This is a genomic window from Halorhodospira sp. 9621 (assembly GCF_022228055.1).
Classification (GTDB): Bacteria; Pseudomonadota; Gammaproteobacteria; order Nitrococcales; family Halorhodospiraceae; genus Halorhodospira; species Halorhodospira halophila_A.
Window position 1 is genome coordinate 1 of record NZ_JAJNRD010000014.1, and the last position, 57,671, is coordinate 57,671.

The following is a 57,671-nucleotide window of genomic DNA, read 5'->3' on the forward strand; positions in this document are numbered from 1 at the left end:
CTGCTGAACATCCTCGCCCGCGAGCCGAATCAGGAGGTGCTCGACGAGGCGCTGCTCAGGCTGGTCGAGGAGCGGGTGCGGGCCCGCAACAAGGGCCGCCGTGCCCGGACGATGACGATCGATATCGACGGTGTCCCACTGCAGGCCCACGGCCAGCAGCCGGGCAGCGCGTTCAACGGGCACACGGGGCAGCGGCAGCACGACCCGCTCTTCGCCCTTTGCGGCGAGACCGGCGACATGGTCGGGGTGCTGCTCCGGCCGGGTAACGCAGGGCCGGCGAACGAGGCGGCGGCCTGGATCCCGAAGCTGGTCGAGTACCTGCGCGAGCACGTCGCCCGCCAGGTCCGGGTCCGGCTCGATGCCGGCTTCGCCGATGCCGCCACGCTCGCCGCCCTGGATGCCCACGGGATCGGGTATATCGCCCGGCTGCCGCGCAATCGGGCGCTGGAGCGCCACTTCGAGCCGCATCGCTACCGGCGCGGCCGTCCCTCCAAGCGCGAGCGGGAGTGGACCGAGGAGTTCGTCCACGAGGCGGGCACCTGGGAGCGGCCGCGGCGTGTGGTGATGGTCATCCGCGAGCGCCCGGGCGAACTCTTCCGGGATGCGTTCTACCTGGTCACCAACGTCCAGGGCAGCCAGCGCTTCGTCCGCCGCCACTACCAGCAGCGCGGCAAGGCGGAGGCGCACTTCGGCGAGTACAAGGACGTCATCGGCGAGTCCCTGCCCTGTACCCGCCGCGGCCAAGCGACGGAGGAGCAGGCCTTCGCCCGCAGCCAGGCGCTGCTGACCCTCCGGGCGCTCGCCTATCAGCTCCTGCACGTGCTGCGCGACAGCCTGGAGCGGGCCACGGGCGACGGCTGGAGCCTGCGCCGGCTGCGCGAGCAGGTGCTCAAGAGCGCCGTGCGGGTCCTGCGCCACGCCCGCAAGCTGCAGGTGATCCTGGAGCGCCGCGCCGCCAGCCACTGGCGCGCCTTGCTCCGACGGCTCTCACAAGTGGAGCCAGCCCCCGGATAGTCCAGCGCCGGAGCATCAACAACCCAATTGGACACGACGGCCGCTGGGACGAGCCCGGCGACGACCCCCTATGTCCATATACCTTCACAGAGCCCATTGAACCGCCGGAACCTGCGGCACCTCGCCGCAGCGAGTCGCGCACCAGCCGCTCCTCAGGCTGAGACTGGCCAGTCATTAACCAGCCAAGCTGCTTTGCTCAGGCGATGAACAGCTCAGGTCGGGCTTCTCGTGAATTAGGTGGGCTGAGACCGTTAAAAAGGACTACCGAGATCCCTGCGAAAGTGCATAGCGACCAGTACACAGGGCGCTCGCTGTTACACACTCCCTCATCCAGTGATTTAACAAGCGATCGGCTTTTCCTCCCGTTGCACAATACATTTCGTCATCACAAAAAAATCGGGCCAAGTGGTGAAGACGTTGGGCTAACATCTCCACCACCTTCCACCTTCACAAACCAAAAGACCTCCTATTCCCCGCCGCCACCACTAAAGCTCCACGCGTCAGGATCATCTTGGTCCACATCGTAATCCTCGTAACTAAAGTCAGGCTCCGGTACAGAGCCAGACACAATATCATCACTATGACTCACGGGGTTGATATTGTCTTTTTGTTCTGGCGCACTATCTCCATCTCCTTGGCTCATGTACCCATGAACCGGATCAGCATCGACACTGGCCATATCTATTTCACATGGGTCCTCTTCGTCACAAACCCAGCCTCCAGGCAGAATACACCCAAACCCCAAGTCGAGGTCACATTCCTGTCTACCACCTTTAATATCATTTTCACCAATATCAACTTCCACTGGTGGCCACACATCAGACCACTGTCCTTCGAAATAGTTTGCGGCGGCCTGCCTACTGCCACTTTCATAGGTGTCCGGCAACTCATCAATATCCGTTTCATAATCCTCATTACCAAGATGAATGGTAGTATCATCGCCAAAAAAGATGCCAGAGTATTTTTCTTCGCCCTCTACCTCTACCCCCTCAAAGTGGCGGTGATCATTACGCGACCGGGAAGGATCGTTAATATCAGGAAGATCGACATCAGGAAGACCAATATCGCCCCCTATATATACGTTCTCACTAAAAACAAAGGTTGATCCGTGCAAGTTACTATACGTTTCCGAGTTCCGCCTCCCGCTTCGTCCAAGCCCTATGGCACTATTATAATTAGTTGCACGACCCTCACCATCATAGTCCAGATCATAGAAGTCTAGCCCGCCTTGGAAGATCGCATCCTTCGCAAAACTTATATTTGTCCAATCTGTGCCAGTGGCAATCGTTCCATCAATAATAAACTGAGCACCTAATTTTTCGGTTTCGGTTAAGTCATCTCCGAAATAAACTGTTTCATTAAACGTAAAGTCGCCGCGGATATCGTCGGCATGTTCTGAATCTACAATAACTCTCACATTATCAAAACCGTGGTCAACCGCCTCCCCATCCTCATCCCATGCGGCACTGAAAGTTACTGGATGGTTAAAGACAACGCCAGCACCACCAGTTTGTAGCTGAGCAGCATAAACCTCTGGAATACGGAACTCGTTCCCCTCGAAGACCCGCCACAACTCACTCTGTTTATCCGGATCACTTTCTGTATCCGGATGCTGGTCCGGACAGTCCTCATCACCCGGAACACTTAGACTTAGTTCTGGGTCGCCTGCCCCGCCCTTCTCATAAACGCACCTCTTCTCGTCGTCGATTTCCAAACGAAGCGGTCGATCACCCGTTGCCGCAAACCCAGTCCGCAGCTGATGGGCTACCAGACTCCACTCGGGATCTGTCCTGCATATCTGCTCATCCTCACCCTGAGCCACGCAATCAATGTCATCGTGCAACATCGCACTGAAGGTGGACAGGTTCAACCGATCGATCGGAACATATAACTCCAGACGATGTTCGGCATTATGGTCTTCAGTTGGGTCCTGGGAGAAGCCACGATACACCCAAGTATCATCGTCCAAAACATACCTTGCGTCGTCGGAATCATCAAGATCTGGCGGCGCCACGTAAACCTGATCTTCTACGTCTCTTGGAAACGCGATCGCATAATCCTCAGGTTCTTCGTCTATTTCTAAATCATGCTCATCAGCCAAAAAACCCGTAATCTGGGTCGCTGTCTCAGCCGCATAAAACGCCCGAGCATCATCGAGTAGCACGGAACTAGTCTCCGCTCTACCCGTCAAAAGGGTAGCCATCGTCGCCGAAATCGCACCGACCGCAAGTAGGACAAAAATCGATACGATGAGGGCACCCCCTTTCTGACGGGCGATACCTAAATTGCCCTTTGGACACTTTCGTAAACGATTCATAAAAACTCCTCCATCCTGCTATTCGCAGGAGTATTAGTCCTCATCGGGGCTCGACTCGTGTTCCTACAACAGTGCTCATGCGGTCTCCATTGTTCAACGCAAATTCCAGCTCGTAGAGTCGTATGTTTCCGATTTTGTGATCGTCACACGACAACGTCTCAACCTGAAGCGCTTGCGTATCGACATCATCCATGACACGTGCCTCATTCAGTTGCAGACCATCATCTGGGTCGAGACTCCATTCATCGCCGCCAACGTCCAAAAGGTTTTCGTCGCACTCATCAGCCTCCGGGTGCTCCATGATCCTCCGACTCATCCGCTGAAGCGTGTAGTTAAGCTCTTCCTTTGCCGTAACCTCATCCTGAAAAACCGTCCTCACCTCAAACACCGAGGCCAAAGGCTGCGCAATCAAGACGGCCAATAATGACGACAGGACAAGGACAATTATCAGCTCCAGGAGAGTAAACCCTCCCATTGCTCGTCGGCAGAAACTCTTTTCAAAAAAAACCGATGGAGCTTTTTCCATTCTATCGACCGTCCCTATGAATCACGTTTCGATTGCTACGGAGCGACCGGTACCCCAAAATAAATCGGTGAAGCGCCATCCACTTCTTCGCTGCTAATTTTTACTTCCGCGTAATTACCACCTACAACGTTACAGTACACATCAATGCCGAGATCATTTCCACCGTCAACGCAGTAGGTGTCAAGATCAATCTCCGACTCTATATCACAACTGCTTTTATCAACAAAGTCTCCTGGATCGACAGGACCACCGGAAAGATCATTACATTCTGACGAGTTGATAGCAGCTCCACCAGTGGCGCGGTGACAACCAAGTACAATCTCCGCACAACCCTGGGCCTTCCGTGCGAAGCGATCGATGTCATCAACATCATCCAGCGACTGGAAAAGGGGCACCACGGCGGCAAGACCGGCCATAGCGAATCCCAAGACGAGGATTGCTACGATCGTCTCTAGTAGAGTTAATCCCGACTGCTTCTTTGGCCCACTCTTAATTTTACGAACATTCATCGGATTTCACCGCGCTGGAGTCCCCGTCAAGACAGATGCTCACCTCTTCATCTCCTGAGCTAATGGTTATTTCGTACTCGCTATCCACCTCGCCATATGGATATTCAAATTCGATTTTAGATTCGTCTGCGTCTTCCTCGACTGCTTCTACCTCGACAAAATTATTACAATCAAAATCACCGCCGAAGTCTTCGCACTCCCGACTTACAGACCGCCCACCAGGACAATCTTTACTATTTATTTCCCAACTATTGTCTTTAAATTCAACATAAGGCCGGTGATTATCAGGGTTTCCACACCGCATCGCATCCTGCCGCATAATCCGCAGATCCGATGCCAGACGGCTCTGGACTTCTTCCAGGTCGAGCTGCTCTTCTGCTCCACCAAAGTTTGGCACAGCGATGGCGGCGAGTACGCTCGCGATAATCAAAATTAGAACAATTTCAACAAGCGTGACGCCCCGCTGCCGCCGGCGGAGGGCCGGGGCATGCGGAGCCGATGGAAGGCGCGGCACTTCGTTTTTCATGGTCTACCTCATTCCCCCCGGCTTGCCCGGGGGGCGGACTGTCTTTCCGCTGACGGGACTACGGCCCCCTAAAGGGCTTCGGTCCCCAACTGCCACATGGGCAGGAAGATGCCTGCGGCCAGGACCAACACCAGCAGGGCGATGAAGCCGATGACGAACGGCTCGATGTAGGAAGACAGCTTCTCCAGGTCCGCCTCGACCTCGCGCTCGTAGAAATCGGCCACCTGATCCATCATGTCTGCCACCTGGCCAGTCTCCTCGCCCACGGCCAGCATCTGAAGCACCAGGGGGGTGAACAGCCCGCTGCGCACCGACACCTGGTGGAGGCTCTCGCCCTGCTCGATGCCGTCGCGCAGCGTCCGAATGCCCCTTCCGATATAGGCGTTATCCGTGGCTTCTGCCACGGAGTCCATCGCCTGCAGCAACGGCACGCCGGAGCGCACGGCCATCGAGAAGGTCCGGCCGAAGCGGGCGAGCAGCGCCAGCTGCAGGATCTTGCCGATCCCCGGCAAGCGGAGCTTGAATCGGTCCCAGAGGTAGCGGCCGTTTTCCGAGCGCAGGTAGGCCCGTGCGGCGAAGTAGGCCCCAACGGCCCCGATGAGCAGGTAGAGCCACTGCTCCTCCATGAACTCGGAGGTGGTGATCAGCGCGACCGTGGCCGTGGGAAGATCCGCCCCCATCTGCTCGAAGATGTCGCTGAAGGCGGGGATGACGAAGATGTTAACGACCACCAGGGCGATGGCGATGGCGATGAAGACAAAGGTGGGGTAGCGCAGCGCCTGCTTGACCCGCTGCCGGGTGACACGCTCCTGCTCCAGGTTCTCGGCCATGCGATTGAGCGACTCCTCCAGCTGGCCGGAGTCCTCGCCGACGCGCACCATAGCAATGAGCAGGGTCGGGAAGATGTCGTCGTGCCGCCCCATGGCCTGGCTGAGCGACTGGCCGCTCTCCAGGCTGGCGGCGATCTCCTCCAGCGCCCGGTTCAGGCGCTTGTTGCTGCCGCTCTCCGCCAGCCCGCGCAGGCAGCGGATGATGGGCACCCCGGCGTGGAGCAGCGCGCTGAGCTGGCGGACGAACGTAACCAGCTCCTCGAGCGTGACCTTCTGCCCGATATTGTACTGCTCAAGCAGCTCGGTGAGGTCCATGTTGAGGCCACTGCCGCCGCCCCCGTCACCGCCGGCGGCTTCCACCGCGATCGGGGTCACGCCGCGTGAGAGCACCTCGTCAATGGCGCCGTCGCGGTTCGGGGCCTCGATACGGCCCTGGACCTCGCGGCCGTCCTGTGCGCGGCCCCGGTACCGGAAATTCGGCATGCCCCCTCCCGATCAGTCCCCTGCAGTGGTCTCCGAGGGCCGCGCCTGGGGCGCGGCCCCCGTCCCGGCGGCGCTGCTCGCCCCGTGGGCGTTCTCCTCGGCGGCCTGCACCTGAACCGCCCGGTTCTCGTCGCGCATGGTGCTCTCGTCCATCTCGCCGAGCACGCGGAAGACCTCCTCGAGGGTGGTCACCCCCTGCTGTGCGTAGTCCAGGGCGACATGGCTCATGGGCCGGTACCCCGGGTCCGCAGCGCAGGCGGCGGCAAAACCCGACTGGTCGCCCTGGCGCAGGGCCTCGATCATGTCGGCGTTAAGTTCCAGCAGCTCGAACACGCCGATCCGCCCGCTGTAGCCGGTCTGACTGCAGGAGGGACACCCCCGCCCGTGGTAGAGCTGGACCCGGCTGGCGTCCTCGCCAAAGACGCTCTGCAGCCAGGCGTGCTCCTGATCGTTGGGCGTGTAGGGCTGCCGGCACTTGGTGCAGATCCGGCGCAGCAGGCGCTGGGCCAGGATGGCGCGCAGCGCGGCGACGAGCATGTACGGCTCAGCGCCCATGTCCAGCAGGCGGTTGGCGGTGGAGACGGCGTCGTTGGTGTGCAGGGTGGAGAAGACCAGGTGGCCGGTGATCGCCGCCCGCATGCCGATGTCCACGGTCTCCTCGTCACGCATCTCACCGACCATGACGATATCCGGGTCCTGGCGCAGGGTCGTGCGTAGCACCCGTGCGAAGGTCAGGCCGATGCTCTCGCGGACCTGGACTTGGTTGATCCGCGGCACCCGATACTCCACCGGGTCCTCGACGGTGATGATCTTGACGCCGGGCCGGTTGATCTCCGACAAAGCCCCGTAGAGCGTCGTCGACTTGCCGGAACCGGTCGGCCCGGTGACTAGGACCATGCCGTACGGCATATGGATCAGCCGCCGCAGGCGCTGGAGCAGGTCCTCCGGCATGCCGGTTTCACCCAAAGAGCTCACGCCGCCGGTCTGGTCGAGCAGGCGCATGACCACGCCCTCACCGTGCTGCAGCGGCAGCGTGGACAGGCGGACGTCGATGCTGCGGCCGTGGACGCGGACCTGGAAGCGGCCGTCCTGGGGCAGGCGCCGCTCGGTGATGTTCAGCCCGCACATGAGCTTGAGCAGCGAGACGAGCGCGGCGTGGATGTTCTGCTGGCGGAAGATCTGCTCCTGAAGGACGCCGTCGCGCCGGGTGCGGATGCGCAGCGAACGCTCCTCGGGCTCGATGTGGATGTCCGAGGCCCCCACCTGGACCGCGTCCTCGAACAGCGACTGGAGCAGGCGCACCACCGGCGCGCTGGCGCCGCCCTCCCCCACCGGCAGGGTGGAGAGGTCGATGTCATCGGCGCTGCTGAACTCGCGGCCGAGCTCCTCGGCGATGTTGCTGATCTCTTCAGTACGGCGGTAGACGAGGTTGATCAGCTCGCGGATCGAGGACTCGCGGGCCACCGCCACCCGGACCGGCTTGTGCAGCACCCGCTGGAGTTCGTCGTAGGCGATCAGGTCGCTCGGGTCGGCCATGGCGACGAGGAAGTCCTGCGCCGTCTCCTCAAGCAGGAGGGCTGCAAAACGCCGGGCGTAGTTCTCCGGCAGCTGGCCGGAGACATCCGCGTCCAGGAAGTAGTCGTTGGGATTGACCCAGGGCACCTCGAGCTGCTCGGAGAGCACTCGCAGGATCTGATCCTCGCTGACGAACTCCAGGTCGATGAGCTGCCGGCCGAGCTTTTCACCGCTCTGGCGCTGTTGCTCGAGGGCGGTCTGCAGCTGTTTCTGGCTGATCAGACCCTGCTCGACGAGCAGATCCCCGAGGCGGATCTTCCTGCGCAGCATGGCGCCCTCCTGCCGCTACGATTCGGCGTCGGTTTCCGTTTCCAGCGCTTCGAGCCGCGAACGTGCGTGCCCCGCCACCTCGTCGCGATCCGGGCCGGCATCCACCACCGCCTGCCAGGCCGCCCGTGCGCGGTCCGTGCGCCCCGCGGCGTCGGCGGTCACGGCCACGCCCAGCTGCCAGCGCAGGTTCCCGGGCTCGTGCTCGAGCAGTTCCTCGTAAAGCGCCAGCGCCTGCTCGTGCTGCCCGACGCTGCGGTGCACCCCGGCCAGCTGCGCCTCAACGCCGCCCGGCGGGCGGTCTGCGGCCTCGCGCACCTGCTCCAGCGCCGCGATGGCTGACCCGGCGTCGCCCAGTTCGTGGGCCAGAGCGGCGTAGAAGCGCGCCATGGCCTGATCCCCGGGCGCGATCTCAATCCCCGCCCGGAGCACCTCGCGGGCGCGCTCCTGCCGGCCGCTCGCGGCAAGGATGCGTGCATACCCCTGCCGCGCCACGTGCTGCTCCGGATCCAGATCCAGGGCGCGGCGGTAGGTACGAGCGGCGTCGTAGACCTCCCCGGCCTGCAGGTGCTCCCGGGCCTGATCGACCAGCACCCGCGCCCGCTCGCCGGGGTTGCGCTCGGTGGGGCGGCGACTGAACGCGCCCGCTTGTTCCTCCGCTTCGACGTCCGCTTCGGCGCCCCCTTCGGATACAGCCTCGTCCAGCTCGGCCGCTGCGCCTTCGTCTGCGGTGCGGGCCGCGCCGTCCGGAGCGTCCTCAACCAGCGCGTCGAGCTCGTCCTCGGGAATTTCGTCGGCCAGCTCCTCGATGAACCCGGCCTCGGCCGGGTCCAACCCCTCTGCCGGGGCGGGAACCGCCGCGCTCTCCGCCAGGACCGCGCTAGCGCCGGCGAGGCCGAACACCGCGGCGGTAAGCCGGGCGCCCCGGCGGCGCATCCGCCGCTTGCTATTGAAGCCTGTAGAACTCATCGAGGCGCTCCATCTGGCTGTCGACTTCGCCGCTCCAGGCCCCTTCTTCCACCAGGCGCGGGCGGAGCAGGATGACCAATTCGTACTTGCTCGTGCGCTGCTCCTCCTGCGTAAAGAACCAACCCAGCAAGGGGATGCTGCCAAGCAGCGGCACCTGCGAGGTCACCTGCCGGTCGCGCTCCTCGATGAGACCGCCAATGACCACCACGTCGCCATCCCGGGCCCGGACGATGGAGTCCGATTGCCGGACATCAATCCGGGCGAGGTCGAAGGAGATGTCCTCGGTATCGCCACCATCTCCGGTCGGGCGACTGACGCTGCGCGTCACCTGGTCCACATCGGTGACCGCCGGCTGGACGTGCAGGGTGATCCACCCCTCCTCGGTGATGTTGGGGGTGACGTCGAGGGAGATCCCCGAGAAGAAGGGCTCGAACTCCGGATCCACCTCGGTCAGCGCCTGGTTGTCGCGGATTCGGGTATCGATGTCCACGTCGGTCTGGAAGTAGGCGTCGGTCCCGACCTTGATCAGCGCTTTCTGATTGTTCAGCGTCGACACCCGCGGCGAGGAGAGGACCTGCAGGTCGCCCTGCTGATCCAGGGCCCGCAGTAGGCCGTCGAAGCCGCGCGTATCGCGCGCAACATCGATTCCGAAGTTGTCATCGGCATCCAGCCCGAAACCTGAGCCGGGCGAGACACCGATATTCAGGTTCTCTCCGCTCATGCGCCCGACGAACCCCCAATCGATCCCGGCCTGGAACTCGTCGCGGAGTTCCACCTCCAGGATGCGCGCCTCGAGCACCACCTGGCGATTGAGGCTGGTCTGCAGGCGGTCCATGAACCGCTCCACCTGGCCCAGGGTGCTCGGCTTGGCGCGCACCACCAGCGAGCCGGCCTCGGGGCTGGCCACCACCGAGGCACCCTCCTCTTCCTCGTCGGCGATCATCCGCTCGATCACCGACTCGATGTCCGCCCAGAGCTTGGAATGCGACCGGGTGCGCAGCTGGCTGCCGGCGACGTCATCGTCATCATCGGTGATGTCCCCGGCCGAGATGCGCGTGCCCGAGTCGCCCTCGCGGTCGACGTTGAGGTAGTCGAGGTTGAACATCCGCGACTCGAGGCGCGCCGGCAGGACCAGATAGGCGACCTGGGTACGCTGGTACTCGTAGCCGTAGGACTCGCGCAGGGTATCCATCACCTCGGGGACCGAGACGTCGTCCAGGCTCAGCGAGATCTCGCCCTCCACCTCCGGATGGACGACGACGTTATACGGGGTGTCCTCGACCAGGCCGTGGAAGAAGGCCCGCGCGGGAACCTCATCGGCGGTGATGTCGAAGCGCGGCTCCTCGGCCTGGAGGTCGAGGGGATGGATCGGCGGCGCCTCGGAGAGCGCGGCCTCGATCTCTTCCGGCACCGCCTCACCGTCATCGGCCTGGGGTTCGCTGCGATCCTGTGGATCGAGGCGCTCCTGGGCCTGCTGGCTGCGTTCCGCGGCGCGCTCCTCGTCGTCATGCACGCTGGTGCTGGCACATCCGGTGATCAACACCAGGGTGGCGGCGACCGGGACCGCGTGGCGAAGAAGGTTCCCTGCGCTCATTTGGCTTTCTCTCCTGGCAAATCCCTGGGCAGGCGCCGGGTCTTCTCGACCCCGTGATCGACCACCGGCACGTAGTGCCGCCCGTCCTCGTAATCCACATCGGCGCCGTGGCGACGCGTGCCGAACAGATCGGCCTCGCCCACGGCCTGGCCGGGCACGTACCAGGCATCGCGGAAGAACGCCGCCGATCCGTTCACCTCCGGGTGATACGTTCCGCTCTGGATGACCATGCGCAGATCCTCGTGGACCGGCGTGGCCGGCTCCTCCTGCGCGCCCGCGGGGGCGCCGGGCATCTGCACACGGTCGCGCAGGTGCGGCGGGAGCTGACCCGGCGTCATCGCCGGCGGCTGGGTCGGATCGAACGGCCCGGCCGTCGCCGCGGTTGTGCCGGCGCCGAGGATGACAAGCCCCAGCACCGACCCGGCGAGCCTAGAGATCCAGCCAGGCCTCGTGCCCGCTGAGCGTGTGCAGGCGGACTTCCACCCGCCCGAGCGGGTACTCTTCGACCTCATAGGTCAGCTCCTCCCACGCAAACTGCCACTGCAGGTTCTCCACGTCCTCGAGCAACCGGAGCGTGGCGTCGTAGTCGCCCTCGAAGATCATCCGCACCGGGTGCCGATACGCCTTCAGCGTCTCGCCATTCTCATCTTCGACCTCCATGGCCACTTCGGCGGGCAGGCGCTCGAACGCCCGCAGTTCGGTATCGTCGCGGCGCGCCAGCAGTGCCTCGAGCACGCCGCGCATGTCACCGGGCTCGATGAAATCGGGCATGTCCTCAGCCATCCGGCGCTGAACCGCCTCGAGCTCTTCCTCCAGCGAGGCGATCTCCCGCTCGATGGCCTCGTCGGGGTCGGCGTCGCGCTCGGCTTCCAGCTCCTCGATCTGCGCCCGCAGCTGCGGGATCTGGTTCTCGGCGTTCTCCGCCGAACTCCGCGCCTGTTCCAGCGCCTGACGCTGCGGCTCATGGAGGTAGAAGTACCAGAGCGCGGCGATCACCGCGAACAGCGCCACGCCGACCAGCACCCGCTCGCGGACGGTGCGCTGCCAGAGCGCCTGGTTCAGCCGATCCCATGCACCCGTGACCTGCGCCACCACCGGGCTGCGCGCCAGCGCCCTCTTCATGGCTCACCTCCCCGCTGCGCCGCTGCGTCGAAGCGGTAGGCCCGCATGCCGGCCGCCTCGCCGTTGCGACCGGTGACCCGGTCGAGCGCAAGGTGCTCGAAACTCCACCCCTGGAACTCACGCTGCATCCCGAGGTGCTCGAAGAACTGCGTGACTTCGGCGGCGTCCAGCGCGTACCCCTGGAACTCGCCTGCCTGCGGCGAAAAGTGCATGCGCGTCAGCCACAGCGCCTCCTGCTCCTGGCGTCCCACCCCCTCGAGCGTCTCCGAGAAGCCGGCCATGGCTTCGGGGTGGATCCCGCGCAGCTCCTCCAGGAACTGTCGCTGCGTGCCGAGCTGCGCCTCCAGCGTATCCCGGCGCTCGACCAGGGCCTCCGAAGGCGCCCGGGCCTCTTCCACTTCCTGCTCCAGGGCCTGAACCTGCTCGAGCAGCGCCTCCTGCTCGGCCTCGACTTCGGCCAGACGGTCCTCGGCACCGCTCAGCACCCGCCCCTGGACCAGGCTGACCACACCGAGGAGCACGGCCGCCGCCGCGGCGTAGCCGATGATCGAGGCCGGGGCGAGCGGGTCGAACTGCCGTACCGGGGGCTGGTAGAGCGAGACGTCGCTCTGGCTGGCGCGTGGCAGCGCGGCCCCGGCAGCGAGCAGGCAGTGACCCTGGGTGGCGTCGTCGAGCCGCGTCGCCCCGTCCACCTGCGTCTCAAGCACCTGCTGGAGCTGGAGCCGGGCCACCGGTACGGGGAGCGACTGGCTCAGCTGCTCGAGCAGTTCGCCCAGCTCCGCCTGCCCACCGGCGGGAACCATCAGGATCCGGTCAATCGGTTGCTGGGAAAGCTGCGAGTCGTGGTAGTCCAGCGTACGCTGCAGTTCCCGGAGCAGGGCCTGGACCGCCTCGTCGCCCTCCTCGCGCAAGCGGCGCAGGCCGACCCCCTGGGAACGCGCCAGCACCAGCTGCCCGGCGCGGCTGAAGGTCATCACCGTGTCGTCCTCGCCCAGGTGGACCATCAGCATCGGATGCCCGGACCCGGGCACATGGGTGGCGACGTCGTTGAGCACGGTCTCCCGGCCAAGCACGGCGCGCGGCTCGAGATCGGCGTACGCCACCAGGTCCACCAGCTCCTGGACACGGCTGCGCCGGGCCACCATGGCCAGGGCCAGGCGATCCGGCTGCTGGCGCCGGTTGGCGTACTGACGCTGGCCGGCGACGGCCATGTCGGAGACGGGCACCGAGGAGACGTCGCGCAGGCGGAATCGAAGCGCCTGGTTCAGCTCGGCGTCGGGGATGCCCGGGGCATCCACCTGCTGGATCTCGTAGTCCTCGCCGTCGAGGACGATGTAGGCCGGATCCCCGCGCAAGCCGTGGGCCTCGACCATGGCGGCGAGGGTGTCGCCGACCTGCTCCGGCCCGCAGGTGCGCCGCTCGCAGCCGAGCAGACGCTCACCATCGGGCGAGCACGCGGCCAACGTGACCTGCCCGGTGCGGAGAATCTGGACGCCAACCCGGGGGTCCTGCCTGCCGGAACGCAGGCGCGCCAACAGGCCACTGAGCCCGCTGCTGCGCGGCTCCTCTCCTCCCTGAACCAGCTGCTTTCCCTTCATGCGAGCATTCCTGCGCTGAATGGTGGCGCGCCTGAGCCAGAAATCCGACTAAGCTGGCGAGTAAATCTGAGGTTAACCCAGGTCACTGTGGGGGAAAACCTCCGAGGCGGGGTTGTCTGCCGATTTGGACAGCTCAAATGGTCGCACCCCGCCTCCGCCCCGCGACCGCCAACACCCCCGCCCCCGCCGTCAGCGCCGCCAGCCCGCCGATGACCACACCCACCGGCACCCCCCAGTCGAGCAGCAGCCCCGTTGCCGGCGGCGAGAGCGCGGTGGCGAAGGACATGGCGGCGTGGGCCAGGGCGCGGATGCCGCCGAGATTGTGGATGCCGTAGAGCTCCGCCCAAAGGGCGTTGATGGCCGGGGCACCGACGCCGGCGGAGAGGCCGGCCAAGAGCATATAGACCGGCACCACCCAGGCCCCGGTGAACAGTGCAGCCAGCGTCAGGCCGGTGAGCAGCGGCAGCAGGGCCAGCGGCAGGGCGCGGCGGGCGGTGATTCGATCCACCCACGGCCCGCCGAAGAGCAGTCCCACCACGTGGGCGGCGGCGAAACCGAGGAACGAGGCGGCCATCAGCTCCAGCGGCCACCCGCGGGTGTCGGCGATGTGGACCTGATGGAAGAAGAGGAACGTCACCGCCGTGGGGGCGGCCAGCACCCCGGGCAGGTAGAACCACATCCGCCGGTCGCGGAGCACGTCGCGGCGCCGCCAGCCGGCGCCGGCCGGCTGCTCATCGGCCAGGCGCTCGATGCGTCGGCGCCGGGTGCCGTGCCCGCGCAGTAGAACCAGCAGCGCCGGCAGCCCGGTGAACAGCAGTAATGCGGCCACCAGCAGCCACACCTGCTGCCACGCCAAGAAGGCCATCAGCACCACGGCACTGGCCGGCAGCACTGCCTCGGCCGCCGGCAGGCCCAGGGCGGCCACGCCCAGGGCGCGGCCGCGCCGGGCGTCGAAGTAGCGCGCCATGCTGCTGAAGGCCATGTGGGTCATCAGCCCCTGGCCGCTGAGTCGCAGCAGCAGGAGTGCCAGCAGGAGAACGGCCGCGTGCTCCGCCACACCAAGCAGCAACGCCCCGGCGGCCAGGCCGATGACGGTGGCGGCGGCAAAGACGCGCAGGTCGATACGATCCAGCGCCCGACCCAGCCAGACCACCGCCGCGGCACTGCCCAGGGTGGCGATGCCGTAGTAGAGGCCGAAGCCGCCGTGGCCCAGGTCGAAGGTGGTGCGGATCGGCTCGCTGAACAGCGAGACGAAGAAGGTCTGCCCGAAGCCGGAGAGGGCCGCGGCCAGCAGGCCGAATCCGAGGAAGCGGCGGTTCTCCAGAATGAACCGCAGGTATTCGGATCCGCCTGCCAAGGCCGCGATACCTCCCTCCGTTCCGGTGGGTGGGTGGACTCCGTGCCGGAGTCGGGCGCCGTTCAGCGCCCGGCCGGCTTCTCCGCGCGGGCCGGTTCACCGTCGATGGCCGGCTCCTCACCGTCAGCCAGGTGCATCGCCATCCGCGGCGCGTACCACAGCGACGGCAGCAGGATCAGCGACACTGGCACGGCGGTGACCACGATGAACGACTGCAGGGCGGTGATGCTGCCCTCGCCCATGAGCATGAGGATCATCGCCATCACGCCGAGCACCAGGCCCCAGAAGACCCGCAGCCAGGTGGCCGGCTCGTCGCCCTCGCTCATGGTCAGCGAGATGGTGTAGGTCATCGAGTCCGAGGTGGTGGCCACGAAGATGGTGGTCAGCACCAGGAAGAGGACGGCGATGATCGCACCGAAGGGCAGCTGCTGGGCGATGGCCATCATCGCCGCGGGCAGCCCGGCCTCGTGGTACGGCTCGGAGACGGCGCCGGGCGTGGCCAGCTCGAAGGCGATCCCGGAGCCGCCAACGATGGCGAACCAGAAGCAGGTGGCCACCGGGGCGAGCACCGACATGGCCAGCACGATCTGGCGGATGGTGCGCCCACGCGAGATCCGGGCGACGAAGATCGCCATCAGCGGCCCGTAGCCCATGAACCAGCCCCAGAAGAAGACGGTCCACCAGTCCAGCCAGGCCGGATCCTCGCGGAAGGTGGCCATGGGCACCAGGTTGTCCACGTAGGCGCCCATGCCCTGGACGAAGCCGTCGATGATGAACGCCGTGGGGCCGAAGAGCAGGATGAAGGCGGCCAGGAACAGCGCCAGCATCACGTTGAAGCGGCTGAGCATGCGGATGCCGCGGTTCAGCCCGGTGATCGCCGAGAACAGGTAGATGGGGATCACCGCCAGCAGCACCGCCGCGGGCAGCCACACGCTATCCGGCAGGCCGAAGAGATCGCTCAGCCCGTAGGCCACCTGCAGGCCGAGGAAGCCGAGCGGCCCCACCGTACCGGCCACCACGGCGATCACGCAGAAGGTGTCGACGATCGCCCCCGGCGTGCCGTGCATGATGCGCTCGCCAAAGAGCGGGTAGAGCAGCGTGCGCGGCTTCAGCGGCCAGCCCCGGTGGTAGTGGAGCTGCATGAGCATGCCGCCGGTCAGCGCGCCGAGGATCGACCAGGCCAGGAAGCCCCAGTGCATGAAGCTCTGCGCCAGCGCGGGGACGGCCGCCCCCTCCTCGCCGCCCTCGATGCCCAGCTCGGCGGCGAACAGCGGCGCCGGATCCATGAAGTGGGCGATGGGCTCGGCGGCCGCCCAGAACACGCCGCCGCCGGCGAGCAGCGTGGCCATGATCATGGCCAGCCAGGAGAAGTTGCTGTAATCCGGCTGGTCGTTGCCGACCCGCAGCCGGCCCAGCGGGCTGAAGGCCATGACCAGGGCGATCAGGAAGGTGGCGAGCATCAGCAGCTGCCAGTACGCGCCGAAGTACTGCGTGGCGTAACCGAAGGTGGTGTCCACCGCGGCGCTCAGCCAGTCCAGATCCAGCGCCGCCATGGCGATGAAGGCCAGGACGAAGCCACCCGAGAGCACCATCACGGTGCGCTCGTTGCCGCGAATCTCGCGTTCGGGCACAGCCTGGCGGTTACCCGCCGTTTCGGGTTGGGACATGGGGAATCAGGCTCCGTTTCGTCGTGCGAAGGGCCACGACCACCCCGCCTGCACGGGCTCGGACGCACAAAACTGGGGCAGCCCCGGGGGAAAGGCGCTGAACGGTACCGCTTCGATTGCACAATTTCAAGGCACCAGCCCCAGGGAAACCGGGCCTTTGGCCACCGAGAGCGGCGCCACACGGGGTTCTCGGGCGCCCCGGGCCCTGCACCACCGTCAGCCGCGGCCGGTGCCGCCCCGGCGGACCCACTCGAGCACACGCACGAGTTCGTCGCGGTCGAGGGGCTTCGTCAGGGTGGCATCACTGCCCTGGCGGGCGCAGTCCTACCAGACCTGCTCCACGGCGTGGGCGGTGCACATCACCACCGGCGTGCGGGACCAGCCGCGCTGCGCCTCACGCTCGCGCAGGATCCCGAGGGCCTGGCACCCATCCATGCCGGGCATCTGGACGTCCAGCAGGAGCAGATCGGGGCGCTCCCGCTCCCACTGCGCAACCACCGCCTCGCCGTCTTCGACCACCGTGACCCGGCACGTCTGCTGCTCCAGCAGGGTTCGGATCAACAGGGCGTTGGTTGGCTCGTCCTCGGCCACCAGCACCTGCAGCGGCGCGTCCGTCGCGGCTCCCTTGGCCGTCGGGGCTGCGGCCGGCGCAGCGTCACCATCCGCCGGGGGCTCCGTTGCCGGCAGACGGGCGGTGAAGTGGAAGATCGCCCCGGCCCCCGGGGTGCTCTGCACCCCGAGCTCACCGCCCATCAGGCGAACCAGCTCCTTGCAGATGGTCAGTCCCAGCCCGCTGCCCTCCTGCCGGCGGAAGACATCGTCGCCCTGGGTGAAGGCGCGGAAGATGCGCTGCTGATCCGTCTCGGAGATCCCCGGCCCGGTGTCGGTAACCGCCACCAGCAGCCGGTCATCGCCGTCCGCCGGGGCCACGGTGATGGTCACACTGCCCTGCTCGGTGAACTTGATGGCGTTATTCGCCAAGTTGTAGAGCACCTGACCGAAGCGTACGGCGTCCCCCTCGACCCACTCCGGGACCGCCGGATCGACGGTCAGCGTCAGCGCCAGCCCCTGCTCGGCGGCCAGGGCCTCCAGCAGCTTGCTCTCGTCGGCCAGGTAGGCGCGCAGCTCGAACGGCTCGCGCTCGAGCCGGAGTTCGCCGGCCTCGAGCCGCGACAGGCTGAGCAGCGTGTCCACCAGACCGAGCAGTGTCTCGCTGGCGGTGCGGCAGAGCTCCACGTAGCGCCGCTGCTCGTCGTCGAGCCGGGTATCCTGGAGCAGCCCGGTGAAGCCGACCACGGCGTTGAGCGGCGTGCGCAGGTCGTGACTGACGGCAGCGAGGAAGGTGCTGCGGTCGCGATCCGCCTGCCTGCGCGCCTGCTCAAGCTCCATATGCTCGGTGATGTCGTAAAGGGCACCCTGAAGCACCTGGCGACCGTTGGCCGGCAACTCCACCATCTGCCAGATATCCCGCACCCAACGGGTGGAACCATCCCGGTGGCGGATCCGGTAGCGCAGATCCCCCACCCGCTCGCCCCGGCTCTGGATGGCGGCGTCCTCGGCGTCGACGCGCTCACGGTCATCCGGGTGGATCAGATCCGCCCAGCGCCAGGCATCGTCGGTGAGGTAGGCCCGGTCGTAGCCGGTGATCGGCTCCACTGCGCCGCTGAGCAGGAGGATCCGGTAGTCCTCCGGATCGATCTGATAGGCGATCCCGAGAAAGTCCTCAAGGAAGCGGCGGTAGCGCTCCTCGCTCTTGCGCAGCGCGTGCTCGACCCTCTTCTGCTCCGTCAGCTCGCGGATGATCGTCGAGCAGCGCCGCGCCTGACCGTCTTCACCCCGATGGACGATCAGTGTCTGCAGCACCGGGATTGAGCGGCCGTCGTCCACGCAAAGCACCGCGGTCTCGCCTTGCCAGACCCCATCACGCAGCGCCGCTGGAATCCCCTCATCGAGGACGCGCCGGGTCGCCCACTCCGGGTGAGAATCGGCGATGCGCTGCTCCAGCGGGACCTCGAGGCGCGGCTCGCCCATGATCCGCCGCATGGCCGGGTTACGGTAAAGCTCACCGCCACCGCACAAGTCCGCCACGCCGATCAGCTCGGGCGCGGCCTCAAGCATCTCGAGCAGCTCCTCCGGCGCGATCGCGTACCCACCGATCCCGCCATTCACACCCCCGCCATCGCACCTGGCCATGCCGCCCCCTTTGATTTTGATCATTCCAAGATACCACGTCAGCATCAGGGGCGAAGGCACCGCCAGCCGGCTCGGTTACCCTTCCGGGCCGCTCCGAGCCGATCACTCGGACTGCTCGATCAGATGCACATCCACACGACGGTTGCGGGCGCGCTGCTCGGGGGTCTCGTTGGGCTCCAGCGGCCGCGTCTCGCCGTGGCCCTGGGCGATCAGCCGCTCCGGCGTGATCCCGGCGTCCTTGAACACATGGACCACCGAGATCGCCCGGGCGGTGGAGAGCTCAAAGTTGGAGCGGAAGCGGTCACTGCGGATGGGGATATCGTCGGTGTGCCCGGCCACCCGGATCATGCCCGGCGTCTCCGCCAATACGCCCGCCACCCGCTCGAGCACCGGCACGAAGGTGTCGCTGATCTCCTTGCTGCCCAGGGCGAAGGCCGCCCGCTCGGGGAAGCGCAGGAGCACGCCGTCCTCGCCCTCACCCAGCTCCACCTCGCCGGCGGCGAGTTCCTCGGCCAGGGCGTCCTGCAGCGCCTCGAGGATCTCCGCCGTCTCGTCGTACTCCGGATCCGAAAGCGGCAGGTCATCCCGGACCTCCTGCTCCGGGCTCGGTGCCGGCCCCTCCAGGTCGACCACCGTCGGCGCGGCCTGCGGCGTGTCCTCCTGCACCACCGCGGGCCCGAGGACCTGGCGCAGGGACTCGGCGAGCTGCTGGTAGCGTTCGTTGTCGATCACCGACATGCTGTAGAGCATGACGAAGAAGACCACCAGCACCGCCATGAGGTCGGCGAAGGTGGTCATCCAGGCGGGCGAGCCGCGCGCGGTGGCCTTGCTGCGGTATCTCATCCCTGGTTCCCGGAACCCTCCGCGGCCGTCTGCCCGGCGGGGGCGGCCACGGCCCCGCGCTGGCTCGGCGGCAGGTAGTTGGACAGCACCTCGTCGATCAGCCGCGAGTTGTAGCGCTTGTGGATGCAGGTCACGGCGTCGATGATCAGCAGGTTGTTGGTGTACTCCCGCTGCGCCCGGACCTCCAGGTTGTCGGCGATGGGCAGGGCGACGAGCTGGGCGAACAGCGCGCCGTAGAGGGTGGTCAGCAGCGCCACGGCCATCCCCGGCCCGATGGCCTCCGGGTCCTCCAGGTTGCCGAGCATCTGCACCAGCCCGACCAGGGTGCCGATCATGCCGAAGGCCGGGGCCTGCTCGCCCATGCTGCGGAAGATACGCTGCCCCTCCTCGTGGCGCTGCATGGACAGCTCCAGCTCCTCGCGCAGAATGCGCTGCACCAGCTCCGGCTCGACGCCGTCCACCGTCAGGTCCAGCGCCTTGCGGAAGAAGGGGTTGTCGACCTCGGCGTCCTCCAGGACCAGGAAGCCGTGCTTGCGGACCTGGGTGGCCAGCTCCTTGGTCTGGGCGATGAGCGCGGCGGGGTCGTCCTGACGCCGTTTAAAGGCCTGGCCGGCTACCCGCACCGAGTTGATGACTTGTTGGAGCGAGAACTTGATCAGCGTCGCCGAGAAGGTGCCGCCGAAGACGATGAGCACCGCCGGCAGGTAGAGGAACTGTGCCGCATCGCCGCTGGCGGCGATGGCCGTGACGATGATGGTGATGCCGACCAGCAGCCCGCCGAGGGTCGCTTTATCCAATATTCGCCTCCAGGGTGTGCGCCACCGTGCGCTGCGACGGCTAACAGGCGGTTAACGCCCTATTCTGCCGCGCTGCCCGTCCACGTCCACCCCTGCGGCGGCGCAGCGGCTGCGCCGTTGGCGCGCCGTAGGCCGCAGCGCGGGGCGCGCGGGCGCTCCGCAGGCCTTGTCACGCCCGCCGCTGTCGCCAACACTACGCCGGCCGCACACACAGACCCGACAACCGCGATCGATGCCGTACCTGCTCCTGGTCACCCTGCTCTGGGCCTTCTCCTTCAGCCTGATCGGCGAGTACCTCTCCGGGCAGGTGGATGACGACTTCGCCGTCCTCAGCCGGGTGGCGCTGGCCGCGCTGGTCTTCCTGCCCCTGGCGCGCTTTCGGGGCCTGTCACCGTCGCTCGCCGGCGGGCTGATGCTCCTCGGCGCCCTGCAGTTCGGGGTGACTTATCTGTGCCTGTACCGCTCCTTCGCCTATCTGACGGTGCCGGAGGTGCTGCTGTTTACCATCACCACGCCGCTGTACGTCGCCCTGCTCGACGATGCACTGCACCGACGCTTCGCGCCGGTGGCGCTGCTCGCCGCGGGTCTGGCGGTGATCGGCGCCGGGGTGATCCGCTACGACGGCATCACCGATGAGTTCCTGCTCGGCTTCCTGCTGCTGCAGGTGGCCAACGCCGCCTTCGCCGCCGGACAGGTGGGCTACAAGCACCTGCTGCTGCGCCACCCCATCGACGCCCCGGCCTACCGGGTCTTCTTTTTCTTCTTCCTGGGCGCGCTGCTGGTCGCCGCCCCGAGCTTCGCCGTATTCGGTGACCCGGGCCTGATGCCGGACAGTGGGCTGCAGTGGGGCGTGCTGCTCTGGCTGGGCCTGGCGGCCTCGGGGCTGGGCCTCTATCTGTGGAATCAGGGGGCCCGCGTGGTGGACGGTGGCACACTGGCGGTGATGAACAACCTCCTCATCCCCGCCGGCTTGCTGGTCAACCTGCTGCTCTGGGACGCGGATGCCGACCTGCTGCGGCTGGCCGTTGGTGGGGGCATCATCGTCGCCGCGCTGTGGATCAACGCCCGCTTCTCGCGCTACGCCGTGCTCGGCGCCGGGAGACCAACATGATCCATGCGCTCCGCCGGCGACGGGCGCTGCACGTGGCGCTCGCGCTGGTTTTGTTGGCCGCCCTGGCCGGCTGCGCCCCGGTCTACCAGGCCCCGGAGACGCCGCAGCAGGCCCCGCGCCTGCCAGCCAACGAGGGCCCCCTGGCCGAGTGGCTGCGCGAGGTGCCAGCGGCCCGCGAGGGAGCCACCGGCTTCCAGATGCTGACCAGTGGCCTGGACGCCTACCAGTGGCGGGCACACAGCGCGCGCCTGGCCGAGGAGCGGCTTTACCTGCAGTACTACATCTGGCGCAACGACGAGGCCGGCCGACTGCTGCTCGCCGAACTGCTCCATGCCGCCGAACGCGGCGTGCAGGTGGCCCTGCTGCTCGACGACATGGACATCCGCGGCGACGACCGCGCCCTGGCCGCCCTGGATCAACACCCGAACGCCGAGGTCCGCCTGTTCAATCCGTACCGCTCTCGGGCCGGTGCCCTGCGCGCCGGCGTGGAGCTGCTGCTGCGCGCCAGCGACCTCAACCACCGCATGCACAACAAGGCGTGGATCGCCGACGGCCGGCTGGCCATCGTCGGCGGGCGCAACATCTCCAACGCCTACTTCTACACCGGCGAGCCGTTCAACTTCATGGACATCGACCTGGCCATGGCCGGCCCCTTGGCCCACCGGGCCGAGCGCGCCTTTACGGATTACTGGAACAGCCCGGCGGCGATCCCCATCGCCCAGCTCCAACGCGGCCGCCCCGGCGCTGAACCGCTCGAGCAGCTCCAGGAGGAGCTGCGCGCCTGGCACCGCGCGCGCACCGATCACCCGCTGTATCGGCCCGCGCCGAGCAGCGCCCCCGTGGCGACGTTGCTGGAGACCGACGCCTACACCTGGACCCGCGACGCCGAGCTGGCCGTGGACAACCCGAGCAAGGCCCTGGGCCACAGCGGCGAGCCGAGCACCCGGGCGGTGCTCAACGCCCTGGGCGAGCGCTTTGCCGCGGCCGAGGAACGCGTGACGCTGGCCTCGCCCTACTTCGTACCCGGCGCCGAGGGCACGGCGGGGCTCACCGGCCTGGCGCAGCGCGGCGTGACGGTCTCGGTGCTCACCAACTCGCTGGCCGCCACCGATGTGGCCCTGGCCCACAGCGGCTACGCCCGCCGCCGCCACGCCCTGCTCGAGGCTGGCGTGGCGCTCTACGAGCTGCGCCCCAGCGCCTGGCAGCACTACCAGGCCGACGCCGCCTTCGGCCTGGGCGCCTCGCGGGCGAGCCTGCACACCAAGGGGGCGGTCTTCGACGGCGACGAGATCTTCCTGGGGTCGTTCAATCTCGATCCGCGCTCGGCGCACATCAACACCGAGCTCGGCGTCTTCGTCCGCGACTCCGAAATGGCCACGGCGCTGGAGACCATCTTCGAGCAGGCCACCGACCCGCGCTTCGCCTACCGGGTGTGCCTCTCCGAGCGCGGGGCCCTGCGCTGGGAGGACGACACCAGCACGTACCGGCGCGACCCCAAGGCGGGATGGTGGCGGCGCTTCGTGGCCGGTTTCGCGCGCCTGCTGCCCATCGAGTCGCAGCTTTAGCCGCCGCCCCCGGGCCCTCGCGCCCTGCTTCCCTTTCGACGGTTGCGGTTTTGCACCCCGGTGTGCTTAATTGAACGGAACTGCTTACAAAGAGGTCGCCCGACGTGCGTGCGCAAGGATTGCCGCCCGCCGAGTCCCCTCCCGCGCCCTTTATCGTGGGCGTTGCGGCCTCGGCCGGGGGGCTGGACCCCCTCCGCGGCCTGCTCCGCGAGCTCCCGGGCGATCTGGGTCTGAGCATCGTCATCGCCCAGCACCTCTCCCCCCACCACCGAAGCATCCTCACCGACCTGCTCAGCCGCGAGACCGCGCTCAGCGTCCACACCGCCGAAGACGGCGATCAGCTGGCCCCGGACACCGTTTACGTCACCCCGGCCAATAAGGACATCACCATCTCCAGGGGGCGCATTCTGCTCACCGAGCCCCCGGACCCGGTGCGACCGAAGCCCTCGGCGGACCGCCTCTTCCACTCCATGGCCGAGGCGTACCACGAGCTGTGCGCCGGGGTGGTCCTGTCGGGCACCGGTACCGACGGCGCTGCCGGCACCCGCGCCATCAAGGCCGCCGGCGGTGCGGTGTTTGCCCAGGAGCCGGCCAGCGCCGCCTACGACGGCATGCCGCGGGCCGCGCTGCAGACCGGGTGCGCGGACAGCGTGCCGGACAGCCGCGGGCTGGCCGAGCGCCTGGCGCGCCTGGCCCGCGGCGAGCCGGCCGACGACCGGGAGCCGGCGCTCGGCGACGCCCTGGAGCGCATCGGCCAGCGCGTCTACCGCGAGCGCCAGATGGACCTCGGTGCCTACCGGGAGGCCACGGTGCAGCGCCGGCTGCAGCGGCGGCTGGTGGCCACCGGGGCACGGGACGCCGCGCACTACGAGCAGCTGCTCCAGACGGATCCGGGCGAGGTGGACCGGCTGATCCGCGAGCTGCTCATCTCAGTGACCGCCTTCTTCCGGGACCGCGAGGCGTTCCAGGCTCTGGAAACCGTCATCGGCGAGCTGGCCCGGCAGCGCTCCGAGGACGCCGAGCTGCGCATCTGGGTACCCGGCTGCGCCACCGGCGAGGAGGCCTACTCCATCGCCATCCTGGTCCAGGAGGCCCTGGCGCAGCACGAGATCACGCGCCCGGTTCAGATCTTCGCCACGGACCTCGACGAGGAGGCGCTGACCGAGGCCCGCAGCGGGATCTACCCCGCCGGGGCGGTGGCCGACCTGCCCGGCGCCTGGCTCGAGCGCTATTTCGTGCGCGAGGGCGATCGGGTGCGCGCCGCCAAGCCGCTGCGCGACATGATGGTGTTCGCCCGGCAGGACCTGCTCAACGACCCGCCCTTCACCCGCCTGGATCTGATCAGCTGCCGCAACCTGCTGATCTACCTGCGCCCCGATACGCAGAAACGGATCCTGGAGCTGTTCCACTACGGGCTGCGCCCGGGCGGGCACCTGTTCCTGGGGCGGGCCGAGGGGATCAGCGGGCGGGAATACCTCTACACCGCCATCGACGGGGCGCAGCGGCTCTACCGCAAGCGCAACGATGTCCGTGCCACCCCGCCGAAGTTCGGCAACGGCGGCCCAGCCCCGGAGCGCAGCAGCCCCCCAACGCCGGCCGCGTCCAGGCGCACGCAGATGGATCAGCGCATCGCCGAGGGGCTGCAGGAGCTCTTCGCGCCGGAGCACGTCGTGGTCACCGCCGCCGGGACGGTGCTGCGCAGCCGTGGTGCGGGCAACTACATGCACTTGCCCGACGGCGACGCCAGCCTGAGCGTCCAGGCCCTGATCCGCGAGGAGCTGCGCTCGGAACTGATCACCCTGCTCAATCGCTGCCACCGCGAGGGCCACCCGCAGATGGGCACGGCCCTGCGCCTGCGCCCGGAGCTTGAGTGGGTGCGCCTGCGGATCACCCCGCTGCCGGCGGCCACCGACGAGGGCTCGGTCTGCTACCTGATCCTCTTCGAGCGCGGTGCCTACGAGGAGCCGCCGCCGGAGATCGCCGAGGGCGACGAGCGGACGCAGCGGACCGTCGACACCCTGCGCGGCGAGCTGACGGCCACGCGGGAGCACCTGAGCGTCGTCACCGAGGAGCTGGAACGGGCCAATGAGGAACTGCAGTCGACCAATGAGGAGCTGCAGTCCTCCAACGAGGAACTCCAGTCGACCAACGAAGAGCTGGAGACGAGCAACGAGGAGCTGCAGTCCACCAACGAAGAGCTGACCACCGTCAACGAGGAGCTGAACCGGCGCAGCGAGGAACTCAGCGAGGCGTACGACGACCTCGCCTCGGTGATGGACAGCCTCAGCGAGGGGCTGGTGGTCTTCGACGCCCACGCACGGATCAAGCGCTTCAACGCCGCGGCGCAGTCCCTGCTGGAGCTGCAGGAGGACTGGCTGGAGCAGCCGGTGAGCATCCTCTCCGGGCAGCTCGGGCTCTACGACTGGGGCGACCGCGTCCAGCGGGTCCTGCGCGAGGGCGACACGCTGGAGGAGTGGCTGGATTGCCAGGGGGAGCACCACCTGCTGCGGCTGCTGCCCTACTGGAGCCGCGCCAGCCGGCTGCAGGGCTGCATCCTGCTGCTGGTCAACTACACCAGCGTCGTGCGCGCCGAGACCCAGGTCCGCCTCCAGGCCCAGGCCCTCGATGCGACTTCCGAGGGCGTGGTCGTCGCCGATGCCCAGGTCCCCGGGCTGCCGGTGACCTACTGCAACCGATCGTTCAAGACCCTCACCGGCTACGAGCCGGAAGAGGCCATCGGCCACAACTGCCGCTTCCTGCAGGGGCCGGACACGGACCCCGCGGACGTGGACACCCTGCGCGCGGCCCTCTCCCGCCAGGAACCGGTGAGCGTGGTCCTGACCAACTACCGCAAGGACGGCTCCCCGTTCCGCAATTACCTGCGTATCGACCCGGTCCGCAACGCCGCCGGGACGGTGACCCACTTCATCGGCATCCAGGGCGACGTCACCCGTCAGGAGGCCTACCAGTCGGAACTCCTCGCCGCCAAGGCGGAGGCCGAGCAGGCCAGCCAGGCGAAGACGGAGTTCCTCTCCTCGATGAGCCACGAGCTGCGCACGCCGCTCAACGCCATCGTCGGCTTTACGCAGCTGCTCGCCGAGCACTCGGAGCCCTCCGCCGAGTCGCGGCAGCGCTACTACGGCGACATCCTCAGGGCGGGCTGGTACCTGCGGGATCTGATCAACGATGTCCTGGATCTGGCGCGGATCGAGGCCGGGGAGATGCACGTCGCGCCCACCGCCGTGCAGCTGTGTAGCGTGGCGGAGGACTGCCTGGCGGTGTGCAGCGGGGACGCCAGCGAGCACCGGATCGCCCTGACCGCCGAGGTCCCGGACGATCTCTGGGTGCAGGCCGACCCCATGCGACTGAAGCAGATCCTGCTCAATCTGCTCACCAACGGCATCAAATACAACCGCCCCGGCGGCACCGTGCACCTCGATGCCCGCCCGGAGGCGGACGGCGACGCGGTCTCCGTGGTGGTCAGCGACAGCGGCATCGGCATCCCGCCGGAGAAGCGCGAACGGCTCTTCCTGCCCTTCGACCGGCTGGACCAGGACCGCGGTACCATCGAGGGGACGGGCATCGGCCTGCTGATCGCCCAGCGCCTGGCGACGTTCATGGCGGGGACCCTTGCGCTGCTGGACTCCAGCCCCGAGCGGGGCAGCCGCTTCCAGCTGCGCCTGCCCGCGGCGGACCCGCCGACCGAGGGGGCCGCCAGGCCGTCCCGTGCGGCGGAGTCGCCCATGGCGGACCATCCCCCTATCCGACCGGTGCGCATCCTCTACGTGGAGGACCAGTTCCTCAATCGCCTGCTCGTGCGCGGTCTGATCGACAACCGCAGCGACGCCGAACTCACCGAGGCGGAGGACGGCGCCTCGGCGCTGGGCATCGCGGCGGAGCAGGCCTTCGATCTGATCCTGCTCGACCTGCACCTGCCGGACATGGACGGCTTCCAGGTCATGGAGTCACTGCGCGGGCAGGGGATCGCTCCGGCGGTGCCGGTGGTCGCGGTCAGCGCCGACGCCCTGCCCGCCCAGCGTGAGCGCGCCGCGGAGCTGGGCTTCAGCGAGTACCTGGTCAAGCCGTTCCGGATCCAGGATCTCGAGCGGCTGATCCGGACGGTCGGCGCAGGGTTCGCCGACGAGGCCTAAGCCGACGTCAGGGAGAACCCGCGTCCAGCGCGGGATCCAGCGCCTCGAGCAGCGCCCGGCGGGCCTCCGGCGTACGCGCCCGGATCGCCTGCTCGACCACCTCTTCGGTCAGGTGCGGCGCGAAGAGGTGGATGAAGGCGTACATGAAGCCGCGCAGGTGGCTGCCGCGGCGGAAGCCGATGCTCGTGGTGCTCGGGGCGAAGAGGTGGCTGGCGTCGCGGGCCACCAGCCCCTCGTCGGCATCGGGGTCGAAGGCCATGCTGGCGATAATCCCCACCCCGACCCCCAGCTGCACGTAGGTCTTGATCACCTCGGCGTCGGTGGCGGTGAAGGCCACCTCCGGCGCCAGCCCGGCGCCCTGAAAGGCCTCATCGAGCTGCGAGCGCCCGGTGAAACCGAAGACGTAGGTGACCAGCGGGTGGGCCGCCAGAGCCTCCAGGGTCAGCGGCTCCGCCTCGGCCAGCGGGTGGTCGGCGGGGACCACCACGCTCCGGTTCCAGCGGTAGCAGGGCATCATGACCAGATCCTCGAAGTGCTCCATGGCCTCGGTGGCGATGGCGAAATCCGCCTCGCCCCGGGCGGCGAGCTCGGCGATCTGCATGGGCGTGCCCTGGTGCATGTGCAGGCTGACATTGGGATAGCGGGCACGGAAGCGCTGGATGACCCGCGGCAGGGCGTACTTGGCCTGGGTCTGGGTGGTGGCGATGGTCAGCTGGCCACGCTCCTGGCCGGCGTAGTCGGCGGCGATGGCGCGGATGTTGCGGGCTTCCTCGAGCAGCCGGGCGGTGGCCTCGATGATGCGCTCGCCGGCCGGCGTCAGGTGGGAGAGGCTCTTGCCGCTGCGCACGAAGATCTGGACGCCGAGCTCATCCTCGAGGGCCTGGATCTGCTTGCTCACCCCGGACTGCGACGTGTACAGGGCGTCCGCCGCCGCCGAGATGTTCAGGTTGCGGTGAACCACCTCGTGGATGAACTGCAGTTGCCTGAGCTTCATGGCCGTCCCTCGTGGCGCCTGACGATCGCGGGCCGGCCCCGCGTCGTCACCGGGCCGGCCCCTTCCCAGCGTACACCCGCGGACTCCGCTCAGCAGGAGGCGGGCTGGCGCGGCTGCCGCGACTCCTCGCCGAAGAACCAGGGCCGCAGGCGCACCCCGACCACGTTGCCGAGGAAGGCGAAGATCAGCCACACCCAGCCGTGCAGGCTGCCCGAGGCGATACCGCCGAAATAGGCGCCGATGTTGCAGCCGAAGGCCAGCCGCGCGCCGTAGCCGAGCAGCAACCCGCCGATGATCGATGCCGCCAGGGCCCGCGGCGGGATACGCAGGCTCGGCGCCAGCCGCCCGGCGAGCACCGCAGCGAGCAGCGCGCCGAGGATGATGCCGAAGTTCACCACCGAGGTGGCGTCAGCCAGCACGCTGGCCTCCAGCGCCCGGGCGTTGCCCGGCAGCTGCCAGTAGCCCCACTGCGCCACCTCGATGCCCACCGCCTCGAAGCCCTTGGCACCCCACAGGGCGAAGGCGGCGGTGATCCCCCAGGGCCGCCCGGAGAGGATCAGCGTCAGCGCGTTGAGCACGGCCAGCGCCACCGCCCCCCAGACCAGCGGCCAGGGGCCACGCAGGAACCGTTGCCAGCCGGCATGCTCAGCGGCCGCCGGCTGTTCCAGCGCGCCGTGGCGGCGGCGTTCGAAGTACACGGTGCCGGCGTGGATGGTGGCGAACAGCGCCAGGCTCAGGGCCAGGCCGCCGGTCACGCCCAGCCCCTCGACCACCGAGACCGCCTCGAAGGCCGGCAGATCCCACCACCAGTCCACGTGATGGGTGGCGATCACCGAGCCCAGGATGAACCCGAGCAGCGTGATGACCATCCGGGCATTGCCACCGCCGACGGTGAACAGCGTCCCCGAGGCGCAACCGCCGCCGATCTGCATGCCGAGGCCGAAGAGGAACGACCCCACCACGACGGCCACGCCCACCGGGAAGACGTAGCCGCTGAGCTCGTTGCCGAACGCCGACCCGGCATCGAGCAGCGGGAAGAAGAGCAGGACCGCCACCGCCAGCATGATCATCTGCGCCCGCAGCCCGCGACCGCGGCGCTCGTTGATGAACACCCGCCAGGCGGCGGTGAACCCGAAGGCGGCGTGGTAGAGCACCACGCCCAGCGCACCGCCTACGATGAGCAGCGCGGCCTGCGTGGGGCTGATGAATGCCCCAAGGTAGAGCGCCCCGACGGCAAGCAGGCCGAGGCTGGCCCAGCCGGCGATCGGGGCCGCACTGCCCCGCGCGGTCAGGGTGATGGATGACGACATGGTTGCCTCCCGTCTCGATAGGTACCGGCCCCGCCGGATCCGGGGCCGTCTGAGTCGAGAGGCTACGCCGCGCGCAGCAGCGCCGTGAAAGGACGCTTCGGCCTATGCATATTCCGCTGCGGCGGTGACACGCGGCAGCGCCCCGCCCCGGAGACCGTGTCAAGACAACCGCAGCGATCGGATTGCCGCACCCGGGCATTCCCCTGTTTCGTCGATGTGATAGCGTATCAACATCACGGATCGCCGGGTTCCTGGCCCGGCACTGGCACCAGCGAGGAACCGCCCTTGCCGAGCGGTCGGAACCCCCAGCATCAACGCAGTGCCGTCCTGGCAACCCCGGTGACCATCGCCGCCCAGGGGGCGGAGGCGTGCGACTGGCTGCGCGCCCTGGACGCCCTCTCCGAGCCGGTGTTCATCCACGACGAGCACTACCGCATCCTCGCCGCCAACCGGGCCTATGCCGAGCGGGCCGGGCTGGCCCCGGAGGAGTTCCGGCTGCGCCCCTACTGGGAGGTCTTCCCCCGCCGGGACGGCCCCTTGCCCAGCTGCCGCGCCGCCATGGAGCAGGGCCGCTGCGGCGAACGCCGGGGCAGCGGCGAGATCACCGAGGAGCTGGCCCTGCCCACCGGCGAGATCCTCATTTCGCGCTCGTTCGCCGTCACCGACGCCGAAGGCCGCTACAGACAGTCGGTGCACATCCTCGAGGACATCACCGAGCAGCGCCGGCGCGAGCACCGGCTGAGCGTCGCCGAGTCCCGCGCTCGCGAGCGCGAGCACCAGCTCGACCGGGTCCTGAGCAACACCGCCGAGGGCATCCTGGTGGTGGATGACCACGGGCGGATCGTCTACGCCAACGCCACCGCCGGCACCCTCACCGGCCACCCGCCCGCCGAGCTGATCGGCCAGGTCTTCGGCTTCCCGGTGGCGACCGGAGCGCCCCAGGAGATCGAACTGCGGACCGGCGAAGGCGGCAGCCGGATCGTCGAGATGCGGGCGCGGACCATGCGCTGGGAGGGCGATCCGGCCTTCGTCCTCAATCTCCACGACGTGACCGAGCGCAAGCGCGTCGAGCGCGAGCTGCGCCAGGCGGCCATCGTCTTCGAGGAGGCCCGCGAGGGGGTGATCATCACCGACGCCGAGGCCAACATCGTCGCCGTCAACCGGGCCTTCACCCGCATCACCGGCTACGAGGAGGACCAGGCCCTCGGCCGCAACCCCCGCTTCCTCGCCTCCGGCTTCCACAGCCAGGCCTTCTACGAGGCCATGTGGGAGGCAATCCGCAGCCACGGCTACTGGACCGGCGAGATCTGGAACCGCCGCAACGACGGCACCACCTACGCCGAGCTGGCCACCATCCGCGAGCTGCGCGACGAATCCGACCACCCCACCCACTACATCGGGGTGTTCTCGGACATCTCGCGGATCAAGGAGTACCAGAGCCAGCTCGAGCGGGTCATGCATCTGGATCCGCTCACCGAGCTGCCCAACCGCCTGCTCTTCCAGGACCGCCTGGAGCAGGCCCTGCGCCAGCACCAGCGCCAGCGCCGGCGCGGCGGCGACAGCACGGTGGCGGTGCTGATCGTCGATCTGAGTGATTTCCGCGCCGTCAACGACAGCCTCGGCCACGCCATCGGCGACCGCACCCTGCGGATCATTGGCGAGCGGCTCGACGCCGCCGTGGGCGACTCGGCCACGGTGGCACGGCTCAGCGGCGACGAGTTCGGCGTGCTGCTGCCCCAGCTGGTCAGCACCGACGATGCCGCCGGCACCGCCGAGCGGCTGATCGCCACCGCCGAGGCACCGCTGGAGATCGAGGGCCACCAGATCCCCATCACCCTGCGCGTCGGCCTGAGCACCTTCCCGGACCAGGCCCAGGGCGCCAGCGTACTGCTCGAGCAGGCCGACGCCGCCATGTACGAGGCCAAGAGCGAGGGCGTGGGCTACCGCTTCTTCAGCGAGGAGCTGACCGAGCGCGCCCGCGAGCGCATCGAGCTCGGCGCCGAACTGCGCCAGGCCCTTGCCAGCGACACCCTGGACCTGCACTTCCAGCCCCAGGCGGACCTGGCCAGCGGGCAATGGATCGGGCTCGAGGCGCTGTTGCGCTGGCCGCACCCGGAACGCGGTCCGATCTCGCCGGCGCGATTTATCCCGGTGGCCGAGCACGCCGGTCTGATGGGCCAGCTCGGCGCCTGGGTTCTGCGCCGTGCCTGCCGGCAGTACCAGGCTCTGCTCCGCAACGGGCGGGACTGGGGGCGCCTGGCGGTCAACATCACCGCCCCCGAGCTCGCCGAACCCGGTTTCGTCGGCCGCGTGCTGAGCACCCTGGACGAGACCGGGCTGCCGCCCGAGCGCCTGGAGCTGGAGATCACCGAGAGCCTGCTGGTGAACACCGACACGCGGGTCATCGCCCGCCTCGACGAACTGCGCCGCCACGGCGTTCGCGTGGCCGTGGACGATTTCGGCACCGGCTACTCGGCGCTCAGTTACCTCAAGGATCTACCCGTGGACCGGCTGAAGATCGACCGCTCCTTTGTCGACAACGTCGATCAGCCCTCCCGCGGGGCGACGATCACCCGGGCCATCCTCGCCCTCGGCCACAGCCTGGAGCTGGAGGTGATCGCCGAGGGCATCGAGACCGTGGCCCAGCGCGACGCCCTGCTGGAGGCCGGCTGCCTCCAGGGCCAGGGCTACCTGCTGGCGCGACCGGCGCCGCTGGAACAGCTCACCCCGCCCGACCCGCCCTCCTAGGCTTCCGGTCCACGGTTCGCGGCACCGGACGGGGATGACGACGGGGTCACGCATAAGGCCTTGCACAACCCGAAGGAGGTGCGCCAAAGTGAACCTAATGGATCCGTCAGCCGTTGACATCGCCGATTACCAGGCCGCCATCTTCGACATGGACGGCGTGGTCACCCGTACCGCCACGGTGCACGCCCGGGCGTGGAAGGAGATGTTCGACGCCTTCCTGCAGGCGCATGCCGAGCGAACCGGCACCCCCTTCGCCCCCTTCGACGAAGAGACCGAGTACTGGGAGCACGTCGACGGCCTGCCGCGCCAGGAGGGCGTGCGCCGTTTCCTGGCCGCGCGCGGCATCGACCTGCCCGAGGGCGAAGAGGACGACCCACCGGAACACGACACCATCCACGGCCTGGGCCGCCGCAAGGACGCACTGATCCAGGCGGTCATCGAGCGCGACGGCGTGGAGGTCTTCCCGGACTGGCTGGAGCGGGTCCGGCAGTGGCGGGCCGCGGGGGTGCGCACGGCCATCGTCTCCTCGAGCCGCAACTGCCGTCGGATGATCCAGGCCGCCGGAATCGAGACCCTGTTCGACGCCCGGGTGGACGGCGAGACCGCCCGCGAGCTGGGCCTGCGTGGCAAGCCGGATGCCGACATCTTCCTGGTCGCCGCCGAGCGGCTGGGGGTGGCCCCGGGACAGAGCGTGGTCTTCGAAGACGCCATCTCCGGCGTCCAGGCCGGCGCCGCCGGGCCCTTCGCCCTGGTGGTGGGCGTGGCCCGCCACGACAATCACGATGTCCTGCGTGCCCACGGCGCCGACGTCGCCGTGGCGGCGCTGACCGAACTGAGCTGAGCCACAGGAGGCGCAAGCGATGCAATCCCCCCCGGAGCTGTTCGAACCGGCGGTGCTCGATGAACTGCGCACGCGCATGGAGGGGCGGAGCACGCCGCTGTTCCTCGACTACGACGGCACCCTGACGCCGATCGTCGACGACCCGGCCGAGGCGCGGCTGGATCCGGCCATGCACGCGGCGCTGGAGCAGCTGGCCGCCCGCCACACCGTGGCCCTGGTCAGCGGCCGCGACCTGCAGGCGCTGCAGGCGTTCGTCGGTCTGGAGTCGGTCTATTACGCGGGCAGCCACGGCTTCGAGATCGTCGGCCCCGGCGGCGTACACCGCTGCAACGAAGAGGCCGAGGCCGGCCTGGACGCCCTGGCCGCGGCGGCCGAGGAACTCGACGACGCCCTCGCGGCGGTCGAGGGCACCCTGCTCGAGCGCAAGCGCTTCGCCCTCGCCGTGCACTACCGGAATACGCCGGAGGATCAGGTCGAGCGCGTCCGGGCCGCCGTGGACGGGGTGCTTGAGCGCCACCCGCAGCTGCGCTGCGGGCCGGGCAAGTGCGTCTTCGAGCTGCAGCCGGACGTCGCCTGGGACAAGGGCCGCGCGGTGCTCTGGCTGCTTGAGGCGCTGTCGCTGAACAACGGCGACACCCTGCCCATCTACATCGGCGACGACTGGACCGATGAGCACGCCTTCCGGGCCCTGGAGGGCCGCGGCGTGGGCATCTTCGTCGGCGAGCCCGACCGCGCCACCGCCGCCGACTACCGGCTGGCCGACGTGGCCGCCGTCCGCCAATTCTTCGAGCAGATGCTGTGAAGGGGCTTCAGCGATGACGCTACCGGAGACCGAAGGCTGGCAACTGACCTACCAGGGCTGGCTGCCCGAGGAGCAGCAGCATCGCGAGGCGATCTGCGTGCTGGGCAATGGCCGTTTCGCGACCCGCGGCGCCTTCGAGGGGGCTGCCGCCGGCGACATCCACTACCCCGGCACCTACATGGCCGGCGGCTACAACCGGCGCACCAGTCTGGTCTCCGGCCGCGAGGTGGAGAACGAGGACTTGGTCAATCTGCCCAACTGGCTCTGCCTGAACTTCCGCCCGGCCGAGGGCGACTGGTTCGACTTCGACGGCGTGGAGTGGCTGGACCACCGGCAGACCCTGGACATGCGCCACGGGGTGCTGACCTGGCACCTGCACTTTCGCGACCCGCACGGGCGCGAGACGCGGCTGACCAGCCGGCGGCTGGTGCATATGGGCGACAGCCACCTGGCCGCGCTGCACTGGGAGCTGGAACCGGTGAACTGGACCGGCGCGCTGCACATCCGCTCAGGGATCGACGGCGGCGTCGAGAACCTCGGCGTGGCCCGTTACCGGGCCCTGGAGACCCGCCACCTGGATGTCCTCGCCACCGAACGCTGCAGCGACGAGGCGGTCATGCTGCGCAGCATGACCAATCAGTCGCGCATCGACCTGGCCCACGCAGTGCGCACCCGGGCCTGGCAGGCCGACGGCCGCGGGCCGGAGCACCGCGAGCGGCTGGAGACCGACGACTACATCGGTGACGACCTGACCCTGCAGGCCGAGCCGGGGCAGCCGATCCGCGTCGAGAAGGTCGCCGCCTTCTACAGCGGCCGGGACCGGGCCATCTGCGAGCCGGGCATCGATGCGGCATCCGCGGTGGAGCGCGCCCCGGCCTTCGACGAGCTGCTGCGCACCCACGCCAAGGCGTGGGAACGCTACTGGCGCGGCTGGGACGTGACGCTGCATACCGACAACAACGGCGAGGCCGAGGAGCAGACGGTCCTGCGCCTGCACATCTTCCATCTGCTGCAGACCACCTCGCTGCACACCACCGATCTGGACGTGGGCGTTCCGGCGCGCGGCCTGCACGGCGAGGCCTACCGCGGGCACATCTTCTGGGACGAGCTGTTCATCCTGCCGCTGCTCAATCTGCACAGCCCGGAGATCAGCCGCGCCCTGCTGATGTACCGCTACCGCCGCCTGCCCGAGGCGCGCCGGGCGGCTGCCGCCGAGGGGCTGCGTGGGGCCATGTACCCGTGGCAGAGCGGCAGCAGCGGCCGCGAGGAGACGCAGACCCTGCACCTCAACCCGGCCTCGGGGCGCTGGCTGCCGGACAACACCCACCGCCAGCGCCACGTCAACGCCGCCATCGCCCACAACATCTGGCGCTACTATGAGGTCTCCGGCGACACCGACTTCATGGCCTTCGCCGGCGCCGAGATGATCCTGAGCATCGCCCAGTTCTGGGCCAGCCTGGCCACCTACAACCCGCAGCGCCAGCGCTACGAGATCCGCGGCATCGTCGGCCCCGATGAGTTCCACACGCGCTATCCGGGCAGCGACGAGATCGGGCTGGCCAACAACGCCTACACCAACGTCATGGCCGCCTGGTGCCTGCGCATCGCCCGCCAGGCCCTGGAGGTCATCGGCCCGACGCCACGCAGCGAGCTCCTCGACCGGCTGGCGATCGACGAGGCGGAACTCACCCGCTGGCAGGAGATCAGCCAGCGGATGTTCATCCCCTTCCACGGCGACGGCATCATCAGCCAGTTCGAGGGCTACGACCAGCTCGAGGAACTGGACTGGGCCGGCTACCGCGAGCATTACGGCAACATCCAGCGGCTCGACCGGATCCTTGAGGCCGAGGGCGATGACGTCAACCGCTACCAGGCGAGCAAGCAGGCCGACCTGCTGATGCTCTTCTACCTGTTCTCCCGGCAGCAGATCGAAACCCTGTTCGCCGACATGGGCTACGAGCTCGACGCCGAGGCCATCCCGCGCAACATCGCCTACTACGAGGCGCGCACCTCCCACGGCTCGACGCTGAGCAACATCGTCCACTCGTGGGTGCTGGCCCGCTCCGACCGGCAGCGCTCCTGGGATCTGTTCGGCAACGCGCTGATCAGCGACCTGGGCGACATCCAGGGCGGCACCACCAAGGAGGGCATCCACCTCGGGGCCATGGCCGGCACCGTGGACCTGGCGCTGCGCGGCTACACCGGCATGGAACCGCGGGACGGCATCCTGTGGCTCGATCCCATGCTGCCCGATGGGCTCCACGAGGTGGAGCACAAGATCCATTATCGCGGCCACTGGATCCACCTGGTGGTCAATCACACCCGGCTCACCCTGCGCCTGGAGGAGGGGCCGTGGCCGCCGGTGCGCATCGGCTACCGCAACGAGGTCCACGACCTGCACCAGGGCGAGACCCTGGAGCTGGCCTACCAGCGCTGATGGCGGCGGGGCTGGCCTCCCGCCGCCCGGCTCGCTACCTTGGGGATCCGGACCCTGCGCGGAGGCCCCATGGACCCGATGAACGACCCGCAATCGGTGTGGACGGTATGGCTCACCCTGGCGGTGGTGCTGCTCGGCGTCGAGATCCTGCTCGCCGGCGGTGGCGCCGGGGTGCTGCTGGCCCTGGCGGTAATGGCCTTCGCCGGCATGGCCATGGCCCTGCTCGGCGCGCCGCTGGTCGCGCAGATCGCCGTGGCCATCCTCGCCGGGCTGGCCTCGCTGCCGTTCATGGTCTGGGTCTTCCGGCGCATGGGCCGCGGCGGCGGCCCGCCCTCAGCGGATGACAGTGCCCTGCGCCGCACCGCCTTCGAGGCCTACTACGACCTGCGCGGCCACCTGCGCGTGCGCGCCTTCGGCGACCACCTGATGGCCATCCCCGACCCCTCCGACGACCCCGAGATCGCCCCGGGCAGTGCCGTGCGCATCGTCCGGCTGGAAGGCACGCGGGCCATCGTCCGCCCGGTGGACGCCCCGGTCGGCGCACGGCTCGACGACGCCGAGGCCTGACGGCGAGCGGCAGGCCCTTCCGGGCGGCGGCCGTGAACCCGAGCCGGGGTGGCATTGTCCCAATCGCCAGGCGCATGCCAGCGTCTGCACCATGGAAATGCACCAATCAGGGGGAGTCACCCATGCCCTACAAGCTTGGAATCATCGCGCTGTTCGCCCTGCTGCTCGGCGCCGGCTGCGCCGGCACCGGCGACGAACCGGAGCCTGCCGAGGACCCGTGGGGCGAGCCGGAACAGCAGGAGCCGGCACCCGCACCGGAGCCGCAGCCTGAGCAGGAGCCGATGCCTGAGCAGGAGCCGGCGCCCGAGGGCGATATGGGCTGGTAACCCGCGGGGGGGGCGGGGACCCGGTATGCGGTTCACGGAGACGGGGTTCGGGTCAATGCTCGGACCCCGTTTTTATTGACCTATTGAGGGGGAGGGGGCTTGTGGTCCACCTTATGCGCTCTTCGAACGCTGATGGAGGTATCCATGGAGTCTTATCGGCAGCGCATTGGACTGTTCCTGGGGCCATTGGTGGCCCTGGCCGGCTTGCTGGTCGGCCCGCCCGGCGAATTGACCCAGGCCGAGTGGAACGTCGCCCTGGTCGCCATCCTGATGGCCATCTGGTGGATCAGTGAGGCGCTGCCCCTTGCCGCCACGGCGCTGGTCCCCATCGTCGCCTTCCCGCTGCTCGGGGTCATGGAGGTCGGCGATGTCACCGAGGCCTACGGCAACCACCTGATCTACCTGTTCCTGGGTGGTTTCTTCATCGCCGTGACCATGCAGCGCTGGAACCTCCATCGGCGCATCGCCCTGCACACCATCAACCTCGTCGGTCCCTCGCCCCGGCGCATCATCCTCGGCTTCATGCTGGCCACCGCCGGGCTGTCCATGTGGATCAGCAACACGGCCACGGCGATGATGATGCTGCCCATCGCCCTGGCGGTGCTCAAGCAGAGCCAGGAGGAAGCCGAGCAGAACGGACAGGAGCTGCCCCGCGGCTTTGGCGTGGTGCTCATGCTCGGTGTCGCCTACGCCGCGTCAATCGGCGGCATCGCCACGCTGATCGGCACGCCACCGAACGCGGTGCTCGCCGGTCAGGCCCAGGAGCTCTACGACATCGAGATCACCTTCGCCAGCTGGATGGCCTTCGGCCTGCCCTTGTCCCTGCTCTTTCTCGGCATCGCCTGGGTCTATCTGGCTTTCAGCCGCCACTGCCGCGGCATCGGGCATCTGGTCAGTGGCCGCGAGACCATCCGCCAGGAGCTGGCCGAGATCGGCCGCATGGACCCCGCCGAGCGCCGCGTGCTGAGCGTCTTCGTGCTGGTGGCCCTGGCCTGGGTCCTGCGCGGTTTCCTGCCCGAGGGCGTGCTCGATGAGTTCGGCGACGCCAGCATCGCCATGGCCGGTGCCCTGGCCCTGTTCCTACTGCCCTCGGGCAAGGAGAAGGGGCAGCGGCTGCTCGACTGGGACACCGCCGTGAAGATCCCCTGGGACATCGTCCTGCTCTTCGGCGGCGGCTTCGCCCTGGCGGCGGGCTTTGGCGCCAGCGGCCTGTCCGAGAGCCTGGCCGAGGCCCTGCAGGTGCTCGACGGCGTCTCCATCTTCCTGATCATCGCTGCCTGCGTGGCCCTGGTGGTCTTCCTCACCGAGGTGACCTCCAACACCGCCACGGCGACGGTGTTCATCCCGCTGATGGGCGCGCTGGCCGTGGCCACCAACTTCAACCCGCTGGTGCTGATGGCCGCCGTGGCCGTCGCTGCCTCCTGCGCCTTCATGCTGCCGGTGGCCACGCCGCCGAACGCCGTCGTCTTCGGCAGCCGGGCCCTGACCGTGCCAGACATGGCGCGCGCCGGGCTGCTGCTGAACCTGATTACCATCGTGCTGACCACGGTGTTCGTCTACTTCCTGCTGCCGGTGGCCCTCGGCGTGGAGCTGACCACGGTCATCGAGAAGCAGTAACCCCAAGGGGATCGTTCCGCCATCCCCACGGCAACGGGCCGCCGATCCACCGGATCGGCGGCCTTTTTCGTTGCGGGATGCCTGCCTTAGTCGAGACGGCGCCGGAACGGCGGCAGGGCGTCGAGGAGTTGGCGGCCGTAGCGCTGGGTCACCACCCGCCGGTCGAGGATGGTGATCCGCCCGCGGTCATCCTCGGAGCGGACCAGCCGTCCGCAGGCCTGGGTCAGGCGCAGCGATGCCTGCGGCAGGCTCAGGGTATGGAACGAGGAGCGCTGCTGATCCTCCAGCCACTCGCTGAGGGTGGCGGTCACCGGTTCGGTGGGCACCCCGAAGGGGATGCGCTCGATGACCACGTGATCGCAGTAGCGCCCGGGCAGATCCACCCCCTCGGCCATACCCGCCAGTCCGAAGAGGATACTGCCCTGCCCGGCATCCACGGCCTCGCGGTGGCGCTGGAGCATCGCCTCGCGGGAGCGCTCACCCTGGCACTGCAGCCGCTCCCGCAGGCCCTCGGGCAGCGCCTGGGCCACCCGCTCCATGCGCTGACGGCTGGTGAACAGCACCAGCGCCGCCTCGTAGGGGTCGAGGAGTTCGGGCAGCCACTGGCAGGCCTCGGCCAGGTGCGCCTCGGCGTCGCGCGGATCGCTGCGCAGCGACGGCACGTGCAGCAGGGATCGGCTGTAGTCGAAGGGCGACGGCAGGCAGCCCTGGCGGATGGCCTCCCCGTCGGGCAGGCCCAGGTCACTGCGCAGATGATCGAAGCGCCCCAGGGCAGTCAGCGTGGCGCTGGTGATCACCGCACCGGCGCACCGGTCCCACAGGCGCCGGGCGAGCTCGCCGGCCACCGAGACCGGCGAGACCGAGACCCGATGATCCACGGCACCGTCGGACTCCGCCTGGCGTTCCACCCAGCGGGCCACCGGCGGCGTTCCGGCACTGTCCTGCTCGGCGAGGAGCTCCCAGGTGGTGGCCAGGTTCGCCGCCCGCTCACGCAGGAAGCCAAGCCGCGGCAGCTGGCGCTCCAGCTCCTGGGTGTCGCCCCGCTGCGCCTCCAGGGCGGCGTAAACCCGGTCCGAGAACCCCTGCAGGGCGTCGTGCAGCCCCCGCGCCGGGCCGGCCACGCGCCCGGCCAGCTCACGCACCGGCTCCGGGGCATGACCGGCGCGGAAACGCCAGCGTTCACCCTCGGCATCGGCCCGGTAGTTGTGCTGCAGGAAGGTATCCGCCTCCTGCAGCGCGGTGGCTACCTCGCCCAGACGCTCCTGCAGCCGTTGCGCCTCGGCGTCCGGCGGCTCGCCGACCGCATCGTCCGGCAGCACCGCCGCGGTGTCCGCAGCAACGCCTTCGCCCTCCTCCAGCCACGTCCGCGCCGCCTGGACGCGGGCACTGGCAGCGAAGCGCTGCACCGCCTTGGCGGCCAGGTGGTGGCCCTCGTCGATGACGTAAAGCGCCTGCTCGGGCGCTGGCAGCAGGACCCCGCCCTCCTCCTCGCCGAGCTGCAGGTCGGCGAGGAGGAGGTCGTGGTTGGTGATCACCACCTCGGCGCGGGACACCCGGTCGCGGGCGGCGTAGACGGGACATCCCTCAAAGTGGGCACACCGCCGTCCGGAGCAGGAGTGACTGGTGGAGGTGACCATCGGGCGCAGGTCGTCGGCCACGCCGTCGGCCCACTCGTCCAGGTCACCGCCCCAGCGCCCCTCGGTTAGGGCCTCGGCCATGGACTCCAGCTGCTCGGGCTCGCCCGGCTGAGGCGGGCGCGGCCAGCGGGCGCTGCCCAGGATGTCGGCGGCCAACGCCTGCTGCGCCCCGGCCTCGACACTGGCCGACTGCCCGACCAGCTCACCCAGGTTGCGCGGGCACAGGTAACGACCACGCCCCTTGGCCACCGTGGCATCCACCTCGATGCCGGCGTAGCGGGCCAGCTTGGGCAGATCCTGGTGCAGGATCTGCTCCTGCAGCCCCACGGTGGCCGTGGCGATGACCAGTGGCAGCCCGCGGCTGCGCGCCGCCGGGACCCCGCCGAGCAGGTAGCTGAGGCTCTTGCCGGTGCCGGTGGGCGCCTCGATGGCAAGCAGGCGGTGGTCCTGCTCCCCTGCGAGGGCCTTGGCCACCTCCCAGATCATGCGTTTCTGCGCGGCCCGCTCGCGGAAGCCGGGCATCTCGTCCCGGACGCGGCGGTAGGCCGTGGCGATGGCGTCGGTGATGTCGGAGTCTGGCATGGCGCCAGTTTACCTGGGGGGCGGGGGTGAGCGGGAGCAGTGCGGGCGGGCCACCGGGCCCGCCCGGGCAGGGTCATCAGGAGCGGAAACGGTTCAGCGCATCGCGGAAGGCCCGCGTCATCGCCTCCCACGCGCTCTCCGAGCCCTCGCGCATGTCGCGGAAGGCCTCCTCGCTGGCGTCCTGCATCTCGCGCAGGCGCTGCTTGCCCTCCTCGTACTTCTCCTCCAGCTCCTGGAGCTGCTCCTGATAGCGCTCGCGCATCTCCTCACCGGCCTCCTCGGCCTGGGCACGGACGCGGTCGATCTGCTCCTGCCACTCGGACAGGCGCGCCTTCATGTCCTCGACATGCTGCTCCTTGCGGTTCTGATCATCGTCGGCCATACCGGTCTCCTCCTTTCTGGTTCTGGTTGCCGGTCCTCCCCGGCAAGATAGACCGGGATGGGCTTGTTCACAAAACCTGTGGAAAACCCTGCGGAGAAACACCGCAGCCCCTGGCGTGATGCGGCTCCGCAGCGGCCGGGCACTCACTGACCACCCCGCTCACCGGGGGCGCGCCGGTCGCCGCACGGCGGATTGGGAATTGACAATAGCGGTGCCCCCTGCGATAAAGCGCACTGCGCCCCGGTCACGGGTGCGGGTTATGCCAACCACCGAAACGCCCGCCAAAGGGCTTCCCCGGGCTCTGGAGGAGGAGCAAACAGAATGAGAATGAAAACCTGGCAACTCGCCATCTGCGCCACCTCGGCGCTGGCCCTGTCGGCACCGGCACTGGCCGACCGCGACGACTGGCCCCGCAGCTTCACCGTGGGCACCGCCAGCCAGGGCGGCACCTACTACATCTACGGCAGCGGCTGGGCCGACATGGTCGCCGGGATGCTCGACATCCGCGCCGGCGGCGAGGTCACCGGCGGGCCGGTGCAGAACGCCACCCTGGTCGAGACCGGCGACCACGAGTTCGGCCTGGTCACCATGGGACCGGCCCGCGCCGCCTGGGACGGCGAGAGCGAGCTGGCTCCGGGCATGGAGCACCGCAACATCCGCGCGGTCTTCCCCATGTACCAGACCACCTTCCACATCATCACCCGCGAGGGCGACGAGCTGACCTCCATGGAGGATCTGGAGGGCAAGCGTGTCGGGGTCGGCCCCTCCGGCGGCACTGCGGATATGTACTTCCCGCAGTTCTTCGATGAGCTCGGCATCGATGTGCGCGTGCGCAACGGCGGCGCCTCGGATCTGGCCGGCCAGCTGCAGGACGGCCTGATCGACGCCTTCGCCTTCGCGGCCGGCACCCCGATCTCGGCCTTCTCGCAGCTCGAGGCGGAGATCGACGCCAACATCTTCTCGGTCACCGAGGCGCAGCAGGAGCAGCTGCTCGAGGCATTCCCGGCGCTCTCCCCGGCGGACATCGAGGCGGACCTCTACAGCTCCCTGGACGCGGACATCCCGGCGATCTCCATCTGGAACTTCGCCATTACCCACCAGGACATGCCCGAGTCGCTGGTCTACGAGGTCACCCGGGCGGTCATGGAGAACCACGACCGGATGATGGACATCCACCGGGCCTCGCGCGAGACCCTGCCGGAGAACCACCAGTACAACGACTGGATGCCCTGGCACCCGGGCGCCGTGCGCTGGTTCGAGGAGAACGGCTACGAGATCCCCGAGGACCTGCGCGGCTGACCCCGAGCGGGACAGCCCATTGATCCCCCGCCCCCGCGCCGCATCCGTGCGACCGGGGGCGGGCTGTGTCAGGGGGCCTGCCCGGTAGCAGGTCCCGCACCGGTATCACCGAGGCCGAGGCATCCCCATCGATGAGCGATCGATCCACGAATCCGGAGCCAACGATCGAGACCCAGGGCGAAACGGAGATTCCCCTCGGCAGCAACGAGCGCGCCCTCACCGGCTGGCAGAAGCAGCTGTTCTTCTGGGCGTGCGCGCTCTATACCGCATTCCACATCTTCACCCTGAACGTGATCCCGCTGGAGACCTGGACCTTCCGGATCCTGCACATCGCCGGCGGCCTGTTCATCGGCTTTGCGCTGACCTCGGCGCGGACCCTGGACCGCGACGCGCCGGCCGCGCCCACCGGGATGCTCCAGTGGCTGCTGATGCTGGCCAGTACCGCCCTGATGCTATGGGCCCTGGGCGCGCTCGGCTACATCGCCTACCTGCTGCAGGTGGATGGCATGTCCTCCACCCAGCTCCCGCCGTGGCTGGCCCAGCAGTTCGGCTACACCCTGTTCGCCAGCGTGGCCGTCGCCACCCTGGCCGGCTGGTTCCTGCGCAGTCCGGACAACCGTGTCCACTGGCCGGACTGGATCCTCGGCTTCGGCGCGCTGATGGTCGGTACCTACATCATCCTGGCGCTGACCCGCTGGCAGCTAGCGGCCGGAACCCCCTTTGCCGGGGCCCAGGAGCTGTGGATCTCGGCCGCCGGCGTGCTGCTGATCCTGGAGCTGACCCGACGCATCGCCGGCCTGGCGCTGGTGATCATCACCGCCATCTTCCTCGTCTACTCCTTCGTCGGGCCGTGGCTGCCCGGCTTCCTGGAGCACCGCGGCTACTCCTTCACCCGCTTCTTCACCTACCTCTACACCGACAGCGGGATCCTCGGCCCGACGACCGCGGTCTCCTCGACGTACATCATCCTGTTCATCACCTTTGCCGCCTTCCTGCAGGTCTCCCGGGTCGGCGATTACTTCGTCAACTTCGCCTTCGCCGTGGCCGGCTGGGCCCGCGGCGGCCCGGCCAAGGTGTCGATCTTCGCCTCCGGGCTGATGGGGATGATCAACGGCACCTCCGCCGGCAACGTGGTGGCCACCGGCAGCCTGACCATCCCGCTGATGCGCAAGGTCGGCTACCCGGCCAAGAGCGCCGGTGCCATCGAGGCGACCGCCTCCACCGGCGGGCAGCTGGTGCCGCCGATCATGGGCGCCGGCGCCTTCATCATGGCGGAGATCACCGGCATCCCCTACGTGGAGATCATCGCCGCCGCCATCCTGCCGGCCGCCCTCTACTTCCTGTCGGTCTACTTCATGGTCGACAACGAGGCGGCCAAGATGGGCATGCGCGGGCTGCCGCGGGCGCAGCTGCCCGGGCTCGGGCGGATGCTGCGGCAGGTCTACCTGTTCATCCCCATCCTGGTGCTGATCTTTACCCTCTTCCAGGGCTACTCGGTGATCCGGGCCGGCACCGTGGCGATGATCTCGGCGGTGGTGGTCAGCTGGCTGACCCCGGAGGCGATGGGCATCCGCCGCATCCTCCGCGCCCTGGAGATGGGCGGGCGCATGGTCATCCCGCTGGTGGCGGTGTGCGCCTGCGCCGGCATCATCGTCGGCGTGATCAGCCTCACCGGCGTGGGTACGCGCTTCTCGTCCATGCTGCTGGGGGTGGCGGACGCCTCCATGCTGCTGGCGATGTTCTTCGCCATGTGCATCTCCATCATGCTGGGGATGGGCATGCCGACGACCGCCGCCTACGCCGTGGCCGCCTCGGTGGTGGCGCCCGGGCTGCAGCAGCTCGGCGTGGAGCCGCTGATCGCCCACTTCTTCGTCTTCTACTACGCAGTCATCTCGGCGATCACCCCGCCGGTGGCGCTGGCCGCCTACGCCGCCGCCGGCATTGCCGGCACCGATCCGCTGCGCACCTCGGTGACGGCGTTCAAGATCGGGCTGGCGGCGTTCATCGTGCCGTTCATGTTCTTCTACAGCCCGGCCATGCTCGGTGAAGGGACCTGGACGGAGATCGCCCGGGTGGGCGTGACCGCCTCGGTGGGCATCTTCCTGCTGGCCGCCGCGGTGCAGGGCTGGCTGTTCGGCCACGTCTCGTGGCTGCTGCGCGGCGTGCTGCTCGCCGGTGCCATCTCGATGATCTACGGCGGGATCTACAGCGACCTGGCCGGGATCGCGGTAGGCGCGGTGCTGATGGCCTGGCAGTACCGCTTCGCCTCACGGCAGCCGCTGGTGCCGAGCCAGGGCGGCTAGGCCGGCTTGGCGGGCGCCCTGGCCAGCGCCCTGGCGGCGGTCTTCGGACTCATCGCCCTGGGCCACGTGCTGCGCCGTCAGGAGGTCGTTCCGCCCCTGTTCTGGGACGGGGCGGAGCGGCTGACCTACTACTTCGCCCTGCCGGCGCTGCTGGTGGTGCGGCTGGCCGAGGCACCGCTGCGCGAGATGCCACTGCTGCCCGTAGTGGCCATCCTCGCCGGCGGCGTGGCGGTCGCCGGCGCCCTGCTGCTCCTCGCCCGGCCGCTGCTGGAGCCGGACGGCCCCGGCTTCACCTCGGCGCTGCAGGGCACCTTCCGGCCCAACACCTACGTGGGACTGGCCACGGCGGCGGCACTGTTCGGCACCGAGGGGGTGACCCTGGCGGCGATCAGCCTGGCGGTCCTCGTCCCCCTGGTGAACCTGCTGGCGGTGGCGGCCCTGATCCGCTACGGCCGGCGCACCGGACGTCAGGCACCCGGCTTCTGGGCGAGCCTGGCGCGCAACCCGTTAATCCTCGCCTGTCTGCTCGGCGTCGCACTCAGCCTGCTGCCGGTGGGCTTGCCGGCACCGCTGGCCGCCTTCCTCGATGCGCTGGGCCAGGCCGCGCTGCCGCTGGGCCTGATGGCGGTGGGCGCCGGGCTGTACTGGGGGCAGATCGGCCGCCATCCGCGGCTGCTGATCGCATCATCGGCCATCAAGCTCCTGCTCCTGCCTGCCGGCGTCGGCGCCGTAGTCCTGGCCGCCGGTCTGGACGCGACCACCGGGGCGGTGCTCGTGCTCTTCGCCGGGGTACCGGCCTCGGCGTCGTGCTACATCCTCGCCCGCCAGCTCGGCGGCGACGCTCCGCTGATGGCCTCGATCCTCACCGTGCAGACCGTCACCGCCGTGGCCACCCTGCCGTTGGTGGTCGGCGGTTTTCTGGCCATCCGCGGCGGCTGAGCGCCACGCCCGGTGACCTACCAGGGCAGCCCCATGGACTGCTGCTCGTAGGTCCGGCGCATCAGCTCCTCGGCGTGGGCCTCGGCCTGGCGCTGCTGCTCGTAGCCGCTGCCGTGGGCGATCCGGGTGCCGTCCTGGTGGAAGAGCTCGAAGGCCCAGCGCCCGTCGGGCTCGCGATAGGTCTGGTAGTACATGGCTGCTCCTCGGCGCCGCCTCCCCTGCCGCCAAGGATAACGCGCGGCGCCGGGGTCAGCCGTCGCCGGCGATCCCCGACAGCAGGGCCGCCAGCCGTTGCCGGTCCACCGGCTTGGTCAGGTAGTCGTCACAGCCGGCGGCCAGACACTCCTCGCGGACCTGGTCCACGGCGTGGGCGCTCAGGGCGACGATGGGGGTGCGCGCACACGCTTGCTCGGCCTCCTGGGCGCGGATGGCCCGCACCGCATCGGGTCCGTTGAGCCCGGGCATCTGCACGTCCATGAGCACCAGGTCCCAGTCCTGCTCCCGCCAGGCGGCCACCGCCTGGCGGCCATCCTCCACCAGCGTCGGATGGACGCCGGCCAGCTCCAGCTGCGCCTGGATGAGCAGGGCGTTGGTGGCGTCGTCCTCGGCGACCAGCACGCGCAGGCCGGCGGCCTGCCCGGAGACCGCTGCGCCGGGGCCTTCGGCGCGGGGTGGCTCCGCGCGGGGCAGCCGCGCCGTGAAGGAGAACGTGGACCCCTGCCCCGGCTCGCTGGCCACCGCCAGGCGCCCGTCCATCAGTCGCACCAACTCGTGGCAGATGCGCAGGCCCAGGCCGTTGCCGGGCTGGCGCCGGAAGGACGGGTTGCCCTGGGCGAACGCCTTGAAGATGTGCTCGCGATCCCCGGGGGCGATGCCCACGCCGGTATCGTGGACGGCGACGTAGAGCCGTCCGGTCCCCTCCGGCGCAACCTCCAGCACTACCTCGCCGCGCTCGGTGAACTGGATGGCGTTGCTGACCAGGTTGTGCACGACCTGCCCGAAGCGGGTGGCGTCGCCGCGCACCCACTGCGGGGTACCCGGCGCCTCGCGGACGCGAAGCGCCAGCCCGGCCTCCTCGGCGACGGCGCGCAGGACCGCCACCTGCCGCTCGATCACCTCGGCAAGCTCGAAGGGCTCGTCGCGCAGGGTCAACCGCCCCGACTCCATCCGCGAGAGATCCATCAGCGTGTCGATCAGCGCCAGCAGCTTCTCGCTGGCGCTGCGGCACAGGTCGAGGTACTCGCGCTGCTGCCCGGTCAGCTCGGTGGCCTGGAGCAGGTCGGTGAAGCCGTAGATGGCGTTGAGCGGCGTGCGCAGGTCGTGGCTGACCGCGGCGAGGAAGGTCTGGCGGTCGCGGTCGGCCTGGGCGCGGGCCCGCTCGGCCGCGACCCGTTCGGTGTTGTCGATGCCCACGGCCTGGAAGTGGCTGATCAGGCCGTCCTCGTCGAAGAAGGCCTGGCAGGTCCACTGCACCCAGCGCTGCTCGCCGGTGGCGGCGGTAACCGGCAGCTCCAAGGTACCCACCGGCTCGGAGCGGTTGAAACGGCACAGGAAGGCCTCGAGCTGCTCGCGCTGCTCCGGCGCCAGCCATTCGATCCAGCGCCGACCATCCATCTCCGGCGCCGGCACCCCGAACAATTCCGCCACCATGCGGTTGGCGTAGAGCAGCGTGGTATCCGGCAGAAAACGCTGGATCAGATGGGGATGGTAATCGAGGATCTCCAGCATCTGGTCGCGCTCGCGCTGGAGGCGCTTGCGCCGGCTGATGTCCTGGAAGGAGATCACCGCGCCGGTGATCCCATCGTCCTCGTCGCGCAGGGGCGCGGCGTAGACGAGCACGTCGAAACCGCGGCCGTCCATCCGCCAGAAGTAGTCCTGCCACGCCTCCAGGGGTTCGCCGGTGCGAATCACCCGGAAGATCGGGCACGCCTGCGCGGGGTACGGGCTGCCGTCCGGGTGGCTGTGGTGGGTCAGCGCGTGGGCGTCCCGGCCGAGGGCTGCCTCCTCCGAGGGAAAGCCGAGCAGCTGCCGGGCCGCGGGATTGAGGAAGGTGAAGCGCCCGGCCCGGTCGAGCCCGCAGACGCCCTCGTTGATGGCCTCGAGCAGCCGGTCGCGCTCGCCCTGCAGGCGCACATGCTCGCTGATGTCGTGGACGATGGAGTAGAGGTACTGCCGGCCGCCGAGCTCCAGCGGCCCGCTGTAGACCTCGACGTCGCGGACCTCGCCGCCGTGCACGCGGTGCTGGAAGCGGAAGTAGCGACGCTGCTCGGCCCGTGCCCGGGCCATTTCGGCGTGCACCTGCGCATCATCGAGGGTATTGATGTCCTGGATGCGCATGCCGCAGAGCTCCGCCCGGGGGTACCCGTAGAAGCGCACGGCACTGGGGTTGGCGTCGAGGATGGCCCCGGATTCCGGGTCGATGAGCAGTTTGACCGCGGTATTGTCGGCGAACATGCGGGCGTAGAGCCGCTGCGCCTCGGTCTGCTCCGATCCGTTCATGACAGTCCCTGCCAGCGCTGCCGCCCACCGGTTTCAACTCCGATGCACCATACCATTGCCTTGCGTTTCGTGGGGCTGCGCGACACCGTGTCGCGGCCGCCTCAGCCGCCGCGCCGGTCGCTTCCGGCGTCGATCAGCCCCAGGCCCTGCCAGACCGGCAGGCGCTCGCGCAGGATCCCCCGGGCGCGCTCCTGGAGCTCGCGCAGGTTGGCCCGCTCGCCTTCCAACACCTGGCCATCGCGCACCATCCGCCGACCCACTGGACGAAAACGCGACCAGACGGCCTCGGCCAGCCGCTCCGCACGCTGCGGGGCCCCCTGGCGCAGCGCCGCCAGGGCGACGATCTCGGTATCCGAGGCGGCCACGGCGCTGCCGATGGCCGGCGCGGGCAGATGGCCGTGGGCTTCATCCTCGAGGATGCGCTCGGCGAGCAGCTCGGCCAACCGCCCCGCGGGCCCGGGATCAACCGGTGGCTGCGCCGGGTGGGCCTGTCCGGTGGCGACCAGCACGGCGCACGCCTGGATCAGCGCCGGCAGCTCGACCCCGGTGGCCTGTCGCAGGTCGCCGAGGGTGGCCGGACCGCGGGCGATGCGATCCATCAGCGGCTGGTAGATCCGCGCCTGCCCGGTCAGCTCGCCGAGGTGGGTGTGGAAGACCGGGGTCATCTCGGCGCGGGTGAGCAGCGGCGCCACCGCGGTCTGGAGCACGGCGGCGTCCTGCTGCGCCGGCGTGCCACGGCGGCTGCCCTTGATGAAGACGTCCCGGCGGAATACCCGGTTCACCGCGTAGTCGCGCAGCAGCTCGCGGTAGTGGGGATCGGCGACGTCCTCCAGGGCCGCGCGTGCCGGCTCGGGAAGGCTCAGGGCGTCGTAGTTCTCCACCAGATCGGCGGAGCCGACGTAGTCCAGGCGGGCCGGCGCCAGCTCGGCGAGCACGTCGGTGAAGTACAGGGGCTGCGCCGCGGTGTTGAGGTACTCGTGGGCCAGGTAGGTCGACTCCCGGGCGATGTCGCCGAGCCCGTCGAGCTTGGCCGGCGCCGCCGGATGGCGCTCGAAGTAGGCGAGCCCGGCCTCGCGGAGCTGCTGCATGAAGGCCAGGCCGGACTCGACCTGCCGGTCGCTGCGCCCGGGGTGGCGGGCGGCGTGCTCGCGCAGCAGCCGCTGGAAGGGCAGCACCCCGGCCCAGCCGGGCATGGCGTTGTAGCTGACGTAGACCAGGCCGCCCGGCTTCAGCCAGCGCTCCAGGAAACGCACGATGGCCTGCCGGTTGGCCGGGCTGACCCAGGCGTAGATCCCGTGCAGGGTGATGTAGTCGAAGGGGGCCAGCGCGGCGTCGGGCCACTGCGCAGCCTCGGCGAAGCTCGCCTCGTGGAAGGTGACGTTCTCCAGCCCCGCCGCCGCGGCCTGGTCCCGGGCATTGGCGATCTGCCCGGGCAGGAAGTCGATGCCAACGAACTCGGCGTGGGGATTGGCGGCGGCGAGCAGGTTGGTGCCCAGCCCCTGGCCGCAGCCGAGCTCGGCGTAGCGAAACGGCCGGGCCGGATCGGGCGCTGGCTCGCCCTGGAGCCGGGCCACGAAGCTCAGATAGCCCGGGGCGAGTTCGCGGTAGAAGCCGCTGATGTAGTTGATATCCGAGACGTAACCGCCGCTCCAGTCCATGCTCTCTCCCCTTTTGGCGCGCCACGGTACCAGTTTCCGGGCAGCCTGCCTGCCCGACCGGCACAAGGGGGAGCCCGTGTGCCGCGGGCGGCGCTCGCCAGGGCGGCGCCGCGCGACTAGAGTGACGGTATGCGCCGTGGACTATTCGCCATCGCCCTGGTGGTCCTGATCGGCGCCGTCCACCCCCCGGCCGGCGCCGTGGAGATCCTTGAGCGGGATTTCCAGGTCGCGCGTCCCGACTACCAGCTGCGCGTCGTCGCCCGGATCGACGCCCCGCGCGAGGCGGTCTGGGCGGTGCTCACCGACTACGAGCGACTCTCCGAACTCTCTCCCGGCCTGCTGGAGAGCCGGATCGTACCGGACGGCGCCGGCGAGGCCGTCCTGGTGGCCACCGTCACCGAGGGGTGTCTGGTGCTGATCTGCCGCCGGGTGCGCCGCGTCGAGGCCATGGAGGAGGAACCACCGGAACGCATCCGGGCGCGCATCCTGCCGGAACACAGCGATCTGCGCCGCGGCGTGACCGAGTGGCTGCTCGAGGCCGACGGCGAGGCGACCCGCATCACCGTCGACAGCCACATCCGGCCCGACTTCTGGGTACCACCGGGCATCGGCCCGCGCCACATGCAGCGCACCTTCCTCAGTGATCTAACCGAGTTGATGGAGCAGGTTGAGCGCATCGCGCAATAAACGGGTCCGCTAGCACCAGCGCTTAGTCGTCATCCCGACGCAGGACCACCTCCGGCTCGTCGTCCCCCATGGACCAGCGCACCGCCACCTGGATCGGTGCGCAGCAGACCGGACAGTCCTCCACGTAATCCGTGTCCTCTCCATCGGTGTCGAGGAGCAGCTGGAATGGCTCACCGCAGTAGGGGCACGAGACACTCCTTTCCGGCCGCCAATCGGAATACATGGCTCACCTCGTCGTCACTGCACGCCCCGGCGATGCGAGCATCACGCCGACAGCCCTAACGATTCCCCAGCTCCATCACGCCCGGCAGCCGGCGCGGTCGCCACACGCCGAGGACCACATTGGCGATGCAGATGATCAGCACCACCCAGAGCACCAGCGGCTCGTTGTGGACGTTGCGCGGGATCTCGTCGACGCCGATGCGACCAGCGGCGGCCGCATCGGCCGCCGCGGCGACCTGCACCGCATTGCCGTGGATGAAGGCCAGGGTGGCCGAGAAGATGCTGAAGCTGAGGATACCCTTGATCCACACCCAGCCGGCCTGCCGGAAGCCAGTGTAGAGGGCCATGCTCATCAGCCCGGAGAGGAAGACCAGCGCCAGCGAGGGCAACAGCAGCCAATTGCCGATGGCGGCGATGCTGCCGCGGATGACGGCGTACTCCTCGATGGCCGTCGGCTCCGGGGCCAGGCCGAGCAGGATCAGGTGCACGGCCACGGCCCCGGTGAAGCCGATGGCCCCGAGGGTATGGAGGATCTTGAGCGACTTGATCAGCATGGATGCCCTCCGCTGCGCGGTCCGGTGGCAATCCCGGCGCCCCGGCCTATCCGGTTGCTGCCTCCTCGGTGACCTCCGGCAGCCGGGCGGAAAGCCAGGCGCCGGCCAGGCCCATGGCCGAGAGGATGAGGATCACGCCGGTGATCGGCATGACCGCGGTCAGGGCCCCGATCAGACCGGTGAGCAGCAGGACCACGCCGATGACGGTGTTGCTGACGGCGACGTAGTCGGTGCGCTTGTTGCCGCCGGCCAGATCGACCACGTAGGTCTTGCGGCCCATGCGCACCCCGGCGTGGGCCACGGCGAGGAGGAAGAAGAAGACGGGGTAGACGGCAGCGTGGCCGGCGACCCCCGGCAACAGATGGACAAGCGCCACCAGCGCGATGCCCACCAGCGCGGCGGCCAGCCCGGCGCGGATCATCACCCGGCGGCTGGAGGCATCCGCAAAGCGCCCCCAGAACGGCGCGGAGAGCAGATCCGCCAGGCCGTCGGCGATGACGAACAGCCCCAGCGCCAGGGCGGCCGCCCCGGTCTGCTCGTAGGCGAGCATGACGATGAACGGGGCGGTCAGCGCCGAGCAGAGCAGCAGCGCGCGGGCCAGGACGAAACGCCGGAACGGCGGATCCTCGGCGAGGAGACTGAGCCGATCCACCGCCTCGCGGATGGCGTTGGCGCCGCCCGCGGTCTCGCCGGGCTCCTCGCGGATGGCGGCGTAGAACCCGGCGCCGAGTACCCACAGCGCCGCGGCACCGGCGAGCAGCAGGGCGTAGAAACCGGCTCCCCCGGCCTCGCCCATGCCCAGCCACAGCGCCAGGCCGACGCCCACGGTCACCAGTCCGGCGGCGGCCGCGGACCAGCCGTTGACCTGGCCGCGCCGGGTCTTGGGCACGGTCTTGCCGAGGACGTCCTTGGAGGCCACCGAACAGAGGCCCCGGGCCAGGCTGAAGAGCACCAGCGCGGCGATGATGCCGGCACCGGCGGCCGCCCCCTCGAGGGTCAGCGCAACCCCGGCCATGGCCAGCACCGCCCCGCCCTGCAGGAGGTTGCCGAGCACGTAGGTCCACTTGCGCACCGCCCGGCGCCGGACGAAGCTGGCGATCAGCAGCTGCGGCAGCAGCGAGCCGGACTCGCGCACCGGCACCAGGAAGGCCGTGAAGAGCCCCGGCGCGGACAGCGCGCTGAGCACCCAGGCGAGGACCGTCTTGGGGTTGGCGATGGCATCGCCGAGCTTGGTGAAGAACTGCGCGGCGATCTGCAGGAAGAAGTTGCCCGGGACGACCCGGCAGGCGTCCGCGCTGATATCGCGGCAGACGCGGGCGTCCTCCTCGTTGACCAGGGTTCGGTAGGCCTTGTCCAGGGCGCCTTCGGCAGGCGTGGCGGCCGGCTGCTGCTCCATGGTGACGGGTCGGCTCCGTGGCTGCGGGATCTCGCCTCGAACCGCCCAACTCTACCAACACAACCGCATCGCGGCGAGGCCCGTGGCGGTGCTCACAGCTGGCGCAGCCGCCCCCGGACCCACCCGAAGGCGATCCGCTCCTGCTCAAGACGGACCCGCCCACCCAGGCGGCCCCGGCGCAGATCCTCGAAAAGCGCCGCTTCCGCCGTGCCTGTTCGGGGTCACCGTTAGGCTGCATAATGCCGTTCTATGGAGAAGGAAGAACACCCCACGGCGCCCGAACATGACGGCACGCCGCCGACCATCCTCATCGTCGACGACGAGCCGACCAACATCCAGGCGCTGGCCCACCTGCTCAAGGACGACTACCGCATCCGGGTCACGGCAGCCGGCGAGAAGGCGCTGGCGATCGCCGCCGCGGATCCGCAGCCGGATCTGATCCTGCTCGACGTGGTCATGCCCGAGCCCGACGGCTACGAGGTCTGCCGCAGACTCAAGGCCGACCCGCGCACCCAGGGCATCCCGGTGATCTTCGTCACCGGCCGGGACAGCGCCGCGGATGAAGAGCGCGGGCTGGAACTCGGCGCCGTGGACTACATCATCAAGCCGTTCAGCCCGCGGATCACCCGCACCCGCGTGCGCAACCACGTCGAGCTCAAGCGCAAGACCGACGCGCTGGAGCGGCTCTCGCAGCGCGACGGGCTGACCGACCTGCCCAATCGCCGGGTGCTGGACCAGCGCCTCGGGGAGGAGTGGACGCGCTCCCAGCGCGGCGGTACGCCGCTGTCAGTGGTCATGATGGACATCGACCACTTCAAGCCGTTCAACGACCACTACGGCCACGGCGCCGGTGACGACTGCTTGCGCCGCGTCGCCCGTGCCCTGGCCGGCGTACCGGGGCGAACCACCGATCTGGTGGCCCGCTACGGCGGCGAGGAGTTCATCGCCCTGCTGCCCTACACCGACAAAGCCAATGCCTGGCGGATGGCCGAACGATTCCGCACCGCGGTGGCTGCACTCCAGCTGACCCACGGCCACACCACCACCGGAATCGTGACCCTGAGCGTGGGCGTGGCCACCCATAACGCCGGCGACGGGACCGCCAGCGCCGAGCAGCTTCAGCAGGCCGCGGACCGGGCGCTCTACGCGGCCAAGCAGGCCGGCCGGAACCGGACCCACCAGGCGCCGGCCCCCTGAGCAGGCGCCGCAGCCCCGCCCACACCCTGCGACGCACCGCGTCGGACGCTGTGTTAATCTGCCCTTAACCCCTCTTCCGACAAGGGTACGGCGGAGGGACGCACGGCACCGCAGCTTCGGGGGTGACAGCATGACAGGCGCTGAGGCAAACCCCGGTAGCACAACCGGCCGGTGCGGCGAGTGGCAGACCCTGTTCGCCCACCTCCCCGACGCCACCCTGCTCATCGATCCGGGCACCGGCCGCGTGCTCGAGGGCAATCCGGCCGCGGCCGAGCACCTCGGCTACCCGGTGGAGGCGCTATGCGGTCTGACCATCCCCGATTTCGAGGCCGTCGAAACCCCGGAGGAGATCGCCGCGCACGTTGAACGGATCCGGCGCCACGGGCGCGACGACTTCGAGAGCCAGCACCGCCGCCGCGACGGAACGCTGATCGATGTCCAGATCACGGTCTCGCAGATCGATTTTGGCGGACACCCCCGGCTGCTCGCCGTCTTCCGGGACATCACCGAGCGCAAGGAGACCATCCGGGCCCTGCGGGCCAGCGAGCAGCGCTTTCTCGATGTGGTCAACGCGGCCGGCGAGTACATCTGGGAGATCGACCGCAACGGGATCTACCAGATGGTGACCGCCCAGATCGAGCCGGTTCTCGGCCGATCGGTGGCGGAGATCATCGGTCGCTCCCCGGTCGATTTCATGCCCGCCGAAGAGGCTCAGCGAATCCAGGCGATGCTCGCCGAGCGGGCCGAGACCGGGGCCCCCTGGCAGGGCCTGGAACATGAGTCGCTGCACCCGGACGGCACCCGGATCTGGCAGCGGGTCAGCGGGCTGCCGATCTTCGACGACCACGGGGCGCTGATCGGCTTCCGGGGCACCGGGCGCGATATCACCGCCGAGCGCCAGGCCCAACGCAACGAGCGGCGGCTCAACGAGCGGCTGCGCCTGGCCACCACGGCGGCCCGGATCGGCGCTTGGGAACTGGATCTGGAGACCGAGCAGCTGGAGTGGGATACCGGCTCGACCCGCATCTTCGGCTTCGACCCCACCGTTTTCCAACACCGCCTGGCGGGCTGGCGCGCCCTGCTCCCGACGGAGAGTCAGGCGATCACCCGGGACCTGGTCGAACGCACCCTGCGGACCCAGGAGCCGTGCGAGGCAGAATTCCGCTTTGAGCGCCCCGACGACGGGACCGTACGGCACATCCGCGCCGTGGGCCATTCGGTCCGCGACAAACAGGGCCGGGTCCGGCGCGTGGTGGGGATCAACGAGGACATCACCGACCGGGTCCAGGCCCGTGAGGCCCTGGCGGCGCAGGAGGCCCGCTTCCGCGGCCTGTTCGAACTCGCGCCGGTGGGGCTGGCGATGAACGACTTCGAGACCGGTGCCTTCGTCGACTTCAACGCCAAGCTGCCCGAATCGGCGGGCTATACCCGCGAGGCTTTCGCCGGGCTCACTTACTGGGACCTGACCCCGAGCGAGTACGAAGAGCAAGAGCTGGAGCAACTCCGGGCCATGGAGGGCACCGGTTACTATGGGCCGTACGAGAAGGAGTTCATCCACCGCGACGGGCATCGCTTCCCGGTTTTGCTCAACGGGTTCCGCATGACGGACCCGCAGACCGGGCGGACGGTGATCTGGTCGGTCATCCAGGACATCTCCGAGCGCAAGGCGGTGGAACGGACCCTGCGCCGGGCCAAGGAGCAGGCGGAGAGCGCGAACCGGGCCAAGAGCGACTTCTTGGCCAACATGAGCCACGAGATCCGCACGCCGATGAACGCCGTCATCGGCCTGGGACAGCTGCTGCTTGACACCGATCTCGCGCCCACCCAGCGCAGCTACGCGGAGAAGATGCACAACGCCTCGCGGATGCTGCTGGGGATCATCAACGACATCCTCGACTACTCCAAGATCGAGGCGGACAAGCTCACCCTCGACCCGCACCCGTTCGACCTCCACGAGCTCACCGATCAGATGGCGACCCTGTTCGGCGAGACGGCCGGCGAAAAGGGCCTGGAGCTGTTCCTGCGGGTGGAGCCGAGCGTCCCCTCATCCCTGACCGGCGACGCCCTGCGCCTGGGCCAGGTCCTGAGCAACCTGCTCTCCAACGCCATCAAGTTCACCCGCAAGGGGCAGGTCGGGCTCACCGTCGAGCGCATCGATGAGGACGCCGAGGGCGTGCGGCTGCGCTTCACCGTCGAGGACACCGGCATCGGCATCAGCGCCGAGCAGCGCCGCCACCTCTTCCAGGCCTTCTCCCAGGCGGACACCTCCACCACCCGCAACTACGGCGGCACCGGCCTGGGGCTGGTGATCAGCCAGCGGCTGGTCGAGCGCATGGGCGGTGAACTCCAACTGTCCTCGACGCCGGGCGCCGGCACGCGCTTCTCGTTCGAGCTACGGCTACCCACCGCCGGGGCCCGATCGCCGGCCACGCTTGAACCGAATGCGTTCGGGGGGCACGTGCTGGTGGTCGACGATCACCGGATCGCCCGGCAGATCCTGCGCGAACACCTGGAGGGATGGGGGTTCGCGGTCACCGAGGCCGACAGCGGCCCGGCAGCGATCGAGGCCGCGCGGAGCGCCGAGCGCAGCGGCCGGCCCTTCAAGCTGATGCTGATCGACGTGCACCTGCCGGGCGGACCGGATGGCCGGGATACGGCACAGCACCTGCGAACCCTACACGAGCACGGCGACCTGCCCGCCACCGACGCCCGCATCATCCTGGTCAGCGCTTACCAGCCGGAGGGCGAGGCAGCGGACGATCACATCGACGGCCACCTGGCCAAGCCGGTCACCGCCTCCACGCTCCTGGACATGATCCAGACCACCCTGGGCGGCGATGCCGACGGCGGAACCGCCTGCGAGACCGGGACGATCCCGGATCTGACCGGCCGCTCGCTGCTCCTGGTCGAAGACAACGCCATCAATCAGGAGGTGGCGCAGCGGCTGCTGGAACAGACCGGCGCCCGGATCATCCTGGCCAGCAACGGCGCCGAGGCGGTAGCGCGCTGCCGCGAGGCGCCCTTCGACCTGATCCTCATGGACCTGCAGATGCCCATCATGGACGGCTACGAGGCCACCCGCGAGATCCGCCGGGACCACCCCTCGCTGCCCATCCTGGCGCTGACCGCGGCCGTGCTCGACAGCGACCGCGCAGGCGCCCGTGAAGCCGGCCTGGATGATCACATCGGCAAGCCCATCGACCGGCAGCTGCTGTACCAGCGCCTGGCCTACTGGCTCGGTGAGAGCCGTCCGTCGTCCGCCGCAGCGGATGCCTCCACGCCGGTCGACGAAGGGGATGAAGCCGACACGCTGCCCGAGCACCTGCCGGGGATCGATCAAGCCCTCGGGCTACGCCACCTGGAGGGGGATCGGGCTTTCTATCGGCGCCTGCTGCAACGCTTCGCCGACCAGCTCGACGGCGAGCTCGGCCAGCTCCCCGCGGCCCTGGACCGGGGCGAGACCGCGACCGCGCAGAGGCTGGCGCACACGCTCAAGAGCACCGCCGCCACCGTCGGAGCCACCCGGCTGGCCGAGGCCGCGACCGCCGTCGACGGCTGCCTGAAGGCCAACGAGGCCGTGCCCGAGGAGCTGCACGAGGCCGTGCGCGCGGCCCTGGCCGAGCTGGCCGGCGGCCTGGCAGCGCTGGCAAAGGCGCCACC

At 68.9% G+C, this 57,671-nt stretch carries 43 protein-coding genes and 1 pseudogene (1 of these 44 running past the window's edge); 17 read left to right on the forward strand and 27 right to left on the reverse strand.

The features are described 5' to 3' along the window. The coding region (locus LRF89_RS08010; RefSeq protein ID WP_238636868.1) for an IS1380 family transposase at positions 1-1,014 on the forward strand (1,014 nt) is incomplete at its 5' end. Between the two features lie 466 nt (positions 1,015-1,480). Here LRF89_RS08010 and LRF89_RS08015 read toward each other — a convergent pair. The 16 genes from LRF89_RS08015 to LRF89_RS08090 form a co-directional block, all read right to left on the reverse strand. Then, positions 1,481-3,331, reverse strand: coding sequence for a hypothetical protein (locus LRF89_RS08015; protein WP_238636869.1), 1,851 nt, complete (start codon positions 3,329-3,331; stop codon positions 1,481-1,483). 40 nt (positions 3,332-3,371) lie between these two features. Continuing rightward, positions 3,372-3,857, reverse strand: coding sequence for a prepilin-type N-terminal cleavage/methylation domain-containing protein (locus LRF89_RS08020; RefSeq protein WP_238636870.1), 486 nt, complete (start codon positions 3,855-3,857; stop codon positions 3,372-3,374). Positions 3,858-3,892: 35 nt separating this feature from the next. Then, positions 3,893-4,366 (reverse strand): type IV pilus modification PilV family protein, encoded by a 474-nt coding sequence (locus LRF89_RS08025; RefSeq protein WP_238636871.1) that lies wholly within the window; start codon positions 4,364-4,366, stop codon positions 3,893-3,895. After that, positions 4,353-4,892 carry a pilus assembly FimT family protein gene (locus tag LRF89_RS08030; protein WP_238636872.1) on the reverse strand — a complete coding sequence of 180 codons (540 nt, stop codon included), beginning with the start codon at positions 4,890-4,892 and terminating at the stop codon, positions 4,353-4,355. Before LRF89_RS08030 ends, LRF89_RS08025 begins: the two co-directional genes overlap by 14 nt. Before the next feature lie 68 nt (positions 4,893-4,960). Further along, positions 4,961-6,205, reverse strand: a complete 1,245-nt coding sequence (locus LRF89_RS08035) for a type II secretion system F family protein (RefSeq protein ID WP_238636873.1) — start codon at positions 6,203-6,205, stop codon at positions 4,961-4,963. Positions 6,206-6,217: 12 nt separating this feature from the next. Further along, complete coding sequence (locus tag LRF89_RS08040) at positions 6,218-8,050, reverse strand: GspE/PulE family protein (RefSeq protein WP_238635395.1); 1,833 nt, start codon at positions 8,048-8,050, stop codon at positions 6,218-6,220. A 15-nt stretch (positions 8,051-8,065) separates the two neighbouring features. After that, positions 8,066-9,016 (reverse strand): tetratricopeptide repeat protein, encoded by a 951-nt coding sequence (locus tag LRF89_RS08045; protein ID WP_238636874.1) that lies wholly within the window; start codon positions 9,014-9,016, stop codon positions 8,066-8,068. Further along, positions 8,994-10,610 carry a pilus (MSHA type) biogenesis protein MshL gene (gene mshL / locus LRF89_RS08050; protein ID WP_238636875.1) on the reverse strand — a complete coding sequence of 539 codons (1,617 nt, stop codon included), beginning with the start codon at positions 10,608-10,610 and terminating at the stop codon, positions 8,994-8,996. Before mshL ends, LRF89_RS08045 begins: the two co-directional genes overlap by 23 nt. After that, positions 10,607-11,026: a hypothetical protein gene (locus tag LRF89_RS08055; protein ID WP_238633163.1), complete on the reverse strand. Its 420-nt coding sequence runs from the start codon at positions 11,024-11,026 to the stop codon at positions 10,607-10,609. Before LRF89_RS08055 ends, mshL begins: the two co-directional genes overlap by 4 nt. Positions 11,027-11,039: 13 nt before the next feature. Then, positions 11,040-11,732 (reverse strand): type II secretion system protein GspM, encoded by a 693-nt coding sequence (gspM, locus tag LRF89_RS08060; RefSeq protein ID WP_238636876.1) that lies wholly within the window; start codon positions 11,730-11,732, stop codon positions 11,040-11,042. Then, a complete protein-coding gene (locus tag LRF89_RS08065) occupies positions 11,729-13,330 on the reverse strand; it encodes a hypothetical protein (RefSeq protein ID WP_238636877.1) in 1,602 nt (533 codons plus the stop codon). Before LRF89_RS08065 ends, gspM begins: the two co-directional genes overlap by 4 nt. Positions 13,331-13,463: 133 nt before the next feature. Then, positions 13,464-14,687, reverse strand: a complete 1,224-nt coding sequence (locus LRF89_RS08070) for an MFS transporter (RefSeq protein WP_238636878.1) — start codon at positions 14,685-14,687, stop codon at positions 13,464-13,466. 62 nt (positions 14,688-14,749) lie between these two features. Next, positions 14,750-16,354 (reverse strand): BCCT family transporter, encoded by a 1,605-nt coding sequence (locus LRF89_RS08075; protein WP_201169267.1) that lies wholly within the window; start codon positions 16,352-16,354, stop codon positions 14,750-14,752. A gap of 324 nt (positions 16,355-16,678) precedes the next feature. Continuing rightward, positions 16,679-18,547: a PAS domain-containing hybrid sensor histidine kinase/response regulator gene (locus LRF89_RS08080; RefSeq protein ID WP_238636879.1), complete on the reverse strand. Its 1,869-nt coding sequence runs from the start codon at positions 18,545-18,547 to the stop codon at positions 16,679-16,681. Between the two features lie 102 nt (positions 18,548-18,649). Then, positions 18,650-19,390, reverse strand: coding sequence for a flagellar motor protein MotB (locus LRF89_RS08085; protein WP_238636880.1), 741 nt, complete (start codon positions 19,388-19,390; stop codon positions 18,650-18,652). Then, entirely contained in the window at positions 19,387-20,187 is an 801-nt protein-coding gene (locus LRF89_RS08090; RefSeq protein ID WP_201169273.1) for a MotA/TolQ/ExbB proton channel family protein, read from the reverse strand. Before LRF89_RS08090 ends, LRF89_RS08085 begins: the two co-directional genes overlap by 4 nt. 232 nt (positions 20,188-20,419) lie before the next feature. Between LRF89_RS08090 and LRF89_RS08095 the strand changes: the two genes are divergently transcribed. The 3 genes from LRF89_RS08095 (at position 20,420) to LRF89_RS08105 (ending at position 27,014) form a co-directional block, all read left to right on the forward strand. Further along, positions 20,420-21,298 carry an EamA family transporter gene (locus tag LRF89_RS08095; protein WP_238636881.1) on the forward strand — a complete coding sequence of 293 codons (879 nt, stop codon included), beginning with the start codon at positions 20,420-20,422 and terminating at the stop codon, positions 21,296-21,298. Continuing rightward, positions 21,295-22,863, forward strand: a complete 1,569-nt coding sequence (locus LRF89_RS08100; RefSeq protein ID WP_238636882.1) for a phospholipase D family protein — start codon at positions 21,295-21,297, stop codon at positions 22,861-22,863. The genes LRF89_RS08095 and LRF89_RS08100 overlap by 4 nt, the downstream gene beginning before the upstream one ends. A gap of 104 nt (positions 22,864-22,967) precedes the next feature. Next, a complete protein-coding gene (locus LRF89_RS08105) occupies positions 22,968-27,014 on the forward strand; it encodes a chemotaxis protein CheB (protein WP_238636883.1) in 4,047 nt (1,348 codons plus the stop codon). A gap of 7 nt (positions 27,015-27,021) precedes the next feature. Here LRF89_RS08105 and cysB read toward each other — a convergent pair whose 3' ends face one another. Together cysB and LRF89_RS08115 are read right to left on the reverse strand one after the other, a co-directional pair. After that, complete coding sequence (cysB, locus tag LRF89_RS08110) at positions 27,022-28,008, reverse strand: HTH-type transcriptional regulator CysB (RefSeq protein ID WP_201169288.1); 987 nt, start codon at positions 28,006-28,008, stop codon at positions 27,022-27,024. An 89-nt stretch (positions 28,009-28,097) separates the two neighbouring features. Continuing rightward, positions 28,098-29,318, reverse strand: a complete 1,221-nt coding sequence (locus LRF89_RS08115) for a YeeE/YedE family protein (RefSeq protein ID WP_238636884.1) — start codon at positions 29,316-29,318, stop codon at positions 28,098-28,100. 285 nt (positions 29,319-29,603) lie between these two features. Here LRF89_RS08115 and LRF89_RS08120 point away from each other — a divergent pair, with 285 nt between their 5' ends. The 7 genes from LRF89_RS08120 (at position 29,604) to LRF89_RS08150 (ending at position 38,656) form a co-directional block, all read left to right on the forward strand. Then, positions 29,604-32,066 carry a sensor domain-containing protein gene (locus tag LRF89_RS08120; protein WP_238636885.1) on the forward strand — a complete coding sequence of 821 codons (2,463 nt, stop codon included), beginning with the start codon at positions 29,604-29,606 and terminating at the stop codon, positions 32,064-32,066. 97 nt (positions 32,067-32,163) lie between these two features. Next, entirely contained in the window at positions 32,164-32,907 is a 744-nt protein-coding gene (locus tag LRF89_RS08125; RefSeq protein WP_238636897.1) for a beta-phosphoglucomutase family hydrolase, read from the forward strand. A 19-nt stretch (positions 32,908-32,926) separates the two neighbouring features. Then, positions 32,927-33,709 carry a trehalose-phosphatase gene (otsB, locus tag LRF89_RS08130; protein WP_201169306.1) on the forward strand — a complete coding sequence of 261 codons (783 nt, stop codon included), beginning with the start codon at positions 32,927-32,929 and terminating at the stop codon, positions 33,707-33,709. Positions 33,710-33,722: 13 nt separating this feature from the next. Then, positions 33,723-36,146, forward strand: a complete 2,424-nt coding sequence (locus LRF89_RS08135) for a glycoside hydrolase family 65 protein (RefSeq protein WP_201169308.1) — start codon at positions 33,723-33,725, stop codon at positions 36,144-36,146. 69 nt (positions 36,147-36,215) lie between these two features. After that, the gene (locus LRF89_RS08140; RefSeq protein ID WP_238636886.1) at positions 36,216-36,713 is read left to right on the forward strand and encodes an NfeD family protein; all 498 of its coding nucleotides are present in this window, start codon (positions 36,216-36,218) and stop codon (positions 36,711-36,713) included. 122 nt (positions 36,714-36,835) lie between these two features. Continuing rightward, positions 36,836-37,039 carry a hypothetical protein gene (locus tag LRF89_RS08145; protein ID WP_238636887.1) on the forward strand — a complete coding sequence of 68 codons (204 nt, stop codon included), beginning with the start codon at positions 36,836-36,838 and terminating at the stop codon, positions 37,037-37,039. A 144-nt stretch (positions 37,040-37,183) separates the two neighbouring features. Continuing rightward, positions 37,184-38,656, forward strand: coding sequence for an SLC13 family permease (locus LRF89_RS08150; protein ID WP_238636888.1), 1,473 nt, complete (start codon positions 37,184-37,186; stop codon positions 38,654-38,656). 86 nt (positions 38,657-38,742) lie between these two features. On the opposite strand, the gene dinG is transcribed toward LRF89_RS08150, so the two are convergent. Together dinG and LRF89_RS08160 are read right to left on the reverse strand one after the other, a co-directional pair. Continuing rightward, entirely contained in the window at positions 38,743-40,875 is a 2,133-nt protein-coding gene (gene dinG / locus LRF89_RS08155; RefSeq protein ID WP_238636889.1) for an ATP-dependent DNA helicase DinG, read from the reverse strand. A 76-nt stretch (positions 40,876-40,951) separates the two neighbouring features. Beyond that, positions 40,952-41,257 carry a hypothetical protein gene (locus LRF89_RS08160; protein ID WP_201169316.1) on the reverse strand — a complete coding sequence of 102 codons (306 nt, stop codon included), beginning with the start codon at positions 41,255-41,257 and terminating at the stop codon, positions 40,952-40,954. 321 nt (positions 41,258-41,578) lie between these two features. On the opposite strand from LRF89_RS08160, the gene LRF89_RS08165 reads away from it, so the two are divergent. The 3 genes from LRF89_RS08165 to LRF89_RS08175 all read left to right on the forward strand — a co-directional run bounded on the left by LRF89_RS08165 (position 41,579) and on the right by LRF89_RS08175 (position 45,798). Then, positions 41,579-42,556: a TAXI family TRAP transporter solute-binding subunit gene (locus LRF89_RS08165; protein ID WP_201169317.1), complete on the forward strand. Its 978-nt coding sequence runs from the start codon at positions 41,579-41,581 to the stop codon at positions 42,554-42,556. Between the two features lie 131 nt (positions 42,557-42,687). Beyond that, entirely contained in the window at positions 42,688-44,859 is a 2,172-nt protein-coding gene (locus LRF89_RS08170) for a TRAP transporter permease (RefSeq protein ID WP_238636890.1), read from the forward strand. 6 nt (positions 44,860-44,865) lie between these two features. Beyond that, positions 44,866-45,798 (forward strand): AEC family transporter, encoded by a 933-nt coding sequence (locus LRF89_RS08175; RefSeq protein ID WP_238635445.1) that lies wholly within the window; start codon positions 44,866-44,868, stop codon positions 45,796-45,798. Positions 45,799-45,815: 17 nt separating this feature from the next. Here LRF89_RS08175 and LRF89_RS08180 read toward each other — a convergent pair whose 3' ends face one another. From LRF89_RS08180 to LRF89_RS08190, 3 genes are all read right to left on the reverse strand, one after another. Next, positions 45,816-45,992 (reverse strand): hypothetical protein, encoded by a 177-nt coding sequence (locus LRF89_RS08180; RefSeq protein ID WP_238636891.1) that lies wholly within the window; start codon positions 45,990-45,992, stop codon positions 45,816-45,818. A gap of 55 nt (positions 45,993-46,047) precedes the next feature. Continuing rightward, a complete protein-coding gene (locus tag LRF89_RS08185) occupies positions 46,048-48,297 on the reverse strand; it encodes a PAS domain S-box protein (RefSeq protein WP_238636892.1) in 2,250 nt (749 codons plus the stop codon). A gap of 101 nt (positions 48,298-48,398) precedes the next feature. Next, a complete protein-coding gene (locus LRF89_RS08190) occupies positions 48,399-49,955 on the reverse strand; it encodes a class I SAM-dependent methyltransferase (protein ID WP_238636893.1) in 1,557 nt (518 codons plus the stop codon). Between the two features lie 129 nt (positions 49,956-50,084). Between LRF89_RS08190 and LRF89_RS08195 the strand changes: the two genes are divergently transcribed. Next, positions 50,085-50,642, forward strand: a complete 558-nt coding sequence (locus LRF89_RS08195; RefSeq protein WP_201242737.1) for an SRPBCC family protein — start codon at positions 50,085-50,087, stop codon at positions 50,640-50,642. 22 nt (positions 50,643-50,664) lie between these two features. On the opposite strand, the gene LRF89_RS08200 is transcribed toward LRF89_RS08195, so the two are convergent. The 4 genes and pseudogenes from LRF89_RS08200 to LRF89_RS08215 all read right to left on the reverse strand — a co-directional run. Beyond that, the gene (locus tag LRF89_RS08200; protein WP_201169327.1) at positions 50,665-50,865 is read right to left on the reverse strand and encodes a CPXCG motif-containing cysteine-rich protein; all 201 of its coding nucleotides are present in this window, start codon (positions 50,863-50,865) and stop codon (positions 50,665-50,667) included. Between the two features lie 55 nt (positions 50,866-50,920). Beyond that, entirely contained in the window at positions 50,921-51,418 is a 498-nt protein-coding gene (locus tag LRF89_RS08205; protein ID WP_201169329.1) for a hypothetical protein, read from the reverse strand. A gap of 46 nt (positions 51,419-51,464) precedes the next feature. Further along, positions 51,465-52,814 carry an MFS transporter gene (locus LRF89_RS08210; RefSeq protein WP_201169331.1) on the reverse strand — a complete coding sequence of 450 codons (1,350 nt, stop codon included), beginning with the start codon at positions 52,812-52,814 and terminating at the stop codon, positions 51,465-51,467. Positions 52,815-52,906: 92 nt separating this feature from the next. After that, positions 52,907-53,011, reverse strand: a pseudogene (locus tag LRF89_RS08215) (Wadjet anti-phage system protein JetD domain-containing protein); the annotation flags it as partial. A gap of 52 nt (positions 53,012-53,063) precedes the next feature. Here LRF89_RS08215 and LRF89_RS08220 point away from each other — a divergent pair. Both LRF89_RS08220 and LRF89_RS08225 read left to right on the forward strand, forming a co-directional pair. Beyond that, entirely contained in the window at positions 53,064-54,011 is a 948-nt protein-coding gene (locus LRF89_RS08220) for a diguanylate cyclase (RefSeq protein ID WP_238636894.1), read from the forward strand. 130 nt (positions 54,012-54,141) lie between these two features. After that, positions 54,142-57,671: the 5' portion of a PAS domain S-box protein gene (locus LRF89_RS08225; protein WP_238636895.1), read on the forward strand. 265 nt of this gene lie beyond the right edge of the window; only the first 3,530 of its 3,795 coding nucleotides appear in the window; the start codon lies at positions 54,142-54,144; the stop codon falls past the right edge of the window.

Coding starts and splice junctions, on each gene's coding strand:
- LRF89_RS08015 (WP_238636869.1), bottom strand. CDS start 3,331: ATGAATCGTTTACGAAAGTGTCCAAAGGGCAATTTAGGTATCGCCCGT.
- LRF89_RS08020 (WP_238636870.1), bottom strand. CDS start 3,857: ATGGAAAAAGCTCCATCGGTTTTTTTTGAAAAGAGTTTCTGCCGACGA.
- LRF89_RS08025 (WP_238636871.1), bottom strand. CDS start 4,366: ATGAATGTTCGTAAAATTAAGAGTGGGCCAAAGAAGCAGTCGGGATTA.
- LRF89_RS08030 (WP_238636872.1), bottom strand. CDS start 4,892: ATGAAAAACGAAGTGCCGCGCCTTCCATCGGCTCCGCATGCCCCGGCC.
- LRF89_RS08035 (WP_238636873.1), bottom strand. CDS start 6,205: ATGCCGAATTTCCGGTACCGGGGCCGCGCACAGGACGGCCGCGAGGTC.
- LRF89_RS08040 (WP_238635395.1), bottom strand. CDS start 8,050: ATGCTGCGCAGGAAGATCCGCCTCGGGGATCTGCTCGTCGAGCAGGGT.
- LRF89_RS08045 (WP_238636874.1), bottom strand. CDS start 9,016: ATGAGTTCTACAGGCTTCAATAGCAAGCGGCGGATGCGCCGCCGGGGC.
- mshL (WP_238636875.1), bottom strand. CDS start 10,610: ATGAGCGCAGGGAACCTTCTTCGCCACGCGGTCCCGGTCGCCGCCACC.
- gspM (WP_238636876.1), bottom strand. CDS start 11,732: ATGAAGAGGGCGCTGGCGCGCAGCCCGGTGGTGGCGCAGGTCACGGGT.
- LRF89_RS08065 (WP_238636877.1), bottom strand. CDS start 13,330: ATGAAGGGAAAGCAGCTGGTTCAGGGAGGAGAGGAGCCGCGCAGCAGC.
- LRF89_RS08075 (WP_201169267.1), bottom strand. CDS start 16,354: ATGTCCCAACCCGAAACGGCGGGTAACCGCCAGGCTGTGCCCGAACGC.
- LRF89_RS08080 (WP_238636879.1), bottom strand. CDS start 18,547: ATGGCCAGGTGCGATGGCGGGGGTGTGAATGGCGGGATCGGTGGGTAC.
- LRF89_RS08085 (WP_238636880.1), bottom strand. CDS start 19,390: ATGAGATACCGCAGCAAGGCCACCGCGCGCGGCTCGCCCGCCTGGATG.
- LRF89_RS08095 (WP_238636881.1), top strand. CDS start 20,420: ATGCCGTACCTGCTCCTGGTCACCCTGCTCTGGGCCTTCTCCTTCAGC.
- LRF89_RS08100 (WP_238636882.1), top strand. CDS start 21,295: ATGATCCATGCGCTCCGCCGGCGACGGGCGCTGCACGTGGCGCTCGCG.
- cysB (WP_201169288.1), bottom strand. CDS start 28,008: ATGAAGCTCAGGCAACTGCAGTTCATCCACGAGGTGGTTCACCGCAAC.
- LRF89_RS08115 (WP_238636884.1), bottom strand. CDS start 29,318: ATGTCGTCATCCATCACCCTGACCGCGCGGGGCAGTGCGGCCCCGATC.
- LRF89_RS08125 (WP_238636897.1), top strand. CDS start 32,164: ATGGATCCGTCAGCCGTTGACATCGCCGATTACCAGGCCGCCATCTTC.
- otsB (WP_201169306.1), top strand. CDS start 32,927: ATGCAATCCCCCCCGGAGCTGTTCGAACCGGCGGTGCTCGATGAACTG.
- LRF89_RS08135 (WP_201169308.1), top strand. CDS start 33,723: ATGACGCTACCGGAGACCGAAGGCTGGCAACTGACCTACCAGGGCTGG.
- LRF89_RS08140 (WP_238636886.1), top strand. CDS start 36,216: ATGGACCCGATGAACGACCCGCAATCGGTGTGGACGGTATGGCTCACC.
- LRF89_RS08145 (WP_238636887.1), top strand. CDS start 36,836: ATGCCCTACAAGCTTGGAATCATCGCGCTGTTCGCCCTGCTGCTCGGC.
- LRF89_RS08150 (WP_238636888.1), top strand. CDS start 37,184: ATGGAGTCTTATCGGCAGCGCATTGGACTGTTCCTGGGGCCATTGGTG.
- dinG (WP_238636889.1), bottom strand. CDS start 40,875: ATGCCAGACTCCGACATCACCGACGCCATCGCCACGGCCTACCGCCGC.
- LRF89_RS08160 (WP_201169316.1), bottom strand. CDS start 41,257: ATGGCCGACGATGATCAGAACCGCAAGGAGCAGCATGTCGAGGACATG.
- LRF89_RS08165 (WP_201169317.1), top strand. CDS start 41,579: ATGAGAATGAAAACCTGGCAACTCGCCATCTGCGCCACCTCGGCGCTG.
- LRF89_RS08170 (WP_238636890.1), top strand. CDS start 42,688: ATGAGCGATCGATCCACGAATCCGGAGCCAACGATCGAGACCCAGGGC.
- LRF89_RS08180 (WP_238636891.1), bottom strand. CDS start 45,992: ATGTACTACCAGACCTATCGCGAGCCCGACGGGCGCTGGGCCTTCGAG.
- LRF89_RS08185 (WP_238636892.1), bottom strand. CDS start 48,297: ATGAACGGATCGGAGCAGACCGAGGCGCAGCGGCTCTACGCCCGCATG.
- LRF89_RS08190 (WP_238636893.1), bottom strand. CDS start 49,955: ATGGACTGGAGCGGCGGTTACGTCTCGGATATCAACTACATCAGCGGC.
- LRF89_RS08195 (WP_201242737.1), top strand. CDS start 50,085: ATGCGCCGTGGACTATTCGCCATCGCCCTGGTGGTCCTGATCGGCGCC.
- LRF89_RS08200 (WP_201169327.1), bottom strand. CDS start 50,865: ATGTATTCCGATTGGCGGCCGGAAAGGAGTGTCTCGTGCCCCTACTGC.
- LRF89_RS08205 (WP_201169329.1), bottom strand. CDS start 51,418: ATGCTGATCAAGTCGCTCAAGATCCTCCATACCCTCGGGGCCATCGGC.
- LRF89_RS08210 (WP_201169331.1), bottom strand. CDS start 52,814: ATGGAGCAGCAGCCGGCCGCCACGCCTGCCGAAGGCGCCCTGGACAAG.
- LRF89_RS08220 (WP_238636894.1), top strand. CDS start 53,064: ATGGAGAAGGAAGAACACCCCACGGCGCCCGAACATGACGGCACGCCG.